At 70.3% G+C, this 54,180-nt stretch carries 60 protein-coding genes (2 of these 60 cut by a window edge); 31 read left to right on the top strand and 29 right to left on the bottom strand.

Annotation, left to right across the window (positions count from 1 at the left end):
- Nucleotides 1-742, bottom strand: the 5' portion of a protein-coding gene (locus ACZ6YG_RS20585; protein WP_148030889.1) for an FAD binding domain-containing protein. It extends 248 nt beyond the left edge of the window; the window shows 742 of its 990 coding nt (coding positions 1-742); it begins with the start codon at nt 740-742; the stop codon falls past the left edge of the window.
- Nucleotides 735-1,205, bottom strand: a complete 471-nt coding sequence (locus ACZ6YG_RS20580; RefSeq protein ID WP_148030888.1) for a (2Fe-2S)-binding protein — start codon at nt 1,203-1,205, stop codon at nt 735-737. The genes ACZ6YG_RS20585 and ACZ6YG_RS20580 overlap by 8 nt, the downstream gene beginning before the upstream one ends.
- 194 nt (nt 1,206-1,399) lie before the next feature.
- Here ACZ6YG_RS20580 and ACZ6YG_RS20575 point away from each other — a divergent pair, with 194 nt between their 5' ends.
- Nucleotides 1,400-1,912 (top strand): RNA polymerase sigma factor, encoded by a 513-nt coding sequence (locus tag ACZ6YG_RS20575; RefSeq protein WP_466018907.1) that lies wholly within the window; start codon nt 1,400-1,402, stop codon nt 1,910-1,912.
- Nucleotides 1,909-2,790, top strand: a complete 882-nt coding sequence (locus tag ACZ6YG_RS20570; RefSeq protein WP_466018906.1) for a hypothetical protein — start codon at nt 1,909-1,911, stop codon at nt 2,788-2,790. Before ACZ6YG_RS20575 ends, ACZ6YG_RS20570 begins: the two co-directional genes overlap by 4 nt.
- A gap of 25 nt (nt 2,791-2,815) precedes the next feature.
- Here the strand turns inward: ACZ6YG_RS20570 and ACZ6YG_RS20565 are convergent, their stop codons facing one another.
- A complete protein-coding gene (locus tag ACZ6YG_RS20565; RefSeq protein WP_364235614.1) occupies nt 2,816-3,367 on the bottom strand; it encodes a mycothiol transferase in 552 nt (183 codons plus the stop codon).
- A gap of 86 nt (nt 3,368-3,453) precedes the next feature.
- On the opposite strand from ACZ6YG_RS20565, the gene ACZ6YG_RS20560 reads away from it, so the two are divergent.
- From ACZ6YG_RS20560 to ACZ6YG_RS20550, 3 genes are all read left to right on the top strand, one after another.
- Entirely contained in the window at nt 3,454-4,191 is a 738-nt protein-coding gene (locus ACZ6YG_RS20560; protein ID WP_466018905.1) for an aminoglycoside phosphotransferase family protein, read from the top strand.
- Between the two features lie 169 nt (nt 4,192-4,360).
- Complete coding sequence (locus ACZ6YG_RS20555) at nt 4,361-4,906, top strand: hypothetical protein (protein ID WP_466018904.1); 546 nt, start codon at nt 4,361-4,363, stop codon at nt 4,904-4,906.
- Nucleotides 4,907-4,977: 71 nt separating this feature from the next.
- Complete coding sequence (locus ACZ6YG_RS20550; RefSeq protein ID WP_466018903.1) at nt 4,978-5,490, top strand: hypothetical protein; 513 nt, start codon at nt 4,978-4,980, stop codon at nt 5,488-5,490.
- A gap of 103 nt (nt 5,491-5,593) precedes the next feature.
- Here ACZ6YG_RS20550 and ACZ6YG_RS20545 read toward each other — a convergent pair whose 3' ends face one another.
- Nucleotides 5,594-6,088, bottom strand: a complete 495-nt coding sequence (locus ACZ6YG_RS20545) for a winged helix-turn-helix transcriptional regulator (protein WP_466018902.1) — start codon at nt 6,086-6,088, stop codon at nt 5,594-5,596.
- A gap of 73 nt (nt 6,089-6,161) precedes the next feature.
- Here ACZ6YG_RS20545 and ACZ6YG_RS20540 point away from each other — a divergent pair, with 73 nt between their 5' ends.
- A complete protein-coding gene (locus tag ACZ6YG_RS20540) occupies nt 6,162-6,758 on the top strand; it encodes a dihydrofolate reductase family protein (RefSeq protein ID WP_219547226.1) in 597 nt (198 codons plus the stop codon).
- Nucleotides 6,752-7,588 (top strand): MBL fold metallo-hydrolase, encoded by an 837-nt coding sequence (locus ACZ6YG_RS20535; RefSeq protein ID WP_466018901.1) that lies wholly within the window; start codon nt 6,752-6,754, stop codon nt 7,586-7,588. The genes ACZ6YG_RS20540 and ACZ6YG_RS20535 overlap by 7 nt, the downstream gene beginning before the upstream one ends.
- Before the next feature lie 64 nt (nt 7,589-7,652).
- Here ACZ6YG_RS20535 and ACZ6YG_RS20530 read toward each other — a convergent pair whose 3' ends face one another.
- From ACZ6YG_RS20530 to ACZ6YG_RS20515, 4 genes are all read right to left on the bottom strand, one after another.
- Nucleotides 7,653-7,892, bottom strand: coding sequence for a hypothetical protein (locus ACZ6YG_RS20530; RefSeq protein WP_466018900.1), 240 nt, complete (start codon nt 7,890-7,892; stop codon nt 7,653-7,655).
- Nucleotides 7,893-8,050: 158 nt separating this feature from the next.
- Nucleotides 8,051-8,599 carry a hypothetical protein gene (locus ACZ6YG_RS20525; RefSeq protein WP_271275077.1) on the bottom strand — a complete coding sequence of 183 codons (549 nt, stop codon included), beginning with the start codon at nt 8,597-8,599 and terminating at the stop codon, nt 8,051-8,053.
- Nucleotides 8,600-8,767: 168 nt separating this feature from the next.
- The gene (locus ACZ6YG_RS20520; RefSeq protein WP_466018899.1) at nt 8,768-9,883 is read right to left on the bottom strand and encodes an acyltransferase family protein; all 1,116 of its coding nucleotides are present in this window, start codon (nt 9,881-9,883) and stop codon (nt 8,768-8,770) included.
- 62 nt (nt 9,884-9,945) lie between these two features.
- Nucleotides 9,946-11,736, bottom strand: a complete 1,791-nt coding sequence (locus ACZ6YG_RS20515) for an AMP-dependent synthetase/ligase (protein ID WP_466019003.1) — start codon at nt 11,734-11,736, stop codon at nt 9,946-9,948.
- A 284-nt stretch (nt 11,737-12,020) separates the two neighbouring features.
- On the opposite strand from ACZ6YG_RS20515, the gene ACZ6YG_RS20510 reads away from it, so the two are divergent.
- Nucleotides 12,021-12,527 carry a hypothetical protein gene (locus tag ACZ6YG_RS20510; RefSeq protein ID WP_466018898.1) on the top strand — a complete coding sequence of 169 codons (507 nt, stop codon included), beginning with the start codon at nt 12,021-12,023 and terminating at the stop codon, nt 12,525-12,527.
- A 72-nt stretch (nt 12,528-12,599) separates the two neighbouring features.
- On the opposite strand, the gene ACZ6YG_RS20505 is transcribed toward ACZ6YG_RS20510, so the two are convergent.
- Nucleotides 12,600-13,817: a pentapeptide repeat-containing protein gene (locus ACZ6YG_RS20505; protein WP_466018897.1), complete on the bottom strand. Its 1,218-nt coding sequence runs from the start codon at nt 13,815-13,817 to the stop codon at nt 12,600-12,602.
- Nucleotides 13,818-14,318: 501 nt separating this feature from the next.
- Between ACZ6YG_RS20505 and ACZ6YG_RS20500 the strand changes: the two genes are divergently transcribed.
- The 3 genes from ACZ6YG_RS20500 to ACZ6YG_RS20490 are packed head-to-tail and all read left to right on the top strand — an operon-like array spanning nt 14,319 to nt 17,925.
- Nucleotides 14,319-14,771 (top strand): (2Fe-2S)-binding protein, encoded by a 453-nt coding sequence (locus tag ACZ6YG_RS20500; protein WP_466019002.1) that lies wholly within the window; start codon nt 14,319-14,321, stop codon nt 14,769-14,771.
- Nucleotides 14,768-15,751: an FAD binding domain-containing protein gene (locus ACZ6YG_RS20495; RefSeq protein ID WP_466018896.1), complete on the top strand. Its 984-nt coding sequence runs from the start codon at nt 14,768-14,770 to the stop codon at nt 15,749-15,751. The genes ACZ6YG_RS20500 and ACZ6YG_RS20495 overlap by 4 nt, the downstream gene beginning before the upstream one ends.
- On the top strand, nt 15,748-17,925 hold the full coding sequence (locus tag ACZ6YG_RS20490; RefSeq protein WP_466018895.1) for a xanthine dehydrogenase family protein molybdopterin-binding subunit: 2,178 nt from the start codon (nt 15,748-15,750) through the stop codon (nt 17,923-17,925). The genes ACZ6YG_RS20495 and ACZ6YG_RS20490 overlap by 4 nt, the downstream gene beginning before the upstream one ends.
- Nucleotides 17,926-18,004: 79 nt before the next feature.
- Here the strand turns inward: ACZ6YG_RS20490 and ACZ6YG_RS20485 are convergent, their stop codons facing one another.
- The 3 genes from ACZ6YG_RS20485 to ACZ6YG_RS20475 form a co-directional block, all read right to left on the bottom strand.
- Nucleotides 18,005-18,841, bottom strand: coding sequence for an alpha/beta fold hydrolase (locus ACZ6YG_RS20485; RefSeq protein ID WP_466018894.1), 837 nt, complete (start codon nt 18,839-18,841; stop codon nt 18,005-18,007).
- Nucleotides 18,842-18,891: 50 nt separating this feature from the next.
- Complete coding sequence (locus ACZ6YG_RS20480) at nt 18,892-19,275, bottom strand: DUF3592 domain-containing protein (protein WP_397197311.1); 384 nt, start codon at nt 19,273-19,275, stop codon at nt 18,892-18,894.
- Nucleotides 19,276-19,443: 168 nt separating this feature from the next.
- Nucleotides 19,444-19,929 carry a superoxide dismutase family protein gene (locus ACZ6YG_RS20475; RefSeq protein WP_466018893.1) on the bottom strand — a complete coding sequence of 162 codons (486 nt, stop codon included), beginning with the start codon at nt 19,927-19,929 and terminating at the stop codon, nt 19,444-19,446.
- A gap of 825 nt (nt 19,930-20,754) precedes the next feature.
- Between ACZ6YG_RS20475 and ACZ6YG_RS20470 the strand changes: the two genes are divergently transcribed.
- Nucleotides 20,755-20,892 (top strand): hypothetical protein, encoded by a 138-nt coding sequence (locus ACZ6YG_RS20470; RefSeq protein WP_466018892.1) that lies wholly within the window; start codon nt 20,755-20,757, stop codon nt 20,890-20,892.
- 19 nt (nt 20,893-20,911) lie between these two features.
- Here the strand turns inward: ACZ6YG_RS20470 and vanY-N are convergent, their stop codons facing one another.
- Nucleotides 20,912-21,484, bottom strand: a complete 573-nt coding sequence (gene vanY-N / locus ACZ6YG_RS20465) for a D,D-peptidase/D,D-carboxypeptidase VanY-N (protein WP_466018891.1) — start codon at nt 21,482-21,484, stop codon at nt 20,912-20,914.
- 191 nt (nt 21,485-21,675) lie between these two features.
- Here vanY-N and ACZ6YG_RS20460 point away from each other — a divergent pair, with 191 nt between their 5' ends.
- Genes ACZ6YG_RS20460 through ACZ6YG_RS20450 form a run of 3 tightly spaced genes read left to right on the top strand, consistent with a single transcriptional unit; the run spans nt 21,676 to nt 24,324 of the window.
- Nucleotides 21,676-22,350: a response regulator transcription factor gene (locus ACZ6YG_RS20460; protein WP_187281087.1), complete on the top strand. Its 675-nt coding sequence runs from the start codon at nt 21,676-21,678 to the stop codon at nt 22,348-22,350.
- A gap of 7 nt (nt 22,351-22,357) precedes the next feature.
- On the top strand, nt 22,358-23,836 hold the full coding sequence (locus ACZ6YG_RS20455) for an ATP-binding protein (protein ID WP_466018890.1): 1,479 nt from the start codon (nt 22,358-22,360) through the stop codon (nt 23,834-23,836).
- Complete coding sequence (locus tag ACZ6YG_RS20450; protein ID WP_466018889.1) at nt 23,833-24,324, top strand: hypothetical protein; 492 nt, start codon at nt 23,833-23,835, stop codon at nt 24,322-24,324. The genes ACZ6YG_RS20455 and ACZ6YG_RS20450 overlap by 4 nt, the downstream gene beginning before the upstream one ends.
- 44 nt (nt 24,325-24,368) lie before the next feature.
- On the opposite strand, the gene ACZ6YG_RS20445 is transcribed toward ACZ6YG_RS20450, so the two are convergent.
- The 3 genes from ACZ6YG_RS20445 to ACZ6YG_RS20435 all read right to left on the bottom strand — a co-directional run bounded on the left by ACZ6YG_RS20445 (nt 24,369) and on the right by ACZ6YG_RS20435 (nt 28,385).
- On the bottom strand, nt 24,369-27,059 hold the full coding sequence (locus ACZ6YG_RS20445) for an endonuclease/exonuclease/phosphatase family protein (protein ID WP_466018888.1): 2,691 nt from the start codon (nt 27,057-27,059) through the stop codon (nt 24,369-24,371).
- A gap of 510 nt (nt 27,060-27,569) precedes the next feature.
- The gene (locus tag ACZ6YG_RS20440; protein WP_466018887.1) at nt 27,570-28,100 is read right to left on the bottom strand and encodes a hypothetical protein; all 531 of its coding nucleotides are present in this window, start codon (nt 28,098-28,100) and stop codon (nt 27,570-27,572) included.
- Between the two features lie 42 nt (nt 28,101-28,142).
- Nucleotides 28,143-28,385 (bottom strand): hypothetical protein, encoded by a 243-nt coding sequence (locus ACZ6YG_RS20435; RefSeq protein ID WP_466018886.1) that lies wholly within the window; start codon nt 28,383-28,385, stop codon nt 28,143-28,145.
- A 732-nt stretch (nt 28,386-29,117) separates the two neighbouring features.
- Here ACZ6YG_RS20435 and ACZ6YG_RS20430 point away from each other — a divergent pair.
- Nucleotides 29,118-29,882, top strand: a complete 765-nt coding sequence (locus ACZ6YG_RS20430) for a VOC family protein (protein ID WP_148030866.1) — start codon at nt 29,118-29,120, stop codon at nt 29,880-29,882.
- A 169-nt stretch (nt 29,883-30,051) separates the two neighbouring features.
- On the opposite strand, the gene ACZ6YG_RS20425 is transcribed toward ACZ6YG_RS20430, so the two are convergent.
- Together ACZ6YG_RS20425 and ACZ6YG_RS20420 are read right to left on the bottom strand one after the other, a co-directional pair.
- The gene (locus ACZ6YG_RS20425) at nt 30,052-31,125 is read right to left on the bottom strand and encodes a sensor histidine kinase (protein WP_466018885.1); all 1,074 of its coding nucleotides are present in this window, start codon (nt 31,123-31,125) and stop codon (nt 30,052-30,054) included.
- Complete coding sequence (locus ACZ6YG_RS20420) at nt 31,118-31,792, bottom strand: response regulator transcription factor (RefSeq protein WP_271275056.1); 675 nt, start codon at nt 31,790-31,792, stop codon at nt 31,118-31,120. The genes ACZ6YG_RS20425 and ACZ6YG_RS20420 overlap by 8 nt, the downstream gene beginning before the upstream one ends.
- 180 nt (nt 31,793-31,972) lie before the next feature.
- Here ACZ6YG_RS20420 and ACZ6YG_RS20415 point away from each other — a divergent pair, with 180 nt between their 5' ends.
- Complete coding sequence (locus ACZ6YG_RS20415) at nt 31,973-32,641, top strand: ABC transporter ATP-binding protein (protein ID WP_466019001.1); 669 nt, start codon at nt 31,973-31,975, stop codon at nt 32,639-32,641.
- Nucleotides 32,641-35,046, top strand: a complete 2,406-nt coding sequence (locus ACZ6YG_RS20410; RefSeq protein WP_466018884.1) for an ABC transporter permease — start codon at nt 32,641-32,643, stop codon at nt 35,044-35,046. The genes ACZ6YG_RS20415 and ACZ6YG_RS20410 overlap by 1 nt, the downstream gene beginning before the upstream one ends.
- A gap of 112 nt (nt 35,047-35,158) precedes the next feature.
- On the opposite strand, the gene ACZ6YG_RS20405 is transcribed toward ACZ6YG_RS20410, so the two are convergent.
- The gene (locus ACZ6YG_RS20405) at nt 35,159-35,590 is read right to left on the bottom strand and encodes a MarR family winged helix-turn-helix transcriptional regulator (protein WP_271275054.1); all 432 of its coding nucleotides are present in this window, start codon (nt 35,588-35,590) and stop codon (nt 35,159-35,161) included.
- 182 nt (nt 35,591-35,772) lie between these two features.
- Between ACZ6YG_RS20405 and ACZ6YG_RS20400 the strand changes: the two genes are divergently transcribed.
- Entirely contained in the window at nt 35,773-36,759 is a 987-nt protein-coding gene (locus ACZ6YG_RS20400; protein ID WP_466018883.1) for an NAD-dependent epimerase/dehydratase family protein, read from the top strand.
- Nucleotides 36,760-36,861: 102 nt separating this feature from the next.
- Here the strand turns inward: ACZ6YG_RS20400 and ACZ6YG_RS20395 are convergent, their stop codons facing one another.
- Nucleotides 36,862-37,050, bottom strand: a complete 189-nt coding sequence (locus tag ACZ6YG_RS20395) for a hypothetical protein (RefSeq protein ID WP_466018882.1) — start codon at nt 37,048-37,050, stop codon at nt 36,862-36,864.
- A gap of 262 nt (nt 37,051-37,312) precedes the next feature.
- Between ACZ6YG_RS20395 and ACZ6YG_RS20390 the strand changes: the two genes are divergently transcribed.
- Genes ACZ6YG_RS20390 through ACZ6YG_RS20375 form a run of 4 tightly spaced genes read left to right on the top strand, consistent with a single transcriptional unit; the run spans nt 37,313 to nt 39,623 of the window.
- The gene (locus ACZ6YG_RS20390) at nt 37,313-37,747 is read left to right on the top strand and encodes a three-helix bundle dimerization domain-containing protein (RefSeq protein ID WP_466018881.1); all 435 of its coding nucleotides are present in this window, start codon (nt 37,313-37,315) and stop codon (nt 37,745-37,747) included.
- 48 nt (nt 37,748-37,795) lie between these two features.
- A complete protein-coding gene (locus tag ACZ6YG_RS20385; RefSeq protein WP_148030859.1) occupies nt 37,796-38,137 on the top strand; it encodes an ArsR/SmtB family transcription factor in 342 nt (113 codons plus the stop codon).
- Between the two features lie 30 nt (nt 38,138-38,167).
- On the top strand, nt 38,168-39,238 hold the full coding sequence (gene arsB / locus ACZ6YG_RS20380) for an ACR3 family arsenite efflux transporter (RefSeq protein WP_466018880.1): 1,071 nt from the start codon (nt 38,168-38,170) through the stop codon (nt 39,236-39,238).
- On the top strand, nt 39,231-39,623 hold the full coding sequence (locus ACZ6YG_RS20375; RefSeq protein WP_466018879.1) for an arsenate reductase ArsC: 393 nt from the start codon (nt 39,231-39,233) through the stop codon (nt 39,621-39,623). Before arsB ends, ACZ6YG_RS20375 begins: the two co-directional genes overlap by 8 nt.
- On the opposite strand, the gene ACZ6YG_RS20370 is transcribed toward ACZ6YG_RS20375, so the two are convergent.
- The 6 genes from ACZ6YG_RS20370 to ACZ6YG_RS20345 form a co-directional block, all read right to left on the bottom strand.
- Nucleotides 39,613-40,656, bottom strand: a complete 1,044-nt coding sequence (locus tag ACZ6YG_RS20370; RefSeq protein ID WP_466018878.1) for an ArsO family NAD(P)H-dependent flavin-containing monooxygenase — start codon at nt 40,654-40,656, stop codon at nt 39,613-39,615. The two genes, ACZ6YG_RS20375 and ACZ6YG_RS20370, sit on opposite strands and share 11 nt — an antisense overlap.
- Complete coding sequence (locus tag ACZ6YG_RS20365) at nt 40,653-41,003, bottom strand: metalloregulator ArsR/SmtB family transcription factor (protein ID WP_397197325.1); 351 nt, start codon at nt 41,001-41,003, stop codon at nt 40,653-40,655. The genes ACZ6YG_RS20370 and ACZ6YG_RS20365 overlap by 4 nt, the downstream gene beginning before the upstream one ends.
- Nucleotides 41,004-41,015: 12 nt before the next feature.
- Complete coding sequence (locus ACZ6YG_RS20360; protein ID WP_466018877.1) at nt 41,016-41,807, bottom strand: MFS transporter; 792 nt, start codon at nt 41,805-41,807, stop codon at nt 41,016-41,018.
- Complete coding sequence (locus ACZ6YG_RS20355; RefSeq protein ID WP_466018876.1) at nt 41,804-42,067, bottom strand: hypothetical protein; 264 nt, start codon at nt 42,065-42,067, stop codon at nt 41,804-41,806. The genes ACZ6YG_RS20360 and ACZ6YG_RS20355 overlap by 4 nt, the downstream gene beginning before the upstream one ends.
- Nucleotides 42,068-42,079: 12 nt before the next feature.
- The gene (locus tag ACZ6YG_RS20350) at nt 42,080-43,459 is read right to left on the bottom strand and encodes an FAD-dependent oxidoreductase (protein WP_466018875.1); all 1,380 of its coding nucleotides are present in this window, start codon (nt 43,457-43,459) and stop codon (nt 42,080-42,082) included.
- A gap of 71 nt (nt 43,460-43,530) precedes the next feature.
- Nucleotides 43,531-43,854, bottom strand: coding sequence for an ArsR/SmtB family transcription factor (locus ACZ6YG_RS20345; RefSeq protein ID WP_466018874.1), 324 nt, complete (start codon nt 43,852-43,854; stop codon nt 43,531-43,533).
- A 65-nt stretch (nt 43,855-43,919) separates the two neighbouring features.
- On the opposite strand from ACZ6YG_RS20345, the gene ACZ6YG_RS20340 reads away from it, so the two are divergent.
- The 4 genes from ACZ6YG_RS20340 to ACZ6YG_RS20325 all read left to right on the top strand — a co-directional run bounded on the left by ACZ6YG_RS20340 (nt 43,920) and on the right by ACZ6YG_RS20325 (nt 46,936).
- Entirely contained in the window at nt 43,920-44,981 is a 1,062-nt protein-coding gene (locus ACZ6YG_RS20340) for a flavin-containing monooxygenase (protein ID WP_466018873.1), read from the top strand.
- Between the two features lies 1 nt (nt 44,982).
- On the top strand, nt 44,983-45,774 hold the full coding sequence (locus ACZ6YG_RS20335) for a hypothetical protein (RefSeq protein WP_466018872.1): 792 nt from the start codon (nt 44,983-44,985) through the stop codon (nt 45,772-45,774).
- Nucleotides 45,695-46,081, top strand: coding sequence for a hypothetical protein (locus tag ACZ6YG_RS20330; protein ID WP_466018871.1), 387 nt, complete (start codon nt 45,695-45,697; stop codon nt 46,079-46,081). Before ACZ6YG_RS20335 ends, ACZ6YG_RS20330 begins: the two co-directional genes overlap by 80 nt.
- A 243-nt stretch (nt 46,082-46,324) precedes the next feature.
- A complete protein-coding gene (locus tag ACZ6YG_RS20325) occupies nt 46,325-46,936 on the top strand; it encodes a sigma-70 family RNA polymerase sigma factor (RefSeq protein ID WP_466018870.1) in 612 nt (203 codons plus the stop codon).
- A 423-nt stretch (nt 46,937-47,359) separates the two neighbouring features.
- On the opposite strand, the gene ACZ6YG_RS20320 is transcribed toward ACZ6YG_RS20325, so the two are convergent.
- The 3 genes from ACZ6YG_RS20320 to ACZ6YG_RS20310 are packed head-to-tail and all read right to left on the bottom strand — an operon-like array spanning nt 47,360 to nt 51,589.
- Nucleotides 47,360-49,060, bottom strand: coding sequence for a tannase/feruloyl esterase family alpha/beta hydrolase (locus ACZ6YG_RS20320; RefSeq protein WP_466018869.1), 1,701 nt, complete (start codon nt 49,058-49,060; stop codon nt 47,360-47,362).
- Between the two features lie 25 nt (nt 49,061-49,085).
- On the bottom strand, nt 49,086-50,648 hold the full coding sequence (locus tag ACZ6YG_RS20315) for an acyl-CoA synthetase (RefSeq protein ID WP_466018868.1): 1,563 nt from the start codon (nt 50,646-50,648) through the stop codon (nt 49,086-49,088).
- Between the two features lie 5 nt (nt 50,649-50,653).
- A complete protein-coding gene (locus tag ACZ6YG_RS20310) occupies nt 50,654-51,589 on the bottom strand; it encodes an NAD(P)H-dependent flavin oxidoreductase (protein ID WP_148030847.1) in 936 nt (311 codons plus the stop codon).
- A 145-nt stretch (nt 51,590-51,734) separates the two neighbouring features.
- Here ACZ6YG_RS20310 and ACZ6YG_RS20305 point away from each other — a divergent pair, with 145 nt between their 5' ends.
- The 4 genes in view from ACZ6YG_RS20305 to ACZ6YG_RS20290 are tightly spaced (at most 18 nt apart) and all read left to right on the top strand, a layout consistent with a single transcriptional unit that may run on beyond the window.
- Nucleotides 51,735-52,922 carry a lipid-transfer protein gene (locus ACZ6YG_RS20305; RefSeq protein ID WP_466018867.1) on the top strand — a complete coding sequence of 396 codons (1,188 nt, stop codon included), beginning with the start codon at nt 51,735-51,737 and terminating at the stop codon, nt 52,920-52,922.
- Nucleotide 52,923: 1 nt separating this feature from the next.
- Nucleotides 52,924-53,361 (top strand): MaoC family dehydratase N-terminal domain-containing protein, encoded by a 438-nt coding sequence (locus tag ACZ6YG_RS20300; protein WP_148030845.1) that lies wholly within the window; start codon nt 52,924-52,926, stop codon nt 53,359-53,361.
- Nucleotides 53,358-53,771 (top strand): MaoC family dehydratase, encoded by a 414-nt coding sequence (locus ACZ6YG_RS20295; RefSeq protein WP_148030844.1) that lies wholly within the window; start codon nt 53,358-53,360, stop codon nt 53,769-53,771. Before ACZ6YG_RS20300 ends, ACZ6YG_RS20295 begins: the two co-directional genes overlap by 4 nt.
- Before the next feature lie 18 nt (nt 53,772-53,789).
- Nucleotides 53,790-54,180: the start of an SDR family NAD(P)-dependent oxidoreductase gene (locus ACZ6YG_RS20290; protein ID WP_148030843.1), read on the top strand. 434 nt of this gene lie beyond the right edge of the window; only the first 391 of its 825 coding nucleotides appear in the window; its start codon is at nt 53,790-53,792; its stop codon lies off the right edge, out of view.

Genomic DNA, 54,180 nt, shown 5'->3' with positions numbered 1-54,180 from the left:
GGGTCACAGCCGCTGAGGTGAGCGCGAACTCGTAGGACATGCGGTCGCGGACCTTCAGGTAGCCCGACCGAGTGCCTTCCGGAGGCAGCGGGACGTCCACGGCGGTGATCAGCTCACCCTGGCCGAGCATGTGCTCCACATCGGGCGTGGCCTCCGGTAGCAGGTAGAAGTCGGTGAGCGGGATGGTCCGCTCCCCCGCGGACCCCCGGACGCGCACGATCGCGTCGAGCGCCACCAGCGGGACGGCCAGGTCGGAGGCGTGCGACGCGATGCAGTGCTCGCTCGCTCCGAGGATCGCGTGCATGCGGGCGGCGCCGGTGACGGCCGCGCAGCCGGTGCCGCGGCGGCGCTTGTTGCAGTCGGGCACGGTCGGGTCGCGGAAGTAGCGGCAGCGGGTGCGCTGCAGCAGGTTGCCGCCGATGGTGGCCATGTTGCGCAGCTGGACCGACGCGCCGAGCAGCAGCGCCTCGCGGACGAACGGCGCCCGCGCGCTCACGTACGGGTCGGCCGCGAGTTCCTCCATCGTGGTCAGCGCCCCCACCCGCAGCGTGTCGCCGTCGAGCCGGACGCCGCGCAGCGGGAGCCTGGTGATGTCCACGAGCCGTCCGGGCTCCAGCACGCCGTCCTTCATGAGGTCGAGCTGGGTCGTGCCGCCTGCCAGGTAGCAGGCTCCCGGGTCGGCGCTCACCGTGGCGACGGCCTGCCCCACCTCGGCCGCCCGGACGTAGGTGAACTCACGCATCGCCGCCACCCGCCCCGGCGACCTCGCGGATGGCCGCCACGATGTTCGGATAGGCGCCGCAGCGGCAGAGGTTGCCGCTCATGAACTCCCTGATGTCCGGGTCCGAGCCCGCGCGCCCCTCGGCCAGCAGGCACACCGCCGACATGATCTGCCCGGAGGTGCAGTAGCCGCACTGGAAGGCGTCGTGCCGCACGAACGCCTCCTGCATCGGGTGCGGGCCGCCTTCGGAGCCCAGCCCTTCGATCGTGGTGATCGCCCGGCCGTCGCACTGGGCGGCGAGCGTGAGGCAGGACAGGATGCGCCTGCCGTCCGCGATCACCGTGCACGCGCCGCAGGCACCCTGGTCGCAGCCCTTCTTCGTGCCGGTCAGACCCAGCCGGTCGCGGAGCGCGTCCAGCAGGGTGAGGCGGGCGTCATCCAGGTCGAGCGGATAGTCCCTGCCGTTGACGGTCAACGTCGTCATGTCCCCGAGTCCCCCGAATGCCGAGCCGGTCCGGGGGGAGATCCATTTCGTACGGTACCCGCGTACTCCGAAGATGTACCCGACGTCCCCCGAGCGTCTTGACCGGAGGCGGGCCGAACTCCTCGTCATCTGCAACGCGCTGAAGGGTGCCGGACATTTACCAAGGTGTCCGGCAATTTTCGCGAGGAGACTTTGTGACACATCAAGATCGCTTCGAGGCGATCTATGACGCGTACTACCCGGCCATACATCAGTACGCCGCCCGTCGTACCCGTTCGGCCGACGACACCGCCGATGTCATCTCCGACACGTTCCTCACCGCCTGGCGGCGCATCGACGACGTGCCCGACGGTGAGCGGGCGCTGCTGTGGCTGTACGGCGTGGCCCGCCGGATCCTGGCCAACCAGCAACGCGGCGCCTCACGCAGAGCCGTGCTCGCCGACCGCCTCCGTGACGAACTGGCCGCCGACCGGCCGGTCACACCGGTCGAACTTGAGCACGTCCGCGCCGCCTTCGACGAGTTGCCCGAGGGTGACCGCGAGGTGCTGGCGCTGGCCTGCTGGGAGGAGTTGACCAGTGAGCAGATCGCCAGAGTCATGGGATGTACGACCATCGCCGCCCGGACCCGGCTGCATCGGGCGCGCAAGCGGCTGGCGGCGAGGCTGGAGCGATCGGCGTTCGCGATCATTTCGATGGGGGAAGCATGAGTGAGATCGACAACCTGGTGAGAGCCATCGATCGTGCCCCGCACGCGCCGTCCCAGGGGCCTGGCGCGTCCGAGCTGCGGGCGGCGATCATGGCGACGCCGGTCCCTCGCCGTCGCCTGTCGTGGCTGCCGCGGCGTGCCCGCCCGGCTGTCCTGGCCTCGGCGGTCACCGCAGCCGCTGTGGCCGTCGCGATCGGCGTCGGCCTTCCATCCGGCGGTCCGGCGACCGAGTACGCCAACACGGCGGTCTCCATCAACAAGTCCGGCGACTATTTCGCCGTGACCATCACCGACCCCACGGCCGACCGGCGGCGCTTCGAGGAAGCGTTTCGCGCGGTCGGGCTGAACGTCTCGGTGAAGGTCATTCCGGTGGCTCCGGACGAGGTCGGCCAACTGATCGGCCCGGTCGTGCCGGAGGGCTTCGACTGGCACGGAAGCATCGGGACGCAGGCGGTGACACCCTGCGCTTCGGCATTCTGCGGCAAGGTCTGGATGCCCTCGGACTTCCCCGGACGCGTCCTCTTCGGAGTCGGCCGTCCTGCCGAGCCGGGCGAGGCCTACGCGGAACCCCTTCTCTACGCCCCGGGGGACGAATCCCTGGAGGGCTACGAGGTTCACGGCAAGACGGTCAAGGCCGTACGCGCCGAAGTGCACCAACGCGGATTGAAGGTCGGCTATCGCCTGCTGTGGGACCTTCCCGAGGGCGGCTTCTTCGATCAGCCGGTCTCCGCGGATCGGGTCGAGGATGACTGGATCGTCAACGGATCCCGCGACCACAGCTCCGACACCGTCGACCTCTTCGTCATCCCCGGATCCGGTTCCGCCCCCGATCCCCGGGAGGTCGCCACACCCAAGTGGTACGACGACCAGCCAGGTTGATCGTCAGGTCCGAAGCGTTCTGTGCCTAGCTCACCTGGCGCCAGCCGGGTGGGGGGTCCTCACCGGCCCGGCCGTCGACCGCCTCGCGCAGGAGGTCGGCGTGGCCGGTGTGCCTGCCGTACTCCTCGATCAGGTCGCAGACCAGGCGGCGCAGGCTGGCGTGCCGTCCGTCGGGGGTGGAGACGTGGGCGAGCTGGTCGAGGCCGCCGTCGGCCAGCGCGGCGGCGAGCGTGGCGCGGGAGCGGGCGACCGCGTCGTCCCAGAGCCGGTACAGGTGCTCTGGACTGTCGGTGTCTGCGGAGGTGAACGGCCAGTCGTCGCCGCCCTCCCAGTCCTCCCACGCCGAGCCGATCGGCTTGCCCCGGAACTTGACGTTGAACATGTGGTCCTCCACCACGGCCAGGTGCTTGAGCAGGCGGCCGAGGGTGAGCGCGGAGGCGCCCACCCGGGTCCGCAGCCCGTCCTCGTCCAGGCCGTCGGCCTTCCAGCGGAAGGTGGTGCGCAGCCGATCGAGCGCGCCGAGCAGGTGGGCGCTCTCGTCACCGGCCAGCGGCGGTTCCCATGGCGTATCGGTCATGTCGTAACCCTGGCATGGGATCGAGGGTGGTCAGCCGTCCAGTCGTACGCGATAAATCCGGCTATGTCGGCGATCATCCTGAGATAATGGCCGATGTGGAGGAGGTCGAGGTCGTCGTGGCCCATCAGGAGCGCGCGACCCTGCGCGTCGGCGACGTGTTCCTGAAGATCGACGCTGATCGGACGCGCGCCGACGTCGAGGTCGAGGCGATGGCCATGGCGCCGATCCCCACCCCGGAGGTCCTGTGGCGGAAGCCGCCCGTGCTCGCCCTCGCTGCCCTGCCGGGGACGGCGCTCGGCCGCCTCGGCGAACCGTCGACCGCGTCGTCGGCGGCGTGGGCCGCGGCGGGTGCCGCCGCACGCACGCTGCACGACGCGCCGCCGCCGCCCTGGCCCGGCCGGAGCCTCGACGAGGTCGCATCGCGCCTCGACGGCGAATGCGCGTGGCTCGTCACGAACGGCATCCTCCCCGCCGACGTGGTCACCCGGAACCGCCGGGTCGCCGAGGCCGCGCTCCGGCCGTGGACACCGGTGTTCACGCACGGCGACCTGCAGGTCACCCACGTGTTCGCCGACGGCGACGAGATCACCGGCGTGATCGACTGGTCCGAGGCGGGGCCGGGCGACGCCCTGTTCGACCTCGCCACCTTGACGCTCGGACACGAGGAGCGCCTCGGCGACGTCGTCGCCGGCTACGGCACCGAGGTCGACCTCGACGTGATCCGCGCGTGGTGGTCCTTACGGAGCCTGCGGGCGGTCCGCTGGCTGATCGAGCACGGCTTCGACCCGTGGCCCGAGGTCGCCGTGCTGAACTCCCGGCTGTGAGGCCGCACGAGCCCGACGTCTACGCCATGTCCTGACGCGAGCGGCGCACACCCAGGTGAAAGTTTCAGTCTCGACGTGCGCGGACGCCTGCCCGCGCCCCCGGCGCTGGTCGGCCCGGCCTGCCCGGTTCTATGGTGACGATCTCGAACCTCCTTGCGAGAGGGACACCATGGCACTCAGCGCTCGTCGTCCTGCCCAGGTTCTGCGCCTCGCCCTCGTCTTCGCCCTGATGCTGACCGCCGGCGCGGTGCTGTCCGCTCCCGCCGCGCTCGCCGCCGCCTACCGCTCCGCCACCTCCTCGGGCTGGGGCCCCAGCCCGGCGGCGGGAAAGGCGGCCGCCGAGGCCAACGCCCGCGCCGCGCTGAACCAGCAGGCCGCCGCGGCCGGCGAGGTCTGCTCGGGCGTGTCTGTCACCACCAGGCACCTCTACACCGCGCCCGACGGTTCGGCGTGGATCTACGAGGCGACCGCGTCAGGCAACTGCGAGGTCCCGCCGCCGGTGTCGTACACCGTCCCGCGCACCGAGACCCGTCAGGCCGGCGGCACGAGCCCGAACGTGGCCGTCGAGAACGGCGCGCAGGCCGCCCGCGCGGCGCTCCTGGCCGCGGGCCAGGCGTGCACGGGCTACGCCACGACGTCGTCCCTGGTCTACACCGCGCCCGGCGGCGCGTGGTGGATCTACGACGTCACCGTCTCGGCCACCTGCACCCACTGACACCGGCACCACGAAAGAAGACGGCCGACCACTCTTCGCATTCATGCAGTCGCCCTGAGTAACATGCGTCCATGACGAGACCGTTCCGCAGCTTGACCATGCTGTTCACCGCCGCACTGGCCCTTACGGCGGTCCCACACCCCGCCTCCGCGTCCTCGCAGAACCCTCCCCGCGGCTGCGCCATGAAGGAGATCACCTCCGGCAACTACTCCGCCAGGGCCACGATCTGCCTCACCGAGGCGTGGAAGACCCACACCTTCGGCGAACGCACCCTGGAGCCGACCAACACGCTCACCCTGGAGTGCTGGCACGGCGTCGCCCTGTGGTCCAACTCCGACTGCTCGATGAGCTCGAAGCTGTCCCTGTCGAAGGACGGCGTCCCCGCCTGGACCGAGTCGCGCAGCAACAGCGTGTGCATCGCCCGCTCCGGCAACACCAGCACCTACACCGACCACTACGCGTGCCGGGGACGGGGCGAGTACGAGCTGCGGTTCGAAGGCGGCACGGTCCACGTCACCCCGCATTCCAGCAGCGCCAGCCTGACCATCCCGGCCTTCTCCGTGAAGGCGCGCGGCTGCGCCTGAACGCCGACCGCAGGTGAGGGGCTCCCCCGGACGACGGGGCAGCCCCTCATTCATGTCGGCGGCGCCGAACGACGTGACGGCCAGCTATCGAAGCCCGGGGAGGTCAGGGCGGGGCCGTTCCGTCACTCGCGGCACAGGCGGCGTCGAGGCGCTCGAACGGCCCCGGACCGTCGTGCGGCTTCGGCGGGGCCCCGAGGTGGCGGACGCGAAGCTCGTCCATCAGCTCCTCGACGAACGCCGGGCCCTCATCGCGCATGAGCCGCTGCCGGCTCCGGAGCTCGTCGCCGCCCGGCCGCCAGTCGAGGCCCCAGTTGCCGAGGGCGTAGATGATCGGAAGGGTCTGGATGCCGGCTTCGGTGAGGCTGTAGCGGGCGCGCTGCCCCCGCACGGCGGTGCCGCGGGTGAGGATCCCCGCCTCGACGAGCCGTACGAGACGGTCGGCGAGGATGTTCGAGGCGATACCCTCGATCGACCCGGTGAGCAGCGCCCGGAAGTAGCGGCGGTCGCCGAAGATGACGTCGCGCAGCACGAGCAGCGACCAGCGATCTCCGAGCACCTCGACGGCGGCGTTGATCGGACACCCGGACCGTGGTTCCACTTGTTCCTCCTTGACAGGTATTTCGCCCCCCCTATAGTAGTTGCACACTGCAACCACTTTGGAAGAGGAGCTGATGGGTCGCTTCATCTACTCGATGCAGGTATCCCTCGACCTGCGGATCGAGCAGGTTCCGGGGGACAACGGCGCCGGCGAGTGGCTGCGCGTCGACGAGGAGCTGCACCGCGAGGCCAACGCGCGGACGCGGGCGCTCGCGCTCATGGTCCACGGCCGGGTCTACTACGAGGCCATGGAGGAATACTGGCCGCGGTCAAGCGAGGACGCGTCGCTGCCGGACGTCATGCGCGAGTACGGCGAGATCTGGACCGCCAAGCCCAAGGTGCTCGTCTCCCGCACCCGCCGCAGCGCCGGCCACAACACCCGGATCATCGGCGGGGACGACGCGATCGAGCGGCTCGCCGCCCTGCGGGCCGAGACCGACGGCAGCATCAGCGTGGGCGGCGCGGCGCTCGCGACGCAGCTGCTCCGGGCGGGGCTTCTTGACGAGTTGCTGCTCTTCACCCATCCCTCGATCCTCGGCTTCGGCAGGCCGCTGTTCGACGACTACGACCTGCCGATCGATCTCGACCTGCTGGAGCAGCGATCGTTCGAGCAGGGCGTCACGATGCATCACTACGCCGTACGGGACGCGAAGGAGACGAGCTCGTGCTGAGGCAGGTCGCGGAGGGTGTGCTCGTCCATCAGAGCGAGCTTCTCCAGAACAACACCGTCGTCGTGCTGGGCCGGGCCGGCGTGATGCTCATCGACGCCGGGATAACGGGCGACGAAATGGCGTGCCTCGCGAACGACCTTCGCGAGCTGGGCCGGCCTGTTGTGGCAGGCTTCTCGACGCATCCTGACTGGGATCACGTGCTCTGGCACGCAGCGCTCGGCGACGCGCCCCGTTACGGTACGGCCCGCTGTGCGGCTTCCATGCGAGACCTGCGCTCGAACCCGGATTGGAAAGACCGCGTCGCCGAAGGGCTGCCGCCGGAGATCGCCGACGAGACACCGCTGGACCTGTTCGGCCTCATCACCGCTCTGCCTGCCGGAACCACCCGGATTCCGTGGGATGGCCCTCAAGTCCGGATCATCGAGCATCCGGCTCATTCCCCGGGCCACGCGGCGCTGTTGATCGAGGAACGCGGGGTTCTCGTCGCCGGCGACATGCTGTCCGATGTCCTGGTTCCGATGTTCGACGACTTCAACGGCACCAACGACCCGGTCGAGGAGTACCTCGTCGGGCTGCGGCTGCTCGAGGACGTGGCGGGCGACGCCGATGTCCTCGTCCCCGGTCACGGGTCCGTCGGCGGAGCCGACCAGATACGCGCGCGGATCGAACTGGACCGCGCGTACGTGCACGCCTTGCGTGACGGCCGTACTCCCGACGACCCACGACTCGGCCCGTCGGCCAAGCCCGGCTGGGAATGGGTGAGCGACATACACGCGGGCCAAGCCCAGAGCCTCGCCCGGAGAAGCGAACGCGACGGGACGCCCGGCTAGCGCTCGGCGTGCGGCACAGCCGGTACGCGCGAACGCGAGGAAGTTCCGGCGGCCTTGGGGACGCTCAGGTGGTCCACCAGCCCCGCAGCGTGTCGAGCGCCGGCGTGGACAGCCAGTTGACGACGAAGCCGAGCAGGAAGGCCAGGACCAGGAAGACCGCCTGCTGCACGAGCTGCGCCCTGGCCTGGCCGACCAGGTGCTTGCCGATGACGACGTCCACCATCCTGGTCTGCTCCTCCGTCAGCTGGACGAGTCCGAGGATGAGGCCCACGACGATCGCCCACCCGAACATGACGGCGAGCACGACGCTCGCACCGGCGGCGAACCCCCTGAGGAGCTCCGACCCCCATGCGAAAAGCGTCTCGGCCGGCGGCCGGTTCTGCTCGCCCCGCCCGGGGTCACCCTCAGAAGACGGAGATGTCTGCACTCCATCAGGGCTCGTCCGGACCACCGAACGCGAGCTCACCGGCGAGTCCGCCAGGTGCCGGAGGTGAGCAGGACGCCCACGACGAGCCAGTAGAGGCCGGCGATCAGCCCGCCGCCGAGCTGGGCGAGGATGATCTCGCACGCCCAGAGGGCCGGAAGGGCCGCCGCCACGGCGCGGGGCACCTGCCCGGCCCGCCACAGCGACACCGCCATCATGATCGCCCCCACGAGCATGCCGAGGTTCGCCGGTACGGCCACGAAGGGGAACCACGCGTAGTCCTCGCCGCGCAGGTTCGACGACGTGGCGCCGAACGCCAGCAGGACGTGGCCGGCCGAGACGACGACGGCTCCCACGAGGGCGGTACGGCCGCCGTGGCGGGCCAGCGCGACGAGGCCGGGGACGAGAAGGATCAGCGAGGCCGCGAACAGGCCCAGAAGGAGGTGCTCCTCACCGAGCACGCGAGGATCATCGTCCATGGGCCGCATCGCCTGCATCACGCCCGTGACGGCCATGGCCAGCCCGCCGGCGGACGCCGCCAGCCCCGCCGCCACCCGCCCGCTCTGCGCCGTTTCGTTGATGGTCACGGCGTCACGGTAGGAAGCGGCGGCGGCCGGGCGCGTCCACCACGGGAGCGCCGCCTTCGTACGACCGGAGGCTGATGCGACTACGCCGCACGGCTGATGCCCTCGGACCGGCGGTGGGGTATCCCGGCGCAAGGGGGCCGTCACGGCGAGCGGATCAGCGTGCCGAGGTCAGCGACCTGCCTCTTTACGGGGCCGGCGGGCGGCCAGCTCGACCTGGAGGAACAGGGCGGCCAGCACGGCCAGCACGGCCGAAGGGGCCAGGAGCCACAGCCAGCGCTGGGCCCACCAGCCGGCGGTGGGCTCCGCCGACAGGGTGCCGCCCAGCCCTTCATAGGCCCACAGCACCACCAGGTAGGCGGTCATGTGCCAGAGAAAGATGGTCAACGCGGCCACGTTGAGGGCCACCACCGGCTTCCAGGCAACCGGCCGGCGCAGCAGGCGCTCCGCGGCCGGCGTGATCAGGGCCAGCAGCCCGAGTTGGAAGACGGCCAGGGCGGCGATGGCGGCGTTGGTCGGGAAGATGTTGGATTCGGCGCCGGTGGTGCCCACCATCGAGAGGGGGTAGCCCGCTCCCACGGTCAGCCCGGCCAGCCCGGCCAGCCCGATCCCGGCGACGGCCAGCCGTTGCGCCGGCGGCCGCCGCCCCAGCTCCCAGCCGCGCCAGGCGTAGCCGAGCTGGTGGCAGAACAGCCACACCAGGGCGGCGGTCACCCAGCCCGCCCAGACCAGGCCGGCGCCGCGGTTCGCCACGCTGCCGAGAGCGATCAGCAGCACGAGCGCCGCCAGGACTCCGGCTCCGTAGCGGTCGTGCAGGCTCGCGGTGATCGGCACCACGGCGATCAGCAGGCCGTACACGCCCAGGAACCACAGCGGCGTCAGGTAACCGGGGAACCACTCCCACATCCATCGGTGCGGGCCGGGCAGGGCGGCGGCGATCAGCTCGCCGGCGAGCCAGACCATGGCCCAGACGGCGGTCGGCCACAGCAGCCGGCGCAACCGGCCCCGGACGAACTGGCCGGCGGTCGTCCCGCGTGCCTGGGCCCGCTGCCGGCCGACCAGGTTGGCGTACCCGCCGACCAGGAAGAACACCGGCATGATCTGCAGCACCCAGGTGGCCAGCCAGCCACCGGGCACGGCATCGATCGGGTTGGGCATGGCCAGGCTGCCCTCGGCGGTGCGATGGTTGACCGACAAGGTCCAGTGCCAGAGGGTGACGACCACGATGCACAGCGCGCGGGCGGCGTCGACCACCCGGTCACGGGACGCCGGCGTGTCCGCCACCATCCGGTCCAGCGTCGATCGCCTGCCCGCGACGCGGCCGGTCTGCCGGTCCTGGCGTCCGGCGCTCAGCGGTACAGCTCCTCGATGTCCGCCGCGAAGTCCTTGTGGACCAAGGAACGCTTGACCTTCAGGGTCGGGGTCAGATACCCGTTCTGCTCGGTCAGGTCGACCGCGAGGATCCGGAACCTGCGGATCGACTCGGCCCGGCTCACCGCCCTGTTGGCCTCGTCCACGGCCGTCTGCAGCCTGGACAGCAGATCCGGATCGTCACGGAGCTCGGCCGGGCCGGCGTGCTCGGGCCTGCCGGCGGCCCGCTTCCATGACGCCAGCGCCTCGGCGTCCAGGGTGATCAGGGCGGCGGTGTACGGCCGCCGATCGCCCACGACCACGGCCTGACTGATGAGCCGGTGGGTGCGCAGGCGGTCCTCGAGCGGCTCCGGGGCGAGGTTCTTGCCGCCGGCGGTGACGATGATCTCCTTCTTGCGGCCTGAGATCGTCAGGAACCCGTCCTCGTCCAGGGCGCCGAGGTCGCCGGTGAGCAGCCGGCCATCGGCGGTCTGACTCTCCCTGGTCTTCTGTTCGTCGCGCCAATAGCCCTGGAACAGGATCGGGCCCCTGATCAGAATCTCCCCGTCGTCGTCGATCCGGACCTCGACCCCGGGGAGGGGCGGCCCGACCGTGCCGATCTTCTGTGCGTGGGGCAGATTGACGGTCGCGGCGGCACTGGTCTCGGTCAGCCCGTAGCCTTCCAGCACGGTGATGCCGATTCCTCGGAAGAAGTGGCTCAGCCGTGCGCCCAGCGGCGCTCCGCCGGAGATGGCGTAGGCGACCCGGCCGCCGAGCGCGGCCCGCAGCCGTCCGTACACCAGTCGGTCGGACAGGCGGTGTGCCAGCCGCAGGCGCAAGCCCGGCCGCCCGTCGTCCAGCGCCTGGCTGTAGGCCACGGCGGTCCGCTCGGCCCAGTCGAAGATCCTGCCCTTGCCCTCGGCCTGGGCCCGCTGCTGAGCACTGTTGTGGACCCGCTCGAACACTCTGGGCGCCGCCAGCAGGAACGTCGGCCGCAGGGCGGCCAGGTCCTCGGTCAGCCTGGCCCGGTCGGCGCTGTGCGCCAGGCACACACCCCGTTCCACGCAGGCCACCTGGATCACCCGCGCGAACACGTGGGCCAGTGGGAGGAACAGCAGGGTCGAGGCGTCCCGGCCGAAGATCCGCTCCAGGCTGTCGATCGCGACGCGCGCCTCGTACAGCAGGTTGCCGTGACTCAGCATGCAGCCCTTCGGGCGGCCCGTGGTGCCCGAGGTGTAGATGATCGTCGCCAGGTCGTCGGCCGACACCGCCCGGCGGCGCTCACGCAGCCGGGCCTCGTCCACGGCCAGCCCGTCCTCGCGGAGACGATCCAGCCCGCCGTCGTCGATCTGCCACACCCGCGGCCGCCCGGGCAGGCCCTCGGCCGCGTCCTCGACCAAGCGGCGATGCGTCTCGTGCTCGACCACCGCCGCGACCGGGCCGGCGTCCTCCAGCACCCAGCGGACCTGCTCGGGCGAGGAGGTCTCGTAGATCGGGACCGGCAGCGCCGCCACCGCCCACAATGCGTAGTCCACCAGCGTCCACTCGTAGCTGGTGGCGGCCAGCAGCGCGACCCGATCGCCGGGCTGTATCCCGGCAGCGAGGAAACCGGCCGCCAAGCTGCGGACGTCGGCCGCGAACTGCCCGGCCGTCACCGGACGCCAGCCGCCGGCCGACCGGCGCCGGAACAGGACCATGTCGCCGTCGACCCGGTCGTCGGCGAACACCACGTCGGCGAGCTGGGCGTCGGGGGCAACGGTCATCGGGGCCGGGACTTCACGGACACGCATCATCCGTCCTCCTGTGCAGAAGGGGCGAAGCAATTAGCCTGCTTCCCCAGGTCACCGGGCACACACGTGACAGCCGTCGCCGACCGTGGACCTGGTGAACCGGCTCGCCCATCCCACCGACGCCGACATCGCCGCGGTCGACGCGTGGTGGGCCCCGGGCACCGGCGTCCCATCGACGCCTTCGGGCGGGGCCGCTGTGTCCGGTGAATGTCCTCAGGGTGTCCTGGGCTGATCTATTCGCACCGCATGAGGATGAAGCCCAGAACTGACAGTCAGGAGGACTGATGGGAACTCGCAGCATTCCCAGCCCCAGGCGCGCGCTCAGGGCACTTGTCATGCTCATCGGGTTGGCACTGGTGGTGCCGACCATGATCGTCGCGTCGACGACGTCGGCGACGGCCGCATCGACGGCCACATCGACGGCCGTCGCGACCGCGGCCTGGACCCCTCGGGTCGTTCCGCTCTACTCCGGCGAGCCTCGCATGGACCTGAGTTTCCCTGAGATGCGGGAGGAGTTCCTGGATATCTGCGAGACCGAGCAATTCAATGGTTATGCATGCATCACCGTGGGAGACGGCGACGGAACGCACACCGGCTTCCCCATGTTCAAGTGCGGCTGGCGGAAGGTCTACAACTTCATCAACGCGGGCGCTGTCGTGAACAACCAGTACGGCGGCGCGAGGGTGCGGCTCTACAACGCCTCACAGGCGGAGATCGCGTCCTACGGAAACGGCAGGCACGGCATCCCCAACGAAATCCTGTACGCGACGGAGTGGATCAGCGTCTGCTGAACCAGCCTCCTCGGAACGACGACGTACGCCCCCGCCTGTCACCCGGTGGGGGCGTCTTCGTCTTTTCGAGGGTCACCCATCCGGCGTCAATACCGCGCCGCCGCGCCCGTACTCCAGACGCCATCCCGGCGGCCATGTGTTCCCAGGATTCGGGTGCGTCACCCGGACGTCTGTGCAGGTGACGCGGCCGGCGAAGGTCGCTTTGTCGAACGAGACAGTGCCGCTGAAGGTCGCCTGATCGAAAGAGGTGGTGCCCTTGAAGGTCGCCAGGAGGAACGAAGCCTCTTCGCTGAAGGACGCCTTCTCGAACCAGGTCGAGCCGCCGAAGGTCGCTCCGTAGAAGTCGGCGTGACTGGCGAAGGTCGCGCCCCGGAACGCGGTGTAGTCGGTGAAGGCCGCCCCGCCGAAGTCGGCGTGGCCGGTGAAGGTCGCGCTGTGAAACGAGGCATAGCCGGTGAACGAGGCGTCGCCGACGAAGGTCGCGCGGCTGAACGAGGTGCGGCCGATGAAGGTCGCCCCGTGGAAGTCCGCGTGAAGGACACGGCAGTTGGCGAGACCGAAGTCGAGCAAGGTGGCGTAGGACAGGTCGAGGCGCATGCCCGGCCAGAAGCGCGGGTTGACCGAGGCGGGGCGCTGCCACCAGCGGCGTTCGCACCAGGCCAGGTGGTCGGCGAGAAGGCGCTGCGCGGTGAGCCGAACCTGGCGTTCCTCCTCCGGCACCCGGCCGGCCCGGGTCTCGGTACGGTCAGGCGAACGGGTGCGGGCGGCGCGCTGGGCGGCGCGGATCCGCTGCTGCCGGTCCTCCTCGCGCGGCGGAGTCCACGGCATCCGGAGATACGCGCAGATCACGTCCACGACCGTCTGCCGCAGCCTCGGGTTGTTCTGCGCGAGCTGTTCGAGCGCGTACAGGCCGCCGAGCCGGACCGGGGCCGGGCCGCCGCCGAGCTGTTCGACCGCCTTGCTGAAGCGGTCGGTGTCATGGCCGCGCTCGCCGAGCCGGAAGGTGCGCCGCGCGGTGTCGGCGTTGCGCGCGGTGTAGAACACCGCCAGCAACGCGGCCAGGCCGGTGGCCACGGCCAGGACGTTGCCGCGAACGGCCGCGACGGCGGCGGCCCAGTCGGTGCCGGTCAGCTCGTTCGGGGGCGAGCTCGCCGGTGGTGGGATGCCGTCATCGAGGGTGACGCCGTCGATGTTCTCCAGAACCCAGGTGGCTCCCGGGCCCAGCATCCACACCAGCGCCGGGACGGTCACGAGCACCAGCGCCACCACGATGATCGACGAAGGCTTCACCGTCCGGACTGCCGCTTCGCGTTCTTCTTGGCCATGGGCTTGATGATGCTCAAGCGGCCGGGACGCCGGAGGTCGCGTGACAAGATCGTGACCCCTCGGGGAAGGCCGCGCCATATCGCCGTTAACATTTTCCCGTTAGCGCCTCTTGACCGCATCATCGTTAACGAAATACTGTTGCCATCGATTACATGTCATCCGGTCACCGGCCGGAAGGCTCTCCCGGGACCAGGGACCGGGCCCTGTCGCAGAGCCGGTTCCGTACGGAGAAGGAGCATGATGATCTTCCACGGCAGCGGATCCACCTCTGAACCGGACGTGCCACCGGGACAACGGACGAAAGCCCTCGACACGCCCGCGCCCAGCCGCCGTGCGGTGCTCAAGGCCGCCGCGGCGGGCACGGCCGTGGCCGCCACGGGCGTCGCCGCTCCCGCCGCCGCGACTCCCCCGGCCGCCACCGCTCAGGCGTACGCCGTCGCCCCGGGGGCGTCGGTGGAGGTCGCCATGACGGTCAACGGGCGGCTGCGCAAGGTCGTCCTGGAGCCGCGGGTGACGCTGCTGGACACGTTAAGGGAGCGGCTCGGCCTGACCGGCACCAAGAAGGGCTGCGACCGGGGCGAGTGCGGGGCGTGCACGGTGCTGGCCGACGGCGAGCGGGTCAAGTCGTGCCTGACGCTGGCGGTGATGCGGCAGGGGGCCGAGATCACCACGGTGGAAGGGCTGGCGCGGGGAGAGGAGCTGCACCCCGTACAGGAGGCGTTCATCCGGAACGACGCCTTCCAGTGCGGCGCGTGCACTCCCGGTCAGATCATGTCCGCCGTGGCCTGCATCGACGAGGGGCATGCAGGCTCGGAGGCGGAGATCCGCGAGTGGATGAGCGGCAACCTGTGCCGGTGCGCGGCTTACCAGAACATCGTCGCCGCCGTCGCCGAAGCCGCGAAGGAGGTGCGGCGATGAGGGCCTTCGGTTACACGGTCGCGCGCGATCCGGCCGAGGCGGTGCGGCTGGCCGCGACCACCCCCGGCTCGACGTTCGTGGCAGGCGGCACGGACCTGCTGAACCTGATGCGCGACGGCGCGGAGGCCCACGACCACCTCGTCGACGTCAACCGGCTGGACCTCGGCAACATCACCGTCGGCTCCGGCTCGTTGCGGATAGGCGGGGCGGCCCGGATGCGGCAGGTCGCCGAGCACCCCGGAGTGCGGCGGGAGTTCCCGATGCTGTCGGAGGCGCTGCTGGCCTCCGCGTCCCCGCAGATCCGCACCATGGCCTCGATCGGCGGGAACCTGTTGCAGCGCACCCGGTGCGGCTACTTCCGCGACGCGGCCTCTCCCTGCGCCAAGCGGGTACGGGGCAACGGCTGCCCGGCGATCACCGGGCAGAACCGGGGACACGCGATCCTGGGAGGCAGCGAGCACTGCATCGCCACGCACCCGTCGGACCTGGCGGTGGCGCTGACCGCCCTGGACGCGACCGTGCGCCTGCTCGGTCCCGCCGGCGAGCGCGCCGTCCCCATCGCCGGCTTCTACCTCCTCCCCGGGTCCACGCCGGACCGGGAGACCGCGATGCGCCCGGGCGAGCTGATCACCAGGGTGGACGTGCCGCGCACCGCCCTGGCCGGGCAGTCGCGCTACCTGAAGCTGCGCGACCGGGCCACGTTCGAGTTCGCGGTGGTGTCGGTGGCGGCCGCGCTGCGGACGAGGGGCGATGTCGTACGGGACGTACGGCTGGCTTTCGGCGGCGTGGGCACCCGCCCGTGGCGGGACACCCGCGTCGAGGCGGCGCTGCGGGGCCGGCCGCTCACCCGGCAGGCGATCGACGAGGCGGGCCGGATCCTGGTCAGGGACGCCAAGCCGTACGAGGGGAACAGGTTCAAGGTCGAGCTCGTCCAGCGGGCGCTGGTGAGCGTTCTCGGCGAGCTGGGAGGGCTTCGATGAGCGGGCTGGTGGGGCAGGGCGTGGCGCGGGTGGACGGCCGGGCGAAGGTCACCGGCGCGGCCCGCTACGCCGCGGACCAGGAGGTGCCCGGTGTGCTGCACGGCGCCCTGGTGATGAGCACGATCGCCCGCGGCGAGGTCCTGGAGATCGACCGCGGGGCGGCGCTCGCGCGTCCCGGCGTCGTCGCGGTCCACACCCACGCCGACATGCCGCGGCTGAACCTGCCGAACTTCCCGTACAACAGGCCTTTCATCCCCATGCAGGACACGCGGGTGCACCACCACGGGCAGCCCGTCGCGTACGTCGTGGCCCAGACCCTGGAGCAGGCGCAGGAGGCCGCCGGCCTGGTGAAGGTGCGCTATCGGGCGGAGGATCCGGTCGCCCGGATGGCCGACGTGCTCGACGAGGCGTTCCTGCCGGACGATTTCCGCGACAGGCCCAACGAGTACAGCCGCGGCGATGCCGCCGCGGCGCTCGGACAGGCCGCGGTACGCGTCGACCGGACCTACAGCAGCCCGATGCAGCACCACAACCCGATCGAGCCGCACACCACCACCGCCGTCTGGGAGGACGACGGCACGCTGATCCTGTACGAGAGCACCCAGGGCGTGGTCTTCGCCCGCAACACCGTCCAGATCGCGTTCGGGATGCCCGAGGGGAGCGTCAGGGTCGTCTCCCCCTACCTGGGCGGTGGTTTCGGCGCCAAGGGCCCCACCTATCCGCACACGTTGCTCACCGCGGCGGCGGCGCGACTCTGCGGCCGGCCGGTGAAGCTGGTGCTGACGCGCGCGCAGATGTACACCTCCAACGGTCACCGCGCCGAGTACCGCCACCACCTCCGGCTCGGCGCCACCCGGCAGGGCGCGCTGACCGCTGTCGTCAGCACCTCGACGGCTCAGGTGACCCGCGTCGACGAGAACGTCTACAACGGCGGTGACTCCACCGTGCGCCTGTATGCCTGCCCGAACGTCCACGTACGGCAGCTGGGTGTGCGGCTCGACCTGCCGACGTCGAGCTACATGCGCTCGCCGGAGACGACCGCTCACTTCGGCCTCGAGACCGCCATGGACGAGCTGAGCTACGAGCTCGGCATCGACCCGGTGGAGCTCCGGATACGCAACCACACCGAGGTCGACCAGCAGCCCGATCCTCCCGTGCCGTACGCCGACAAGCGGCTGCTGGAGTGCTACCGGGCCGCGGCGGAGGCGTTCGGCTGGGCCCGGCGCAGCCCCAGGCCGGGCACCACCAGGGACGGAGACGAGTACGTCGGCTGGGGCATGGCCACCGAGACCCACACGCACACCGTCATCCCGTCCCGGGCTCGCCTCACCATCGGCCCCGACGGGCGCGCGACCCTGCGGGCCGCCACCCAGGAGATCGGCACCGGCACCTACACCGTGCTCACCCAGATCGTCTGCGAGGGGCTCGGCATGCCGCTCGACCAGGTCACGACGCTGCTGGGCGACACCGCCTACCCCGACGCGTCCTTGTCGGCGGGGTCGTCCACCATGCCCAGCGTGGCGGCCCCGGCGGCCGACGCGGCGGCGAAGGCGCGGAACGCCGTGATCGCGCTCGCCGTCGCCGACCCGCGCTCCCCGCTGCACGGCGTGCCCGCCGAGGAGGTCGTGGCCCGGGACGGCCGTCTGTCCGCCGGGGGCGACCGCGTGGACACCTACCGCGCGGTCATGACCCGGCACGGCCGCTCCGTCGAGGTGACCGGCGACAAGCGGAACAGCACACCCGGGCACTCGTTCGGCGCGGTGTTCCTGGAGGTGCGGATCCAGCCGAGGCTGGGCAGGTTGCGCGTGACCCGGGTGGTGACCGCGCACGACCTGGGGCGGGTGCTCAACCGCCGGACCGCGCGCGGGCAGGTCATCGGCGGTGTGATGTGGGGGCTCGGCTTCGCGCTGATGGAGCACACGATGGTGGACCCGGCCACCGCCCGGGTCGTCAACCCGAACCTGTCCACCTACCTGGTCCCGGTCTGCGCGGACGTGCCGTCGGTGGAGGCGTTGTTCGTGGACCGGCCGGAACCGGACGCCGAGCTGGCCGGGATCCGCGGATTCGGCGAGACGCCCGGGACCGGCGTGCCCGCGGCCATCGGCAACGCGATCTACCACGCCATCGGCCGGCGCCTCAGGGACGTCCCCTTCACCCAGGACAAGCTGCTCTGACCCCTGCGCGCGGGGTCAGCGGCTCTGTCGAGGAGCTCGTCCGTGGGCCCGCCGTACATGGGTGTCCTACGCCGTCGTTTCAGCCGAGCGGGATGAGGAGGTCGGCCAGTTCGCCGGGCTTGGAGAGAAATGGCGAGTGGGAGGCGTCGAGCGTGACGACGGAGGTCGGGTTGTCCGGGAACGCGTCGTCGGCCTCAGCGATGAACTTCGCCTGCAGGCCCGGCCGGATGGCCATGTCCCGCGTACAGACGATGTACGTGCGCGGCACCGACCCCCAGCCGTCGCGGGTCAGGGTGGTGGCGCCCAGCATGACGCCGATCGGGCCGTCGGGTGTCAGCAGGCCGGTGGCGGCGTCGGCGAGGACAGGGTCCACGTCTCCGTAGAACGCCTCGCGAAGCCCCTGCCGGTAGACCGCGTCGTCCGTGGCGAAGTCGAGCCGCAGCGCGCCTATGGCGGCCGGGTCACCCTGCAGCAACGGCGCGACCCGGTCGTCGGCGGCCTCGGGAAGCCGCGTGTACGCCGCCGCGGACACGCCCGACGCCGGCATGTACGCGGTGAGGTACACGGCGTGCGCCACCAGTTCGGGTGTCCGCTGGGCCGTTCGGGTCAGTACGGGACCGGCCGCGCTGTGGGCGACCACCGTGACCGGCTCGCCACCGCCGATCCGCTTGATCTGCGAGGTCAACAACTCGGCCGCGTCGTCGAGAGTCACGTCCGCCACGGGCGAGACCTCGGTCCCGACCGCCTCGGGGGTGTACGGCTGTTCGGTTGACCATCGAGGACGGCGGGCGTACAGCCCATGCCCCGCCATGTCCACCGCGACGGTCAGGCGGCCGCCGGCCACCACATGGGGGACGACTTCGTTCCAGCACCAGGCGCCGTGCCAGAAACCGTGGACTAACACCAGCGTGGACATGAACACTCCTTGAGTGATCGGGTGAACGACGGCCGCGGAGCCAGCCGGAATCAGATGATGGTGAAGGCGGTGAGCGCGCCGAGGGTGATGAGGAAAAGGCCTATGCCCACGACCCACCTCCCCATCGTGGAACCGTCCTGGCCGCCGGTGTCGATGCGAGCGTTCCGCTGCTTCTCAGGGTCGTAGAGGACGGTGACGCGATCTCCTGGTCGAGGAGGCCTGCTCTCGCCGTAACGCGAGGTGATCTCGACCTCCTGGCCATCGCGGGTCGTGAAGCGGAAGACGGGATAGCACGCCTTGCTGTCGGGGTCCCTGCTCCTCTCCAGGCCGGTGACCAGGCCGGGCACCCGGACCCCGCGGGCGCGGAACCGCCGTGCCCTGCGCAGGAGCCAGACGCCGCACGCCAGGTTCGCCAGCCCGAGAACGAAGAGCATGCCGGGCGAAGATGTCGATTCCACTAAGGATCACCTTTCGCTCGGGCGGCGATCCGCCGTTGCCAAGGGTTCTATCTGATCGACTACGCCACCGGCGGTTTGGTTCATCACCACATCGACGTTTTTCAGGCTCCCGACGTCAAGGCGCGTGGGAGGGCGTGGACCCCGCTAGCCTCTGGTGATCACACCGCAGGCGATGCGGCTGCCGGAGTCGCCGGCCTTCAGAGTCTCGGCGTCGGGCCCGGCCTCACCTTCCGCGTTCCGGTAGCGGTCGGGGATGTTGGCGTAATTGTCGGCCAGAGAGTGGATCATGATGGCGCTGCCGTCGCCGTCGAAGAGCTGTGCCACCTGGAAACGGTCGGTCACCGATGAGGCGGTGGCGGTGCCGTCCGCGCCGACCAGCAGGTTGGGCAGGTCCCCGGTGTGGCGGTCGTGCGGTTGCGAGCCCAGGTCGAAGTGTCCTCCCGCGCTGAAGAAGGGGCTGCCGGTGTCGGGGTCCTTCGACTGCGCGTCGCAGACGCCCTTGGCGTGGACATGGAAGCCGTGAAAACCGGCCGGCAAGTTCGTCACCCCGACCGTGATCTTGGACTTGCCGTTCCCGGCGTCCTCCACCTGGAGCGAGCCGACCGTCTGGCCTTCGGCATTCTTGATCACGGCACCGGCCCGGCGCACCGTCCCGCGCCGGCATCATCGCTCCCAGCGCGGCCGCGCTCAGGGCGACCACTCCCACGCCCAGCATCACGACCAGAGCCAGACGAGCCTTTCGTACCATCGGAAGTCTCCCCCTGTGTGGCGTCTTCCCCAGGTGAAGACGACGGCGGCACCGTTGGACGCGAGAACGGCGAGCCGCGACGTCCAAGGGGCCTCGCCACAGAAATCCCCCCGGCTTCGTCCACTGCCCCGATGCCGGAGGTAAAAGTTCGCCATCGCCAGAGCGTCCGGCTCGAAGCCTTGGGAACTCGTCACAGAAGTGCCGTCAGGGCTCCCCTGAGACGCAGGGATGCCCTGACACTGGACCGCTCAACGGCGGCGTCGTCTACTGCGGCGGCGTCGGCGTGACGCGGATTCGCCGTTTTCGAAGCCGTCTCCCGGCTCTGGCTGCACCAAGCGGATGGACGCGCCGACTAGGTAGTAGCGGATAGCCATGGTCATCCCCCCAAAGCGATCGGCGGCTGGGAGAGCACCAGGCCCACAGTCGGGTACCGCTTCAGCACCCTCCCGTAGGTACAAACCCAACGGCTCACCCGTACCTTCCCCAGATATCCCCTGAACGGGGCTGCTGGCTGGGCTTTTACCAGCCGGGCCCCGGGCTGCGACAACCGGTTCCCGCACGTGACTTCTTCGGTGTGAAAAGATCACAGCCATCGAAAGCACTCCATGACGCATCATCCGGAGGAGGCGTCTTGGGGAACGCCCCAAGACGAGAGGCGGCCATGCAGAAGGCTGCGCTTCGAGATCACCGATGACAACGTCGACCCGATGGAAGCGGACGAGAGTGTCAGCTCCGCCTGGGCACTGATCGGACGGATCACCGGAACCGACCTCGCCACCGACTGTTTCCAGGCGCGGCACTCGCGCATCCGCGACCTCGACACGCCTTCGTATCCCGACGGCTGAACGTCCTGACGAACAGGGGCTACACCTGGTCCCCGTTCTCGACCATGGGGTTCACGCCGGGGTGGGGGCGTCGTGGCAGTGGCGTGCCGCGGCGGTCCGGGCGGTGCTCGAAGTGCCACCACTCGTTGTCGTAGACGCGGTAGAGGTCGTAGCGGGCGCCGTGCTCCTCCAGCCAGCGCGCGCCTTCGCGGGGGCGTACGTCCAGCGCGATGCCCTTGACGTGGCCGGATTCCGCCGGCGGTAACACGAGCATGCGGGCCGAGGCCGGGGAGCCGGAGCGGCGCACCTCCTCGTCGAACATCCGTTGCTGGACCTGGGGATCGCGGTATCCCGAGGTGAGGCCGACGAGCTGGCCGTGACGCCAGAGCGCCTCGGTGCGTGCCGCGGTGAACGCCGCCATGGCGCCGTCGGTGAGCCCGGTGAGATCCTCGGCGGGGAATCGCATCCCCAACGCCCAGCGGCAGGCCAGTTCGCGGGCGTGGCCGGGACGGCGGACGAACCCCACGGGCAGCAGGAGCACGGCGAGCACCAGCGTGACCGCGGCGAACAGCCGGTCACGGGGCCGGAGTGGGATGGTTCGCGGTTCGTTCATGACGAACAACGATCGGCGCCGGATGCGCGCGCGCCGTCCGCCGCATGTCACCGTTCGTCGACGGCGGCCGGCGCCGGGTGCGACCGTGATACAACCATGACACGGTGCTGACGAGGCGGGGACACGGCTGGCCGACAGTGGAGGGATTGACCGGCGGGCGAGGTACGGAGCGTGCTGTGAAACTCGGCGGCGTGTCGCGAGTGTTGCTGATCGAAGATGACCCGGCCGTACGGGAGGGCCTGGAGCTGGCCCTGACCCGGCATGGACACCGGGTGCGGGCGGTGGAGTCCGGCGAGGAGGGGCTGGACCGGCTGCGCGTGGACCTTCCCGACGTCGTCGTGCTCGATCTCATGTTGCCTGGCATCGACGGGTTCGAGGTCTGCCGCCGCATCCGGGCCGCCCGGGAGGTGCCGATCATCATGCTGACCGCGCGCGGCGACGACATGGACGTGGTGGCCGGGCTGGAGGCGGGCGCCGACGACTACGTGGTCAAGCCGGTGCAGCCCAGGGTGCTGGAGGCACGCATTCGCGCGGTTCTCCGGCGGATCGGGCGGGACCAGGCGGAGCTGGAGCGGTATGGGGACCTGACCATCGATCGCGCCGGGCTGGTGGTCGCCAAGCGCGGCGCGCCTGTCAGCCTAGCCCCGACCGAGTTGCGCCTGCTGCTCGAACTCTCCGGCACGCCCGGCCGGGTGCACAGCCGCCAGCAGCTGCTGGAGTCGGTGTGGGAGCACGGGTACTTCGGCGACTCGCGTCTCGTGGACGCGTGCGTGCAGCGGTTACGCGCGAAGATCGAGGACGACTCGGCGGCGCCCGTCTACGTTCAGACGGTGCGTGGGTTCGGGTACCGGTTCGGGCCGGTGTGAGCCGCCGGTGGCACGATGGCCGAGCCTGGGGTTGCGTGCCCGGCTGTTGTCCGCGTTCGCCCTGCTGTGTGTGGTCACCGCGGCAGGGGTGGCCGGTGGGATCTACGTCCATGCCCGCAACGACATCCTGCAGCGGACCCAGGATGCCGCGGTGGAGGCGATGCGGAGCCGGCTGGAGGCGCTCTACCCCTTGCGAAGTGCGACGCCGGGCCCGGCCGAGCTCGGCGAGATCGCCCGTGCCATGACCGACCGGAACAGCTCCGCGGTCGCCTTCTACCAGGGTGCGCAGTCACCGGCCGGCCCGCCGCCGGGACAGGCGGTGCCGGGCCGGCCGCCGCGTGCGCCGGGCCTGGCTCCCGGAACGATCTCACCGGAGCTGCGGCGGACGGTGGCCGAGGGCGGCATGGCGTGGCAACGCGTGGTGTGGCAGGGCGAGCCCTTCCTGATCATCGGCGCGCCTCTGGTGATCACCGAGCCGGACCGGACGACGCGGGTGTCCGGCATCGAGGTCTACACCGCCCACAGCCTGGTTCCCGAACAGCGCAGCATCGACGGGCTCGCCGCCTGGGCCTGGCTCACCGGCGGGGCGGCCCTGGTGTTCGCGGTCGTCCTGGCGTCGCTGGCCACTCGTGGCGTGCTGCGCCCGGTGCGCGAGCTCGGCCGGGCGGCGCGCCTGCTGGGCGAGGGCGACCTGCGGGCCAGGGTCGCGGTCCGAGGCTCCGACGAGCTGGCCGACGTGGCGCGCACGTTCAACGACACCGCCGCGGAGCTGGAACGGCACGTCGAGCAGCTCCGTGAGATGGAGGCCGACTCGCGCCGGTTCGTGGCCGACGTGTCCCACGAGCTGCGCACCCCGCTGGCCGCGCTCGCCGCGGTCGCCGACGTCCTCGACGAGGAGGCGGCCGGGCTGCCCGAGCACGCCGGCAGGGCCGCCAGGCTGGTCAGCCAGGAGACGCTCAACCTCACCGGGCTGGTGAACGACCTCATCGAGATCAGCCGGTTCGACTCGGGCGTCGCGACCCTCGCGCTGAACGAGGTCGACGTGGCCGAGCTGGTGCGCGCGACCCTGCGGGCCCGGGGCTGGTCGGAGTCCGTGCACACCGAGCTTCCCCCCGGGGTGACGGCGCGCCTGGACCCGCGCCGAGTGGACGTCATCCTCGCGAACCTGGTCGGCAACGCCCTGCGGCACGGCGAGCCGCCGGTGTCGGTACGGCTTTCCGCCGATCCGCGGTGGGTCGCTCTCAAGGTCCGCGACCACGGACCGGGGCTGGACGAAGCGGTGCTGCCGCACGTGTTCGACCGGTTCTACAAGGCCAGCGCGGCCAGGGCCAGGTCGGAAGGAAGCGGCCTCGGCCTCGCCATCGCGCGGGAGAACGCGCGCCTGCACCGAGGTGACCTCACTGTCGTCAACGCCCCGGACGGCGGCGCCGTGTTCACGCTGCGCCTGCCCTGCCGGACGCACGATCCGGACGGAGGCTCCACGTGAGGACCGGGCCGGCCCGCCGCGTGCTCGCCGCGGGTCTCGTAGCGCTCGTCGCCGTGGCCGGCTGCGGTGTGCGGCCCAGCGACGTCATCCCCGCCGGCGACCCGCCGAGCGGAGGCGTCGCGCCCACCACGACGATCACCCTCTACCTGGTGAGGAACGGCCGGCTCCTGGCGGTGACGCGGCCCGGACCGGGTGGTCGTCCACTGTTCGAAGCGGACACGCTCGCGCTGCTCGCGGCCGGACCCACCGCGAGGGAGCGGGCGCGCGGATTCACCACCGACGTCCCGTCCGAGGCCGGCCCGTTCTCGGTGACCGCCGAGCCGGTCGGCCACGTGACGGTGACCCTGTCCACTCCTGCCGGCGAACTGTCCCCGCTGGCCGTCGACCAGATCGTGTGCACGGCCGGTGCCACATCGCCGGAGAAGCTCCTCCAGGTCACCGTCGTCGGTGCCGGGCAGAGCGTCGGCCCCCGGACGTGCCCGGAGTGACGGCTGCGCCCTGTCACGCTCGCGCATGACAGGGCGGGCGTAGCTCAGTGGTGCACCGTGATGTTCCCTCCGGTGACGGCCTGAGGATCGAAGCGGTCGATGTCGAACTCGTCGACCCGCCGGTTGTCGTACGCCGGCGGGCCGCCCGGGTACGGTGCCTGGCTGAGCGGCCACACGACCAGGCGCAGTCTGTCCGGCTCGTCATGGCCGTACAGGACGAAGCCGTACCCGCTCCGACCGGCCACGGTCGCCTTGCCCTTGACCGCCGCCTTGCCGTCCGGCGTGATCACCAGCCACTCGAGCTCGGTGGCGTCGAGGTCGAAATCGGTGCCGGTGAGGCGGGCGCTCACCTTGCCGCCGCTCGGCACCGGGCCTGTGTCTGACTTGTGGTACTTCGGGTTGAACTGGAAGTGCGCCCGGCCCGTCGCCGACGGATCCGAGGTCAGCGCCCCGGCGGGGGACTCAAGATGCGTGCCGCCCGTGACGAACCCCGCCTCCGGGTCGTACACGATGACCATGACACTGGCGGTGCCCTCGCCGCCGTCGTCGTCCGTCACCTTCACCGTGACCGTGTACATGCCGGCGTCGGTGAAGGTGTGGGCGCGATCGCAGCCGCCGCTCGTCGCCGCGAAGGAGTCCGTACGACCGTCGTCCCAGACGATCGCGCAGGTGTGGGTGTCGTTGGCGCCCGGATCGGTGAAGGGCGCCGTGAGGCTGACCGGCGTGCCCGCGCGATGGACCGACCACGGCGCGGGACCGGTGATGGACGGCCGCGGCGGCGCGTTGCGCAGCCGGACCCGCGCCGAGTCGCTCACCGGCGCGTTGACCCCGTCGCTCGCGGTGAGCGTGACGGTGAACGTGCCGTCGTCCGTGCAGGAGATCGTCGTGGACGCGGCGTGGGCGTCGCCGAAGGAGCACGTCGTGCCCGGGTCCGCCTCGCCCGCCGTGTAGCTCCAGGTGATCGTGGGAGTGGAATCCGGGTCTCCGACGGACCCGTGCAGCCGCAGCCGTTGCCCCTCGGTGCCGGAGACGTCCGGGCCGGCCGAGACAGTGGGCGGCAGGTTCTGCCCCGGCGGCGGATCGGATGGCACCCCGCCACCTACTCCTCCGTCACCGGTCATCAGCGTCGCCCAGCCGCGCAGCGGGACGTGGCTGGAGACCGACGTGCGCGTGGCATCGCCGTCGAGTGCCGCGAAATGATCGCTGACGAAGATGTAGTCCCGCTTGTGCTGCAGGGCGACCGGCAGCGGAACCGTACCCTCGCCTGTCCGGCATGTCCGATCGGTGACCGGGCAACTGTGCTCGGGACTCGCGAAGTACGCGGTGTCGGTCTCGTCCACCTCGTGCAGGACACCGGTGCCGCCGTGGTGGGCGTACAACGGGGTCAGCGCCGCCTCCCAGGGCCGGTCCTGGAAGTCGCCGCCGAGGATCACCGGCACGCCGGCGTCCACTTGGGCGGCGACCGCCTCTGCCTGCTCCGCGCGGAGGCCGGCCTCGGCGCTCAGCTGCGTGACGCACCCCCGTACCGTCTGCTCCCGCAGCGTGGTGTCGGCGCAGGTCAGGTTGTACGTCTCGGGCTCCCCGCCCTGAGGCAGCGGCGTAACGGCCGGATTCGTCAGCGGTGTGTGGCTGAGCAGCGCGTTGCCCAGCTCCTGGGAGCCGCCGCACTTCGACGCGGGACTCCGGGTGATCGCGAACTCGCCGTGCAGGTCGTAGCCGTTGGCGCGTACGGTCTCCAGCAGCTTGTCGTACTGGTCGCGGCACACCTCGTTCAACGTGACCAGATCGGGGCGGAAGTCCAGGATCGAGGAGGCGATGGCCGGAACCGCCCCGCTCACCGCGCTGTTCGCGCAGGACGGCTGGGGTATCTGCTTGGCACCGCAGACGTTGAACTGGAAGACCCGGACCGGCTCGTTGACGCGGAGCGTCACCTCTCCCCACAGGATGTCGTGGTCCGAGCAGCGCCCGTCGTCGGGCTTCGGGTCTTCCCCGGTGACCACGCAGTCGCCCTCGTTCTCCACGCGGGCGGACACGTCACGGTCGAAGTGCGCCTTGCTGACGAAGATGTAGTCGATCTTCCCCTCGCTGGGGTGGGTCTTGGCGCCGCCCGGCTTGGGCGGGCAGCCCGGGCATCCGGCGAACTGGTCCACCTCCCAGTAGTCTCCGGTGCCCCCCGCCTCCGGCGCGTACAACCGGCCGACGGCCGGATTCTCGGGTGAGGGCCAGTCCGGGGCCACGTTCACGTCCCCGGTCAGGATGAAGGGCATCCGCCTGCGGTGCGGCGGGAACAGGTCGGTGGCGAGTTCCTCGATCTCCTTGGCGGCGGTCGGGTCGTCGGGAGTGCCGTGCAGGGTGCACACTCGCGTCCTGATCTCGAAGGCCGCCGTCACGCACCCGATGCCGCGGCCCGTCGAGAACTGCAGGTCGTCGGCGTCGCTGATGTCCGCTCGCACGAAAATGGCGTTGCCCGCGCTGTACGGGGCTACGGTGTCACACGTCGGCGTGAGATCGGGGGGCCACCATTCCCACTCCGCCGGAGGCCAGAATCGGGAGCTGGAGAAGTACGACTTGTAGCCGGCGTCGCCGAGCAGCTCCTGGAGCCTCTCCGCCTGGCTGCGGCACGTCTCCTGCAGGGTGACGACGTCGGGCTGCTCGGCCTGGATCTTGCTGTGGACCATGTCCACGACGCCGGTCTCGCCGTGGTTGCACACGGCGCCGCACAGGTTGTAATTCATGATTTTCAGAGGTCGCTCGGCCTGCGCCATCGCCGGCCGCTCACCCAGAGGAGCCGCCAAAAGCGCAACGAGCATGGCTAAGGAAGTCAGGACACGGCTGACACGCGTAATTCCAGACACTGTTCTCCCCGTTGATGTTCCGCTCATCCCGTCGATCTGACGACCAGAGGAAGTGTTTGTCATGCCGAACTTCCTGTCCAGGGGAAATCCGGGTGATACGGGGGCTGCCTGACGGGCCTGTCGCCCGGGACGTGCTTTCGCAGGTCACCATTCATCGAGGAAGGATCGATCCAAGAGTCACGTGGTGACCAGGGTGGGCGCAGGCGCGCCCACCGACGGCCGCTAGTTTTTCCCGAGCCCGTAAATCAGTTTCTGGGTATAGCGTTTCAGGGTCCGGGCAGAAGCCGCTTGCCACGACGCATACGTCTTCTCAGGGCTGTCCGACATTCTCCGGCCATCGGCGAAGTGACTTGGCCGAAAGTGGTGAGCGCGGCTGCCCAGGGCGGCCTGTCACGGGAGCGGGCGGTCGCTGAGCCGGCAGCCGTGTGGCCGCTCGGGGCGTTCGCCGGTCCAGCCGGCCTCAGGGGCCCATGCCTGATAGTTGATGAATGTCCCCTTGGCGAGCCCCGCCGAGCTCTCGACCGCGATCGCGGCGTTGGCCGTCAGGACGGTGCCGGTCCGCGGGTCGAGGATGGTGGAGTACCGCTCCGCAACCTCGTCGTCGGTGCCGAACTGCCGGACGAAACCTTCGCTCTTCATGAAGGTGACCTCGATTCCCGGTCGTCCCAGAGGGTCGGTGATCGAGCCGAGCACCTTGGTCGTCGGCAGTCCGGCGAGGAGACGCAGGGCGGCTGCCCTGACCGAGGGCTGGACCGGAAGCTCCAGAAGGGCGGAGGAGGTGGAGAGGAATTCTTCGAAGCTGTCCTTGGATGGGCCGTCCTGACGGGCCTTCCAGTAGGTTCGCAGTTTCTCCCGGAGTTGTTCGGCGTCTCCGGGCAGGCCGGGGTGCCGCCGGCCGAGGTCCAGGAGCTGTTCGGCCACACCGCCGGCCACCACCCAGCGTTACAGCCGTTGCCGGCTCGGCTACTGGCCGACCTTCGCGCACGTCGCCCAGGGCCGGATCCGGACCACCTCGTCGCTCACGTTACTCACACGCACGTGCCAGTACGTGTTGAAGGGACCGGTACCCATGTCCGGGATCCGGACCTCGGCATCACTGTAAAGCTCACGGGTCTCCTCAAGCAGCTGGTACCGGCCCCCGATGACGATCTTGCCCGGCGGGCACTGCGCGGTGGAGTTATCGGAACCGCCGGGGGCGATGGACACCGTCGACCCCATCACCGTCTCCACCTCCGACAGACCGGGAGCCCCGCGATCCCCCTGTGGTCCCTGGGCACCGATGTCTCCCTGCGGGCCCGCGGGGCCGACCGGGCCGGACCGGTTCCAGGTGATCTCCCGCTCACGGACCCCGCAGACGCCTCCGCTGGTGGGAAACGGCGTGGGACTTACCGTGGCGATCGACTGCGGCGCCGTCGACTGCGGCAGGGCCCCCGGGGGGATCCTGACCGTCCCGTCTTCCCGCACACAGGCAGTGATCACTCCTGTGTCCGTGTTCTGCGTTGACGCCACGGCCATCCCTGTCGCCCCGAGACAGAGTCCCGCCAGCACTCCGGCCGTCAAACCTACGCGAGCGCGCATGACATGTCCTCCCGTTATGGTTACGGGCCCATCATGATCAATTGATCTTGTGGGGGACTTGCACGCCACAAGGAGCGTCCTGAAGATCAGGTCGGCATTGCCGGCTCACCCTTTTGCTTCGAGCCGGCCGCACAAGGCCGGATACGTGCTCCCCAGAGAAATGAGAATGATCCTCGCCGCGCTCCCGACGTTGCTGCCCGCCGTGGGCGCCGGCCTGTTCACGTGATCGTTCGTACCTCTTCTCGGGAAAGCGTGTCACCCGTGTCTTCGCAGGTAGTCATGCCACGCTTGGAGCCACGAGTGGAGTTGCCTCCCGCTCCGCGAGGCTGTCCACCCGCACATGGCGATGAAGGAGCACCGATGCTCACCACCCGGTTCGTGCCCGGCTCACCGTGCTGGGTCGAGCTCGACAGCCCGCACCTGGAGACCGCCGAACGGTTCTACGGCGGCCTGTTCGGCTGGGAGTTCGAGGAGCAGGTGCCCGAATACGCCTTCTGCCAGCTCGGCGGCAGGAACGTCGCGGGAATCGGCGCGCTTATGGGAGAGGCGGTCACCACTGCCTGGACCCCCTACTTCCTGGTGTCGGACTGCGAGGCCACCAGCCAGACGGTCGAGCGGGCGGGCGGCACCGTCCTCATGCCGCCGGTGGACATGGCGTCCCAGGGACAGATGGCACGGTTCAGGGATCCGGCCGGCGCCGAGTTCGCGATCTGGCTGCCCGGCGACGTGCCGGGCGTGGACCTGGTCAACGAGCCTGGCTCGATGGCCTGGATCGAGCTCCGCGAGTCCGACACTTCGGCCGTCCGCGGCTTCTACAAGTCTGTCTTCGGCTGGCGGTTCGAGGACGCGCGGATGGGTGATGTGACCTATCAGCTGATCTCTCCGTTCGGCAGCGCTCCGGGCACCGGCTCGTCTGTGGCAGGTCTGGCGCCGCTCGCACCCGGCGACCGGCCCCACTGGCTGACCTACTTCGAAGTGCCCGACTGCGACGCGGCAGTGGCCCGGTGCCAGGAGCTCGGCGGCACGGTCCGCAGCCCGGCGGAGGAGGTGAAGGGCGTGGGCCGGATGGCATCCCTGTCCGATCCGCACGGTGCCCGTTTCGCCGTCATCACCAGCTCCGGCTGACGCACCGCGCCGGGCCGGCGGGTTGGGCGGAACCGCACTGCCGGCCTCGTCGCCTGGGGCGTGAGCCGTGCTCGAAGCACCGGGGACAGCCTCCCGCCCGAAGTCCGTACTCACGTCCGGTATCGACAGGCGACGCTGATCGACGGGCGATTGGTTCTGCAGTCGCAGCTCATCCATTGCACGCGGGTAGTTGAACGGCGATGCCGAGCCCGCCCGCGGGGCGCGCGACGATGGTGAGTGTTCCGTCGTGCGCGTGGGTGATGCTCTTGACGATGGCCAGGCCGAGTCCGACGCCCGCGTGGTCGTCGCGTACTCTTCCCGTGCCGCGCTGAAACGGTTCTGTGAGTGCCGGGACCACCTCCGGAGACAGCTTCTCGCCGGTGTTCTCGACGGTGAGCGCCTCGGGGCCGATGCCGGTTCTGATCCACACGGTTCCCTGTACGGGCAGGTTGTGCACGATCGCGTTGTGCACCAGGTTCGTCGCCAGTTGCAGCAGGAGCGCCTGCGACCCCTCAACCGGGGCGATCTCACCTGAGGTCTCGATGGTGACACCGCGTTTCTCCGCGAGCGGGAGCAGTGTCTCGACGGCTTCTTCCACGACCAGGGACAGGTCGACGCGTTCCCGTACGAAGGATCTCCGGTCGGCGCGGCTGAGCATGAGGAGCGCCTCGGTGAGGTCGATCGCCCGGGTGTTGACGGCGTGCAGGCGTTCGACGAGTTCGCCGGTGTCACGGTCGGGATCGCGGCGGGCCACGTCGAGAAGCGTCCGTGAGATCGCCAGCGGGGTGCGGAGTTCGTGTGAGGCGTTGGCCGCGAATCGCTGGTGCTCGGCGACGTGTGCTTCGAGCCGTACGAGCATGGCGTCGAAGGCGTCGGCGAGTTCGCGGAACTCGTCCGCGCGGCCGGGCAACCGGATCCGGTGGGAGAGCGATCCGTTCGCGGCCATGCGCGTGGCGTCGGTGATGCGGGTCAGGGGGGCGAGCATGCGTCCGGCGAGAATCCATCCTCCCAGCAGGCCGAACACCAGCAGAAACGCCATCACCGCGGCCGCCGCGGGGGCGAAGGCTCCCAGGAGGAGGATACGGTTGGGCGCCACGTAGAGAAGGGCGGGCCAGCCGTCGGGCACGTACCGCAGGAGGAACACCCACACGGCGGCGAGCAGCAACGCGCCCGCGAGCATGAGGAACCCGGCGTAGCTGAGGGTGAGCTTGAGCCGGACGCTCATCCCGCGCGCCCTATCCACCCTCGTCTCCCGCGTCGATGCGGTAGCCGACGCCGGGCACGGTGGCGATGAGCCACGGTTCGCCGAGCCGTTTGCGCAGCGCCGAGACCGTGATGCGGACGGCGTTGGTGAAGGGGTCGGCGTTCTCGTCCCACGCCCGCCGCAGGAGTTCCTCCGCGCTGACGACACCGCCTTCGGCGGCGACGAGGACTTCGAGCACGGCGAACTGTTTGCGGGTGAGCGCGACGTAGCGGCCGTCGCGGTGGACCTCGCGGCGGAACGGGTCCAGGCGCAGGCCGGCGATCTCGCGTACGGGCGGCCTGTTGTGCGCGCGCCTGCGGTCGAGTGCCCGGAGGCGGAGCACGAGCTCCTGGAAATCGAAGGGCTTGGTGAGGTAGTCGTCGGCCCCGAGCCCGAACCCGGAGGCCTTGTCGTCGAGCCGGTCGGCGGCGGTGAGCATGAGGATGGGCATGCCGCTGCCCGAGGCCACGATGCGCTTGGCGATCTCGTCGCCCGAGGGGCCGGGGATGTCGCGGTCGAGGACGGCGATGTCGTAGGCGTTGACGCTCAGCAGCTCCGTCGCGGTGTCACCGTCACCGGCGATGTCGGCGGCGATCGCCGCCAGGCGCAGCCCGTCGCGGATGACCTCTGCCAGGTAGGGCTCGTCCTCGACGATCAACACACGCATGCACTCGATGCTAGGAGCCCGGGCGTATCGCCGGCGTATCGGAAACCGCATACATGCTGACAACACCGCGCCGCCTTGACTACGGGCATGGCCCACAGCGAAGCGAGGACCCCAGCAGTGACCGGCTCACGGCATGACCCGGCCGCGCGGCTTCCCCGGACGGCCGCGAGCCCCGGCGCCGTGGCCGCCCGCGCGCGGAACCTGACCAAGACCTACGGCCGGGGCGCAACCCAGGTCCATGCACTGCGGGGCATCGACCTCGACCTCCCGCGAGGCGGGTTCACCGCGATCACGGGCCCGAGCGGATCGGGTAAATCCACGCTGATGCACTGCCTGGCCGGACTCGACCAGGCCAGCGGCGGCACCGTCACGGTGGCAGGCACCGACCTCGGATCGCTCGACGACGACGCGCTCACGATCTTCCGCCGCGAGCACGTCGGCTTCGTGTTCCAGTCGTTCAACCTGCTGCCGATGCTCACCGCGGGCGAGAACATCGTGCTCCCCCTCGAACTGGGCGACCGCCGGATCGACGACGCGGCGCGGGAACGCGTCCGCCTGCTCGCCGACATCCTCGGCGTGGCCGACAGGCTCGCGCACCGGCCCGCGGAGCTGTCCGGCGGCCAGCAGCAGCGGGTCGCGATCGCGCGCGCCCTGATCACACAGCCGGACCTGCTGTTCGCCGACGAGCCCACGGGAAACCTGGACAGCACCACGTCGGCGGAGGTGCTGGACCACCTGCGCCGCTCGGCACGCGAACTCGGCCAGACCGTCGTGATGGTCACCCACGAGCGGGACGCGGCGGCGTACGCCGACCACGTGGTCACCATGCAGGACGGGCGGATCGCCTGATGCGTGCCGTCTTCCTCGCGTCGCTGCGCACGTACAGCCGCAGGTACGTCGCGGCGGCGGTCGCGGTCACCGTCGCCGTCGCCTTCGTCGTCGTGGTCGGCATACTCACCTCCGGCGCGCGAAGCGGGCTCATGGACGGCCTGGGTGCGCCGTACCGCAATGCCGAGCACGTGGTCTCCCCCGAGGGGTGGCCGTCGTCCGAGCTGGACCCGGCGGCCGTGATCGCCTTCACCGAGCGGCACGGCGAGAACGCGTCCGCGATCGGCCGGGCGACGCTTCCGGCGCACGCCGGGAGCCGGCAGCTCTCGGACACGACGACCGTAGGGCCGATCGCCACCTCGCAGGTGTGGCGCTGGCAGGAGCTCAGCTCGGGCCGTTTCCCTGCACGTACGGGCGAGGCCGCGGTGGACGTGTATGCCGCCTTGGCCGAGGACCTCGCGGTCGGCGACCGGATCACGATCGGGGTGGGAGCCGCCGCGGCCGACGTCCAGGTGGTCGGGCTCGTGGAGTCGCCCTCTCCCCCGGCCCAGGCCTCGATGTACGTCACCTGGCCCCAGTTGCTGCTGTGGCGCGACCACCTCCATCTGGGCTCGGTGGCGGTGCGCGGCGAGGTGGGCCCGCTCCCTGAAGGCGCGAAGGCGCTGTCGCCGGAGGCGTTCACCGCTGAGCGGCTGACCCACGTGCAGAACAGGGTCGACAGCCTGTCGGTGATGTTGCTGTTGTTCGCCGGCATCGCGCTGTTCGTCTCGATCCTCGTCATCGCGAACACCTTCTCCATCCTGTTCGCGCGACGACTCCGCGACTTCGCGCTGCTGCGCTGCGTCGGCGCTACCCGGCGGCAGGTGGTGCGTTCCGTACGCCGCGAGGCGGCCGTCGTCGGCGTGCTCGCGCCGCTGACCGGGACACTGGTCGGCGTCGGTCTCGGCTACGGGCTGATCGCCCTGATCGACGCCCTCGCGTCCGCCGTGCCGATGGGCGCCGCCGAGCTGCCCGTGCCCTGGCTGCTGGGAGGGTTCGCCGTCGGCCTGGCGGTCACCATGGTCGCGTCCTGGTTGCCGACCCGGCGCGTGATCCGGGTGAGCCCGCTGGCGGCGCTGCGCCCGGACGCCGGAGTGGACGCGCGCACCCGCACCGGCCTGGCGCGGCCCGCGCTCCTGCTGGTCATCGGACTGGCCCTGCTGGGGGTGGCGATGGACAGGAGCAGCACGGCGCTCATGCTGGCAGGCGGAGGAACGGTGTTCGCCGGGGTGTTGCTCTCCGGTCCGGTGCTCGTCCCCCGCCTGGTCCGGATCGCGGGCGCGCCGCTCGGCCCCACCGTACGGCTCGCGGCCGAGAACGCCGCACACCATCCGCGCCGGACCGCCACCACCACCGCCTCCCTGCTGGTCGGCGTCACCTTGACGATCGCCGTACTCACCGGGATGGCCACATGGCGGACGTCCTTGAACGAGCAGATCGGCAGAGACCACCCCATAGACATCGCGCTCACCTCGCCCAAGGGTCCGCTCACCACTGACCTCCTCACCCGGATACGTCGCACTCCCGGTGTGGAGCAGGCGATTCCGGTGTATGGCGCCGTGGCCCAGGTGGCCGGGCTCCACGACCCGATCCCGGTCGTCACCGCGCCCGCCGCCGGGCAGGTGGCCCGCGACGGCGGAGTGTTCGCACGGGTCGAGCCAGGGAAGATCAGAATCGATTCCGACGCCTTCGGCAAGGGCCTGAATCTGCGGCCGGGTGACCGGGTCACGGTGCGCGCCGGCGACCGGCGGGCCCAGCTGCAGGTGGCCGTCGGCACCGGCTGGGGCCCGGCGGGCGTGGTCGCGCCCGAGACGCTGGCGACGCTCACCGACGCCCCCGAGCCGCGTGCCGTCTGGATCCGCGCCTCCACCGGCGCCGACCCGGCTCGGCTCGGCGCCGACCTGGACGAGCTGTCCGATCCCGTCGGCGCGACGGTCGAGAACGGTTTGCGCACCTGGGAGTCGCTGGACCAGCAGCTGCAGATCTACACCTGGTCAGCGCTCGGCCTGCTCGGCATCGCCATCGTGATCGCCCTGATCGGGATCGCGAACACCCTCGGGCTCTCCGTGCTCGAACGTGCCCGCGAACACGCGATGCTGCGCGCGCTCGGGCTCACCCGCGGGCAGCTCCGGCGGATGCTCGCGGCCGAGGCCGTCCTGCTGTCGCTGGTGGCCACCGTGCTCGGCACCGTGCTCGGCGTCGGTTTCGCCTGGGCCGCCTGCGAGACGATCGTGAAACCGGCCCTCCGCGACGCCACCATGCACGTCCCTTGGCTGTCGCTCGGCGTCGTCGTCCTCATCGCCGCCCTGGCCGGACTCCTCGCCGCCGTTCTCCCCGCACGCCGGGCCGCCCGGGTGAGTCCGGTCGCAGGACTGTCACTCGACTGAGGGTCTACGGATGACCGGAGGTTCAGGGAAGACGTGGACCACCTGCGACTTCGCGGTCGCAGATCATCGGCGGCGAGGCGCTCCGGCGATCCACGCGCCCGCAATGCCTTCTTCAGTCGCCGGCGGCCGGCGCCTCGTCGGCGCTGAGTGTCCGCAAGATGTCGACCAGTGTTGACAGTTGCTCGGGAGTGAGCGGCCTGAACAGCTCTTCCGCCGCCAGTTCATAGCCGGCCGTCCAGTCCTGAGCCAGGGCGGCCCCTTGCGCCGTCACTCGAAGGAGTACGGACCGGCGGTCGTCCGCGCTGGTCTGGCGTTCGAGCAGTCCGTCGCGGACGAGCGCGTCGACCAGGGTCGAGGCGGTCCCCTGCGCGATGCCGACCGCGAGAGCGAGCTCGGTGAGACGAACCGGCTGCGACCGCGCCACCTCCACCACCAGGCGGGATCTCGGTGTCGACACCCCGTGCTCGCCCAGACGCTCGTTGAAGTGACGCACCAGAACCTTCGCCGTACGGCTGAACTCGTCGGCGACCTGTGCTGCGGTCACGCCCTTGTCCTCGTGTGGCATCGCCCACCTCCCACTTGACGCCCCCATCGTACGGGAGGTTACATAGACGTAGATGCATTGATATCAAACTATTTGATGCCGATGCATCCGAGGTGGCCGGAGCCACATTCAGGACCCCAGGGCGCGCGATAAGTGCGCACTTAATCACAAGGAGTGAACACATGAAGATCTTCATCACCGGCGGCAGCGGTTTCGTCGGCGGAACTCTCCTCAACCGCCTCCTCGCTGAGGGACATGAGGTCATGGCACTGGCCAGATCGGGCTCGAGCATCCAGCGGGTACGTGCGGCCGGCGCCGAACCCGTGTCCGGCGATCTCGCCGAGCTCGGCCAGGCCGGCTCCCCGGCGCCGAACTGGCTCGCCAAGCTGCGCGAGGCCGACGCGGTCGTGCACGTCGCGGCGTACATGGAGTTCTGGGGGCCCGACTCGCTCTTCGAACAGGCCAATCACGTGCCGACGGCCGCCCTGCACGCCGCGAGCGTCGCGGCAGGGGTACGACGCTTCGTGCTCACCAGCGCCGCGTCCGTCTCCACGGGCGGCCAACGCCGTCCCGTCGTCGACGAGTCGACGCCGGAGGGCCGGCCGAACATCGCCTACAGCCGGGTCAAGCTGGCCACCGAGCGCGCGCTCCTGGAAGCCCGCAGCGGGAAGACCGAACTGGTGGTGCTCCGCCCGCCGTTCATCTGGGGCCGCGGAATGAAGACGATCAACGAGATGGTCGAGGTCGCCGAGGCCGGACGGTTCGCCTGGATCGACGACGGCAAGCACATCGTCGACTTCGTCCACGTCGAGAACCTGGCCAGTGCCGCGATCCTCGCGCTCACGCGGGGCCGCCACAAGGGGGTCTACTACGTGACGGACGGCACGCCGATGCCCATCCGAGACTTCCTGACCCCCTTGCTGGCGACCCGCGGCGTGGATCTGTCCAAGAGCCGCAGCGTCCCCCTGGCGATGGCGGCGCCCATGGCGGCGATGATGGACCGCACGGCACGCCTGCTTCGCCGGAAGACGGCGCCGCCGCTGACGAACTGGCTCGTCAGCTTCACCGGCCGTGACCGTTCCTACGACATCACCGCGGCCAGGAAGGAACTGGGCTACTCGCCTGGCGTGACGCTGGAGAAGGGCCTGGCGGAGATGAGCTTCTCGTGAGGTGACGATCACCTGGTCGCTCATCCGACGGATCACGCCGAGCTCAGCTGAGTGAGGTGCCGATGGCTTTACGCTGTAGATCACTGATCGCATGCGGCGCCCTCACGGAGAGCCCGTACTCGCGGGCCAGCCGCAGAACCTCGGTGCCCGGCAGGACATGTACGGCGATCCGTCGTCGCCGACCACGATGAGGCCGGGCAGATCCCGCTCGGCGAGCAGTCTCACCGCGTCACCGACGGATGCGTCCAGGTCGATCACGGGAAGGTCGATGATCAGGTCACGGGCGCGCACAGTGCATCCTCAAGCCTCGACAGCATGACGCGCCGACCAGACTTCCCGGCTCACCTGAGACGGCCCCATCCACACGTACGTAGGGCGCGACACCGGTGTGGGTGTGGTCGGCGCCGCGCACGACGCCCAAGATCTCCAGGGGAGATAGCTGCGACCTCACTCGGCGAGAAGCGCGAGCGCTTTACTGTTCATCTCGCGTTCGCCCATGCTACATCGACCTCGGTCAATATAGACGCTAGTCGATGTCATTCGGGAGTGAACGATGTCCAGCACGCACAAGCGAGGCGATCTCGCAGTCGACCAACGGCTTGCTCTCGCCACCGCCGCCCGTCGCCTGGCCGAGGCGTTCGCCGGCACGTTCGGCGCGGAGACCATCGAGCGGTTCCTTCACACCAGTTACGACCAGTTCGCCGGCAAAGCGGTCGTGCCCCACTACCTGCCCTTGCTCGCCGAGCGGTTCGCCCGCCAGCGCCTGCACGCCCTGGCCCGGGTCGAGGGACATCACGACGGTCGTCCGATCGACGCCTGCCCGGTCTATCCCGGCAAGCGCTACCTCAACTGGGAGCTCGACGACCCCGCGGGCAAGAGCGTCGAGGACATCAGGCCGATCCGCGACGAGATCGAGCACCGGGTCCGCCGGCTCCTCGCCGACCTCGAGATTCCAGCGAGCCGAACCCCAGGTATCGAGGCTCAATAGATGTCTGTCAATATAGACAGTGGTCCATGTCAGATGCGAGGAGACGCGATGGAACCACTCGAGGTGCTCCAGTGCAGCCCGCCCCTGGCGCGCGAACCGCTCGACGCCGAACAGGCCGCCGGCCTGGCGCGGGTGTTCAAAGCGCTGGGCGATCCCGTACGGCTGCGCATCCTGTCGATCGTGGCCAGTCACGAGGGCGGCGAGGTGTGCGTGTGCGACATCACCGACGCGTTCGAACTGTCCCAGCCGACGATCAGCCATCACCTGAAGGTGCTCAAGGACGTCGGCCTGCTCACCTCCGAGCGCCGCGCCTCCTGGGTCTACTACCGCCTGGTGCCCGAACGACTCGGCGAACTGTCGGCCCTGCTCGACACCCCCGCCGCCGTCTGAGGAAGGAAAGCGGCCTTGTCATCGACCGACGTGACAGCCAGAACCCCGGCGGTCATCGGCGGCCTGTCCACGCTCGACCGGTTCCTGCCACTGTGGATCGGCTTGGCGATGGGCGCCGGACTGTTGCTCGGACGGACGGTGCCCGGCCTCGACGCGGCCCTGGAAGCGGTCAAGATCGGTGAGATCTCGCTGCCCATCGCGCTCGGCCTGCTGCTCATGATGTATCCGGTGCTGGCCAAGGTCCGCTACGACCGGCTCGACACCGTCACCGCCGACCGCCGGATGCTGCCGGCCTCCCTGGTCCTCAACTGGGTCGCGGGCCCGGCTCTGATGTTCGCCCTGGCCTGGGCCCTCCTGCCCGACCTGCCGGAATATCGCACCGGGCTGATCATCGTCGGCCTGGCCCGATGCATCGCCATGGTCCTCATCTGGAACGACCTGGCCTGCGGCGACCGTGAAGCCGCCGCCGTCCTGGTCGCGCTCAACTCGATCTTCCAGGTGGTCGCGTTCGGCGCCCTCGGCTGGTTCTATCTCCAGATCCTGCCCGGGTGGCTGGGCCTGCCACAGGCGGCGCTGGACGTCTCGATGTGGGACATCGCCCAGTACGTGCTGATCTTCCTGGGCATCCCGCTGATCGCCGGCTATCTCTCCCGCAAGCTGGGCGAACGTACTCGGGGCCGGGAGTGGTACGAGTCCCGCTTCCTGCCCAGGATCGGCCCCGTCGCACTGTACGGTCTGCTGTTCACCATCGTGATCCTGTTCGCACTCCAGGGCGAGACGATCACCTCACGGCCCGGCGACGTGGCCCGTATCGCCCTTCCCCTGCTGGCGTACTTCTTCCTCATGTTCGGTGGCTCGTTCCTCGCCGGCCGCATGATCGGTCTCGGGTACGAGCGGACCACCACGCTCGCCTTCACCGCGGCGGGCAACAACTTCGAGTTGGCCATCGCGGTCGCGGTCGGCGTGTTCGGCGTCACCTCCGGGCAGGCGCTGGCCGGGGTGGTCGGGCCGCTGATCGAGGTGCCCGTGCTGGTCGCACTCGTCTACGTCAGCCTGTGGGGCCGCCGACTGTTCCGAGGCAAGGAGACCGTTCATGCCTAGCGTCCTGTTCGTGTGCGTGCACAACGCCGGCCGCTCCCAGATGGCCGCCGGGTGGCTGTCGCACCTGGCCGGCGACCGGATCGAGGTCCGCTCGGCCGGCTCGGCCCCGGCGGACCGGATCAACCCGATCGCCGTCGAGGCGATGCGGGAGGTCGGCGTCGACATCGCCGCCGCACAGCCGAAGGTCCTCACCACCGATGCCGTCGAGGCATCCGACGTGGTGGTCACCATGGGCTGCGGGGATGCCTGCCCGATCTTCCCTGGCAAGCGGTACGAGGACTGGAAGCTCGACGACCCTGCCGGTCAGGGCATCGAGGCCGTCCGGCCGATCCGTGACGACATCCGCGCCCGCGTGGAGAAGCTCATCACCGAGCTCACCGGCTGATCTGGGCGACCGTGTCTCTCGCGGTCCGGCCGGCGCCGATGAGGGTGGCCGAGGCGGGTCCGGTCCAGTCGCCGTAGCCGAGCAGGTGCAGCCGGGGCTCGCCGACGGCGCGGGTGCCCTCGGTGGGGATGAGCCCGTCGGGAGCGCGCAGGCGCAGCGGTGCCAGATGGCCGAGCGCGGGCCGGAACCCGGTGCACCACAGGATGACGTCGCAGGCCAGTTCGCTGCCGTCGGCCCAGGCGATGCCTCTGGGAGTGATGCGCGTGAACATCGGCTCGGCCTTGAGCACGCCCCGCTCGCGTGCCTCGCGCACGGGCGGCACTGCCACGATGTCGCCGAGGTCTCCGATACCCGGGACGGTCTCCCCTGCGAGGGCGGCGCGGTGGCGGCGAGTGGCCAGCTCGAACAGTGCACGGCCGTCGAGTTCGTCGGACAGCAGGCGCGGCGGCCGCCGGGTCACCCAGGTCGTCGTGGTGACCGTGGAGATGTCGGCGAGCAGTTGAGCCGCGGAGTTACCGCCACCGACGATCACCACATGACGGCCGCGGAAGGACTCCGGATCCCGGTAGTCGACGGTGTGGAGTTGCTCGCCTCCGAAGTGGCGCATGCCGGCGTAGTGCGGCACGTACGGACGCCACCAGGTTCCGGTCGCGCTGATCACCGTCTTGGCCTGCCAGACTCCCCGATCGGTCTCCACGACGAGGTGGCCATCGCCTCTCCTCACGGCGTTCGCGATGACCGGCCTGAGCACGGGCAGCTCGTACCGGCGTTCGTAGTCCGTGAGGTAGGCGACGGTGTCGGCCGCGCTCGGGTAGCCGCCATCGGGCGGGACGGGCATCATACGGCCCGGCAGCGAGCTGTACTGGGCGGGCGAGAACAGGCGTAGCGATGCCCAGGCGTGCTGCCACGCTCCGCCCGGCCGCTCCCCGGAGTCGAGGATGACGAAGTCGGCTCCGGCTCTGCGCAGGTAGTAGCCTGCCGCCAGCCCCGCCTGCCCGCCGCCGATGACCAGGACGTCGACCTGGCGGATCACGCGTTGGCCGCGGGCTCGGCCAACGGGCTGAACAGCTCGCCGAGCCTCGCGACCTGGGCGGGCACGATCCAGTAGTAGACCCAGGTGCCGCGCCGCTCGCCGTCGATGAGTCCAGCATTGCGCAGGGTCTTCAGGTGGTGCGAGATGGTGGGCGCGCTGAGGTCGAAGGCGCCGGTCAGGTCGCACACGCAGGCCTCGCCATCGGGATGCGAGCCGATCATTGACAGCAGGCGCAGTCGTACCGGGTCGGCCACGGCCTTGAGCAGCGCGGCCAGCTCGACAGCCTCGGACTCCTCCAGCGGCTGCTTGGCGATCGGGGCACAGCACGCGACGGGGCTGACGGTCATCGAAGACACCTCTTATTTAGAAGGATGTCTAATCGTAGGCGATGGTAGGCGACCAGGGCGAATGCCGGAGAACATCGCGATCCGCCCCGACAGGCTGGCGTAGGCGGCGGTGCCGTACCGCTCGGCCAGCAGGTACGGGAGCGTGATCGTACCGACGCCGAACCCGATCCCGAACAGCAGCACGCACCCGATCGCCCCGCCGCGCTCTCCCGCCACCACCGGCAGCAGCAGCGCGCCCAGCCCTTGCACGGCGAAGACCGCGGCGGCCACCGGAGCGGCCGCCCAGCGACGGCGCAGCCCTGTGGTGACCACCCGGCCTGTCACCGACAGCACGCCGAGCAGCCCGGCCACGGTCGCGGCGAACACCGGCGCGTGACCGAGGTGGATCAGGTACGTGACCAGCAGGACCCCGATAACGGCGACCCCGCCGCCGTGCGCGGTGAAGGCCGCGACCAGGAACCAGAACGGCTGGGCCCGCACCGCCTCCCGCACCAGGTCCGCGCGCCGCCCGGGCTTGGCGGCCGGCATTCTGGACCGCCGCACGACCAGGGCGTCCAGCCATCGCCCGGCCCGGGGCGCGCACAGCGCGGTGGTCAGCACGGCGAGGGTGAGCGCGGCGGCGATCTGCGTGCCGGTGGCGCGCAGGTCACGGCTCATCGGCATGAGGAAGACCGAGAAGGCGTAGTAGAGCACGCCGTAGCCGATGGTCTGGGTGACGGCGAGGGCGGCCACGATGCGCCACCCGTGATCGAGGCGGCCACCGCCCCCGGCTCCGGGGGCGGTGGTCTCCACGCCGGGGTTCACGTCGTACAGGCGATCACGTCGCGACCGGCGGCCGTCGTCCGCCACGTGCCGGCGCCCGCCTCGGCGATGAAGCCCTGAGCCTCCAATCGCCAAGCCAGGGTGCCGGCCATCCGCCGGATGGCCGCGGCATAGCCGGGGTGGGCGCCCGGCTCGCGCGCGGCGAGCAGTTCCTCGGCCAGCAGATCACCGGGGATCAGACGATGCGTGCAGATCAGGCGCAGGGCCTCTTTCCGCGCTGCCGTGGGATAGCCGTCGGACATGTCGCGCTCCTTTCAGCCACAGCAGCTTCCACCGGAGGAGACAGTCGCCAGCGGGAGAGGTGTGGCCAGCAGGCCGCCGCTGATACCGGTGGCCAGGCCGATCCGCTGCTCCTGTGCCTCGGCCAGGTTGCTGGAGCACACGCCGGTCTCCGGCAGCTCGAGCTGGACGTCGCGGGCCGCCTCCCAGTCCCCCGCCAGCGCGGCGGCCACCGAGCGGGCCTGCTCATATCCGGTGGCCAGCAGGAACGTGGGGGCGCGGCCGTAGCTCTTGACGCCGATCGCGTAGTAGCCCGGCTCGGGGTGGGCCAGCTCGTCGGCGCCATGCGGAGGGACGGTGCCGCAGGAGTGCTGGTTCGGGTCGATGAGCGGGGCCAGAGCACGGGTGGAGCCGAGGATCGGGTCCAGGTCCAAACGCAGTTCGGAGGCGATGGAGTGGTCGGGGCGGAAGCCGGTCGCGCCGATGATCCGGTCGACGCTGATGTCTCGCCCGTCGAGACTGGTCACCCGTACCCGCTCGCCGGCCTTCTCGACGGCGTGCGTGAAGAAGCCGGTGAGGAGGCGGACGCGGCCGGAGGTGACGAGGGCGTGCAGGCGGGTGCCGAGAGCGCCGCGGGCGGGAAGCGCGTCGGCCCCGCCGCCGCCGTAGGCGCGGGCGGCGTCACCGGCGCGGATGGCCCAGGTGATCTCGGTGTCGCCGAGCTGGGCGAGGGCGAGCAGGGTGGTGGCCGCGGAGTGCCCGGCACCCACGACCAGGGTGTGCTTGCCCTGGTAGGCCTCCCGGTCGGCGCCCAGCACATCGGGCAGTGCGTGCTCGATCTCGACCTCGTCCTCGCCGCGCGCGGGCAGGCCGGATGCGCCGAGCACGTTGGGGGTGGTCCAGGTGCCGGAGGCATCGACGACCGCGCGGGCCCTGATCTCCCCTCCGTCGTCGAGCCGGATCAGGAAGGGCGCCTGATCGCGCCCATTGGTGCGGACGCGGTCGTAGCCGAGGCGGCTGATCGCGGTCACCTTGGAGCGGAAGCGGACGTTCGGGCCGAGGGCCTTGGCGAGTGGGGCGAGGTAGTGGCCGACGATTTCGGCGCCGGTGGGCAGCCACTCGGGGTCGGGGGCGGTCCAGCCGTGCGCCTCCAGCAGGCGGCGGGCGGCGGCGTCGATGTCGTACTTCCACGGGCTGAAGACCCGCACGTGTCCCCACTGCGCGATGGACGCGCCCGCCTGCTCGCCTGCTTCGAGCACGAGGAAGTGCAGGCCACGCTCGGCCAGGTGGGCGGCAGCGGCCAGCCCGACCGGGCCCGCGCCGATGACGACCACGGGAAGCGCCTCGGCGTCGATGGAGATCCCGGGCTGCTCGCTCTCCAGGGACGTGGTGGTGCCGCAGCATGCGTCGCTCATGATCACCGCTCCTGATTAGATATCTTTCTAAACAGAGCCCATCATGCGGCGCTGGTTAGAAGAATGTCAAATCAGCCGCATGAGCCGTCCGGCGGACAGCACGCCCGCAGGGTCGCCTGCAGATCCTCGAGCGCCCGCGCGATCCCGTTCGGATCGACCCGGTAGTAGACGGTCTTCCATTCCCGCCGCGCCACCAGCACGCCACTGTCACGCAACGTCGCCAGCTGCGCGGACGCGGCCGACTGAGCCAGGCCGAGACGCTCGGCCACCTCGCCGACCGTCAGCTCGGACTCGCCGCTGAACAGCAGCAGGATCTGCTGGCGGGTATCACTGGCCAGCGCCTTGAGGAAGCCGCGCGCGGCGTCGGTCAGCTCGATCCCGTTCGTCGTCTCCACAGGTCGACCCTACCGCTTCATATTGTCAGTTCATGATTTCACGATTTGACGATACGATGCGCCGCATGGACACGATCATCATCGGCGGCGGACAGTCAGGGCTGGCCGCCGCCCGCGCCTTGCGCCACGCAGGCCTGGCCCCCGTCATCCTCGAAGCCGGCGAGCGGCCCACCGGCTCCTGGGCGGGCTACTACGACAGCCTCACCCTCTTCTCGCCCGCCCGCCACAGCGCCATGCCCGGCCAGGACTTCCCCGGCGACCCCGACCGCTACCCCACCCGTGACGAAACCGTCGCGTACCTGGAGAGCTACGCCGCCACCCTCGACGCCGAGATCCGCACCGGCACCAAGGTCGCCGCAGTCGAATCCGACGGCGCGGGCGGGTTCCTCGTCCACACCACGGCCGGCGAGACCCTGCGAACCCGTGGCGTCGTCGCGGCAAGCGGCTCGTTCGGCAACCCGTACATCCCCGAGCTGCCCGGACACTTCACCGGACAGTCGCTGCATGTCGCCGGTTACCGCAACCCCAAGGAGTACGCCGGGCAACGCATCGTCGTGGTCGGCGGCGGCAACTCGGCCGTCCAGGTGGGCTACGAACTCGCCGAGGTCGCCACCGTCACCCTCGCGACCCGGCAGCCGGTCCAGTTCATGCCGCAGATGGTCGGCGGCCACGACATCCACCACTGGCACACCACCACCGGCTTCGACGACCTGCCCCCGCACTGGCTGGCCCGCCTGGCCGGCGGCACCCTCGTCCTGGACACCGGCGACTACGCCACCGCCCTGCAGGCTGGACGGTTCGACCGGCGGCCGATGTTCACCGCCTTCGACGGCGACGAGATCGTCTGGGCCGACGGCACCCGAGAAGTCGTGGACACCGTCATCTTCGCCACTGGTTACCGGCCCAGCCTGGACTACCTGCGCCCGCTCGGCGCCCTCGACGCCCATGGGCTGCCTTTGCAGGTCGAAGGCCTGTCCACCACGCATCTCGGGCTCGCGTATGTCGGGCTGGAGTTCCAGCGCTCGTTCGCCTCCAACACGCTGCGTGGCGTGGCCCGCGACGCCGCCCACCTCGCCACGCCCTTGGCCGTCTACGCCGGCGAGGCCCTGGCGGCATACGGCTTCTGACGTGGAATCCCCTCTGGTCACGGTCGCTCTGGTGCTGCTCCTGGTGGCGACCATGCTGACCGTCGGAACGCGGCGGGCTGGACTGCCCCGGATCCGGACGAACTGCCCACCGGCACCGAACTGGCCGATCGTTATCTACGACCCCTGGCTCAGGTTCCCGGCATCGCACCGTACGTCCCGCTACTCAACCAGGGTTGGGGGGATCAGCCGCCTGGACACCGACCGCCTGCGTACCCATGGACGGGAGACGGCACCGTTCGTGCTGCTCCTCAACGACGGCGAAGAGCTGCTCGCCCGCGCCGTCATCGACGCGTCAGGCGCCTGGCTCACCCCCAGCGTGATGGGCGCCAACGGCCTCCCGGCCGCAGGAGAGGCCGACGCCGGGCCGTGGATCGACCATGCGCTACCCGACGTTCTGGGCGCCGAGCGTCACCGCTACGCGGGCAGGCACACCGTCGTCGTGGGCGCCGGTCACTCGGCGGCCACCACGCTCCTCGCCCTGGCGGAGCTGGCCGACCGGGAACCGGACACACGGCTGACTTGGGCGATCCGCGCCGACGCGCCCGAACGGGCCTACGGCGGCGGGGACGACGACGCGCTGCCCGCCCGCGGCTCGCTCGGCTCCGGCCTGCGGCTGCTGGTCGACAAGGGTGTGGTGGAGCTGGCCGCGTCCTTCAAGGTCCGAGGCGTACGCGCACGACCGGACGGGACCGGTGTCGAGCTGGTCTCCCGGCACGCCGGGAGACCTGGATCCGATCCTCGGCACCACCCGCCTGCTGGCCACCGGATATGAGCAGGCCCGCTCGGTCGTCGCCGCCCTGGCCGGTGACTGGCAAGCGGCCCGCGACGTCCAGTTGGACCTGCCCGCCACCGGCGTCTGCTCGGCCACCCTGGGCGTCAAGGCCGTCGCCGAACAGTTCGGCCTCGCCCATGACACGCCTGCCCGGCTGATCGCCGCCACCACCCGCCATCTCGTCGGCCACACCAGCGCGGCCGACGCGGTGCTCGCAGCGGCTGCCGAACTCGGCATCGACAAGAGTGCGGCCCTCCAGCTCGCGGCCTTCGCCGCCGACCAGTTCGACAGTGCGTCCATCTCGTGACAGCGGCGTCTATCTGACGTACGAATCCATCACGAGGAAGGCACAACCATGACGGCATGCTGCCCGCCCACCACGATGACGACCTGCTGCGAGGGTGAGGCCAAGGCCGAGTGCTGCGGCACCCGGCAGGCCACGACCGGGGGGACGGCGGAGAACGAGGCGCCGAGCACCTGCGGCTGTCGGTAACCATGGAGGGAGGGGCTCGGAGCAGTTCGTGCCCCTCCCTCGACAGGAGGCCACCTCATGCTCTCCAGAACCGAGGACCTGGTCGATGCGTGGCAGGCGATGCGTGATCAGCTGCTCGCCTTCGTCATCGTCCGCGTGGGCAGCCGCCCGGACGCGGAAGACATCGTCCAGGACGTGTTCATCAAGGTCGGCAAAGGCATCAACGGACTCCGTGACGGCAAGCGCCTGGAGGCGTGGATCTACCAGGTGACGCGCAACGCGATCATCGACCACCAGCGGGCCGCGGCACGCACGCGCAACGCCGAAGTCCGTGCAGCGACCGAGGAACGACTCACCACCTCAGGAGAGCCGGACGAGCGCGAAGCCTTGACCTCGCTGACCGGCTGCTTGGCCCCGCTGCTCGCCTTGCTGGGCGAGCGCGACAGGCAGGCGATCACCATGGTGGAGTACGACGGCCTCACCCAGACCGAGGCGGCACGACACCTGGGCATCTCGACCTCGGGCATGAAGTCACGCGTCCAGCGCGCCCGCGCCCGCCTGCGCGATCTTCTGACGCAGTGCTGCCAGATCGCCGTGGACGTCCGCGGCGACGTACGCGCGATCCGCCCCTCAGGCCCTTGCACCTGCGCTCCCCTGTCAGCTCACCCCTCCGACACGAGTGACCCGTAACAGCTCCTCGCTGCTGCTGTGCGACTTTCCGTCTGGCGCCGCTGCGTGCCGGCGGTGTGCTGCGAGCGACCAAGACCGGCCGGACCGTCCTCTACGAGATCCAGTTGGACGCACTCGCCGAGGTCTTCCGGGGCATCGCCGACGCTCTCGACCGCGCGCACGACGAGTACAACCGCGCCGGCGCATGCCAGCCGACGGCCACAACGAAAAATGACCAGTACAGTCGTCGATCACGACGCAGATCTCACCCATTCCGACGTCTCACCATCCAGACCTCGCCTCGCTGTTGAGTACTGGACAGTGGCCATGGAGGGCCAGTCCTCCTGCGGCTCCTGCGATGCGACCCTCACCGTGCTCGGTGAGATTTGCGCCTGCTGACTTGGCGAGGCGGCACGGCGCAGGGCCGTGCCACCCGCTGTGGCGTCAGCCGGACTTCGGCTGGGATCGGCCGCACTTGAGTGTCGTGCCTTCCCAGCGGCACCACTCCTGGTAGCCGGAGGTGAAGGGCGCGCCCACCCACGGATATCTGTCGTCCGGGAGCTCGGCGGGCATGACGCCGGTGAAGTTGGCCGCGTCGTCGATGCTGCCGCTGCCGGTGTACTTCGTCTGCATGGGATACGGGTAGACGGGGCGGGTGCGTACGACGTCGTCGCCGTTCTTCTTGCCGGCGATGACCTTCCGCGGGGCGATGCCCTTCTCCACCCAGTCGTACAGCGGGCTGAACAGGTCGAAGGTGTCGGGGCCGTGGCCACCGGTGCAGTGGTAGACGCCGGGGAACATGAACAGGCGGGCGAACTGCTGGGTGGCCTGCGAGCCGCCCATCCGCTTGGTCACCGCGTCGTAGTAGGCGAGCGTGCTGCCGGCCGGGATGGCCGGGTCGGACCAGCCGTGCCAGAGGATGAGCTTGCCGCCGCGATTCTTGAAGGCGCGCAGGTCAGGGTCGGTGGAGTCGTAGACGCCGCGCATGTCACGCAGCTTGTCGAGGGTCTTGCGGTCGAAGCGGTGGTCGGCGAGCGTGAAGGATGCGGGCGGGTTGCGCCAGGAGCCGAAGTACTTCAGATAGTCGAGTCCGAGTGAGGCGAGCACGGCGCGCTGGCCGGCGGGGGCGACCACGTATCCGAGCCAGGCCGGCTCGGTGCCCTTGGGGAGGCCGGAGGGGAACAGGCGACGGCCCTTGTCGTCCACCGGCCCCTGGTAGAACTTGCGGACCACGTCCACCTGCGCGTCCGTCAGGCAGTCGGCCTGTGGGCCGGCCGTGCAGCGCAGGCTCGCTGGGTCGAACGAGCACCGGCGGGGGTCGTCGATCTGGCCGTCTTGCAGGCCGTCCACGGTGTCGCAGGCGTCCAGCACCTTCTGGTGCAGGAGCTGTATCTTGTCCACGCCGAGGATCTGGCCGCCGTCGGGGGCGGTGTTGGCGTTGGCGATCCACGGGAAGAACATGCCGGCCAGCGCGGTGAGGTTGTTGCCCGGAGCTCCGGCGATGATGCCGTCGAAGTCCTCGGGGTGACGCTGGGCCTCCATGAGTGCCTGGCGTCCGCCGTTGGAGCAGCCGGCGAAATAGGAGTACCTGGGCGCCTGGCCGTAGTACGCCTTGATGAGGGCCTTGGCGGCCAGTGCGGTGACGTGTTCGGAGCGGTAGCCGGCGTCGACCCGCAGCTGTGGGCTGGAGTGCGCCCACAGCCCGTCGACGGAGCTTGCCCCGATGTGGCCGCTGTTGTCGGCTCCGATGACGACCTTGCCGTCGTCGGGTGGGGCGCAGTTGCCGGGCAGGTGGTGGTTGGAGTCGTCCGGGTCGGCGAACCCGCAGAAGCCGCCGCAGCCGAGTTGCAGGTAGCGGCCGCTCCAGGCTTCGGAGGGCAGCCGGACCTCGAACTGCACCTGTGGTGAGACGTACCCCTTGACCTGGCAGTACGCGGGTTTCTGCGCAGTGGCGGAGACCGCGGTCGCGCTCAGGATTCGAGTGGGGGCTTCGGGGAGGCCCGTGAGGTCGATCCCGCCGAGTCGCTGACAGGTGATGGCGGGGGTGAGGTCCGTGCTCGTGCTGGCGGCGACCTGGCCGGGGACGGCGCCCGTGGCGAGGATCAGCAGCAGGACGGAAGCTAAGAGCCGGGCTGTGCCTTTCATGGCCTTGTCCTTTTCGGGGGTGCGGTCAGTTGACCTGGCGGCGGCGCCCGGCCCAGTACGGGGCGCGCAGCGATCTCTTGTCGATCTTGCCGGAGGGGTTGGCCGGCAGGGCGGGGGCGAAGTCGATGCTCTTGGGCGCCCACACGCTGCCCTTGCGCTCCTTGACCAGGGCGATGAGCTCTTCGGCGGCGACCTCGGCGCCGGGCCGGGTGACGACGACGGCCTTGACGGCCTCGCCCCACTTGTCGTCCGGGACGCCGATGACGGCGCACTGGGCGACGGCGGGGTGGGTCACCAGGACATCCTCGATCTGCCGGGGGAAGACGTTGAACCCGCCCGTGACGATCATGTCCTTCTTGCGGTCGACGATGAAGACGTAGCCGAATTCGTCGACGAAGCCGATGTCGCCGGAGCGGACCCAGCCGTCCTGCATCACCTCCGGGTCGAGACCGCTGTTGACGTAGCCGGCCATCTGGCCGGGCTGGGCGGCGCAGATCTCGCCGATCTCGCCGGCGGGCAGGGCGCGGCCTTCGGGGTCGCGGATGGTGAGCTCGACGTGGTACATCGGCCGTCCCGCGGAGGCCAGCCGTTCCTCCCCTTCGGGGGTGTCGAGCCGGTGGTCCTCCTTGCGCAGGCAGGTCATGTAGCCGGGCTCGGTGCCGGCGTAGGTCTGCACGAAGATCGGGCCGAACGCCTCCAGCGCCCGGCGCAGGCCCTCCGGGGCCATCGGCGATCCGGCGTAGATGACCGTGCGCAGCGACGACAGATCGGCGTCGGCCCGGCGCGGATGGTCCAGGAGCATGTAGACGATCGTGGGCACGACGGCGGTGGCGGTGACCCGTTCGCGCTCGATGGCGTCCAGGAGCAGATCGAGGTCGAGGCCGGGCAGGATGACGTTCGTCCCGCCGCGCATGAAGACCGGCATGACGAAGGTCTGCGTGAAGTGGGTCAGGGGCGCGCCGTGGGCGAACACCTCGCCCGGCCGGATGTCGCCGATCTCGAGCCCCGCGGTGATGGCGTAGTGCGACCAGGTCGCGTGCGTCTGCAAGACGCCCTTGGGCACGCCGGTGGTGCCGGAGGTGAAGCCGACGAACGCCAGGTCGTCGTCGGCGAGCTCGATAGCGGGCGGCGCGGTCGGCTGAGCGGCGAACGTCTCCTGGTAGTCCAGGATGCCGAGAATGGTGTCGCCTCCACTGGCCAGCCGGACGACGTGCTTGAGGTTGGGCAGCCGATCCCGGATCTGGGCGATGGCGTCGTCGAAGGCCTGGTGGTAGATGAGCGTCGAGGCCTGCACCTCCTCCAGGAAGAAGCAGAAGTCCTCGGCCGTGGCCCGGGCGGGCATCTGGGTCATCGCCGCGCCGGACTTCCAGATGCCGACCATGGCGGGGACGAACTCCAGGCAGTTGGGCATCAGCAGCCCCACCCGGTCGCCCTTGCCCACGCCGAGTTCCGACAGGCCGTTGGCGATGCGGTTGGCCCAGCCGCTCATCTCCTGGTAGGTGAGGCGGCGTTCTCCGTCGACGAGTGCGGTGCGCTCGGCGTAGTACGCGCACGCCATGTCGAACACTCTCGGTGTCGAACCCCACATGATGGTTACCTCCCTGTTCCGGCGAGCGTGGCCGCCGTCGCCTGTCGCGCTTGCTCGTACTCCCGGCGGGTACGCCGGACGAGCTCCGCGACGCTGGTGATCTCCGTAACCCCCGAGACGCTGTGGCCGGCGCTCCACACGTGGCGCCGGGTCAGCAGGCGATGCTGGGTGAAGCCCTTCACCGGTGCCGCGGCCTCCGCCGTCTGCTCCTCGAGCCAGGCGCGCAGGAAGTTGGCGGGCAGGCCACTGAGCGCAGTGGACAAGGTGACGTCGTCGAGGGTCGCGTCGACCAGCGCGGCCCGGAAACGCTCACCGGCGAGGCTCTCGTGCGTGGCGATGAACTTGGTCCCCATATAGGCCAGGTCGGCGCCGAGGACCTGCGCTGCCCAGACGGCGGCTCCGTCCGGCACCCCTCCCGCCAGGACGATCGGCCCGTCGAACCGAGCGCGGACAGCGCGGACGAACGACAGCGGATTGGCCCAGCCGGTCTGGCCGCCCGCCCCGGCGGTCAGCAGCACCAACCCGTCCACGCCTGCCTCGATCGCGCGCTCCACGTGGTGCAGGCTCGCCACGTCGGCGAAGACCAGGCAACCGGCGTCGTGCAGCGGCTCCAACACCGGAACCGGGGAGCCCACGCTGGTGACGACCAGCCGGGTGCCGTGGCGGACCAGGCACTCGACGTCGGCTCGCAAGCGCTCGTTGGAGCGATGGACCACCAGGTTCGCGGCGAACGGCGCGGCGTGGTCCTGTTCGGCGATCGAAGCGGTGATCTTCCCGAGCCAGGCTTCGAGCTCCTCCGATGAGCGGGCGTTGTGCGTCGGGAAGGCGCCGATGACCCCGCTGCGGCACGCCGCGATCACCAGTTCCGGTCCCGAGACGTCGGTCATCGGCGCGGCCATGAGCGGTAGCGCCAGCCGCGACAGCGGCGACGGTAGGGCCATCGTCCCTCCACTAGTGAAGATCAAATATTGCGTTGATGAGGCTCACATGCCTGCTTCGCTGCGTATTTGATATCGTAAGTAAATATGGATTAATGTCGCTTTGGCAAGAGTGAGTCGTCGGCTCCAGTCCCGTGGAGGACAGAAGATGGACCGTACCGTCCAGATCGCGGGCGTCGGGATGATCCCGTTCGCCAAACCCAGCGCAAGCGAGCCCTACGACGTGATGGCCGGGAGCGCCGCGCGAGCCGCGCTGGCCGACGCGGGCATCGACTACCGCCAGGTGCAGCAGGCCTACGCCGGCTACGTGTACGGCGACTCGACCTGCGGACAGGCGGCCCTCTACGACCTGGGCCAGAGCGGCATCCCCATCGTCAACGTGAACAACAACTGCTCGACCGGCTCCTCGGCGCTCTGGCTCGCCCGGCAGGCGGTCATGTCCGGAGTGGCCGACTGCGTGCTCGCCCTGGGTTTCGAGCAGATGCGCCCCGGCGCGCTGGCGAACGTCTGGGACGACCGCCCCAGCCCGCTTGCCCGGAGCGCGGACGCCATGACCGCCATCCAGGGCATCGACGACCACGCCCCGATCGCCGCGCAGTACTTCGGCGGCGCGGGGATGGCTTACGCCGACAAGTACGGCACCGCTCCCGAGACCTTCGCCAAGATCGCGGTCAAGGCCCGCCGGCACGCCGCGAACAACCCCTACGCCGTCTTCCGCACCCCCGTGAGCGAGGAGGAGGTGCTGGGCTCTCCCCCCATCTACGGGCCGCTGACCCGACTGCAGTGCTGCCCGCCGACCTGCGGCGCGGCCGCCGCCGTGGTGTGCAGCCAGGAGTTCGCCCGCCGGCACGGCCTGGACGCCACGGTGACGATCCGGGCGCAGGCGCTGACGACCGACACCCCGACCACCTTCGACAGCGGCGACATGACCAAGGTCGTCGGCTATGACATGACCCGGGCCGCCGCGACCCGCGTCTACGAGGAATCGGGCGTCGACCCGCAGGACATTCCCGTGGTGGAGCTGCACGACTGCTTCACCACCAACGAGCTCATCAGTTACGAGGCCCTCGGCCTCACCCCGGAGGGAACGGCCGAGAAGTTCGTGCTCGACGGCGACAACACCTACGGCGGCCAAGTGGTCACCAACCCCTCGGGCGGGCTTCTGTCCAAGGGCCACCCGCTCGGCGCCACCGGTCTGGCGCAGTGCGCCGAACTGGTGTGGCAGTTGCGCGGGCAGGCCGGGAAGCGCCAGGTAGACGGCGCCCGGCTCGCCCTCCAGCACAACCTCGGACTCGGCGGCGCCTGCGTCGTCACCCTCTACGAGCGGACGGCCTGACATGACCGCGGACCTGCGCACACCCGCCTTCACCGTGCCCGCCGAGCGGGGCCGCCTGCGCTTCTTCGCCCAGGCCATCGGCGAGCACGACCCCGTCTACAGCGACCTCGACGCCGCCCGCAAGGCCGGGCACCCGGACCTCCCCGTTCCGCCCACGTTCCTGTTCTGCCTGGAGATGGACCGGCCCGACCCCTTCTCCTTCCTCGCCGAGGCCGGGATCGATCTCGCCCGAGTCCTACATGGCGAACAGCGCTTCACCTACCACGCCATGGCTCACGCCGGCGACGAGCTGACCTTCGAGTCGCACATCGCCGACACGTACGAGAAGAAGGGCGGTGCCCTGCGCTTCCTCGTCCGGGAAACGCGCGTCACCCGAGCCGGCGAGCCCGTCGCCGACCTGACCAACGTCATCGTCGTCCGCGGGGAGGCAGCCGCGTGAACAATCTCCATGACATCGCCGTGGGAACGGAGCTGCCGCCGCTGCGCGTGCCTTCCATCTCGCGTACGACGCTCGCGCTCTACGCCGGCGCCTCCGGCGACCACAACCCCATGCACATCGACCTGGACGCGGCCCGGGCCGCAGGCATGGACGACGTCTTCGCTCACGGCATGCTCTCCATGGCCTACCTCGGCCGGCTGCTGACCGGCTGGGTGCCCCAGGAGCGCATCCGCTCCTACAGCGTCCGTTTCGCCGCCATCACCCCCGTCCACGGACAGCCGACCTGCACCGGCCGCGTCACGGCGATCGAAGAGGCCGACGGCGAACGGCGGGCCCGGCTGGACCTGCGAGTGATGCTGAAGGACGGCACCGTCACCCTCGCCGGCCAAGCCCTCGTCGCCCTCATCTGAACCATCGAAAGGACACCCGTGGGAACGCTCGACGGAAAGACCGCCCTCGTCTCCGGCTCAGGGCGCGGCATCGGCCAGGCCATCGCCCTGAAGCTCGCCCAGCAGGGAGCCCGCGTCGTCGTCAACGACCTGGACCCCGACCCGGCCGAGGAGACCGTACGACTGATCAAAACCAGCGGCGGTGAAGCCGTCGCCTGCGTCGGCAGCGTCACCGACGACGGCTTCGCCGACCGGTTCGCCGCCACGGCCGCCGACACCTTCGGCGGCGTCGACATCGTGATCAACAATGCCGGATACACCTGGGACAACGTCGTCCAGAAGATAACCGACGAGCAGTGGGACGCGATCATCGACGTCCACCTCAAGGCGCCCTTCCGGATCCTGCGCGCGGTCCAGCCGATCATCAGCG

This window comes from Nonomuraea sp. NPDC054003 (assembly GCF_055585125.1).
This window is presented reverse-complemented; position numbering and strand designations above follow the sequence as displayed.

Coding starts and splice junctions, on each gene's coding strand:
- ACZ6YG_RS20580 (WP_148030888.1), bottom strand. CDS start 1,205: ATGACGACGTTGACCGTCAACGGCAGGGACTATCCGCTCGACCTGGAT.
- ACZ6YG_RS20570 (WP_466018906.1), top strand. CDS start 1,909: ATGAGTGAGATCGACAACCTGGTGAGAGCCATCGATCGTGCCCCGCAC.
- ACZ6YG_RS20565 (WP_364235614.1), bottom strand. CDS start 3,367: ATGACCGATACGCCATGGGAACCGCCGCTGGCCGGTGACGAGAGCGCC.
- ACZ6YG_RS20560 (WP_466018905.1), top strand. CDS start 3,454: ATGGCCGATGTGGAGGAGGTCGAGGTCGTCGTGGCCCATCAGGAGCGC.
- ACZ6YG_RS20555 (WP_466018904.1), top strand. CDS start 4,361: ATGGCACTCAGCGCTCGTCGTCCTGCCCAGGTTCTGCGCCTCGCCCTC.
- ACZ6YG_RS20550 (WP_466018903.1), top strand. CDS start 4,978: ATGACGAGACCGTTCCGCAGCTTGACCATGCTGTTCACCGCCGCACTG.
- ACZ6YG_RS20540 (WP_219547226.1), top strand. CDS start 6,162: ATGGGTCGCTTCATCTACTCGATGCAGGTATCCCTCGACCTGCGGATC.
- ACZ6YG_RS20520 (WP_466018899.1), bottom strand. CDS start 9,883: ATGGTGGCGGACACGCCGGCGTCCCGTGACCGGGTGGTCGACGCCGCC.
- ACZ6YG_RS20515 (WP_466019003.1), bottom strand. CDS start 11,736: ATGCGTGTCCGTGAAGTCCCGGCCCCGATGACCGTTGCCCCCGACGCC.
- ACZ6YG_RS20510 (WP_466018898.1), top strand. CDS start 12,021: ATGGGAACTCGCAGCATTCCCAGCCCCAGGCGCGCGCTCAGGGCACTT.
- ACZ6YG_RS20500 (WP_466019002.1), top strand. CDS start 14,319: ATGACGGTCAACGGGCGGCTGCGCAAGGTCGTCCTGGAGCCGCGGGTG.
- ACZ6YG_RS20495 (WP_466018896.1), top strand. CDS start 14,768: ATGAGGGCCTTCGGTTACACGGTCGCGCGCGATCCGGCCGAGGCGGTG.
- ACZ6YG_RS20490 (WP_466018895.1), top strand. CDS start 15,748: ATGAGCGGGCTGGTGGGGCAGGGCGTGGCGCGGGTGGACGGCCGGGCG.
- ACZ6YG_RS20485 (WP_466018894.1), bottom strand. CDS start 18,841: ATGTCCACGCTGGTGTTAGTCCACGGTTTCTGGCACGGCGCCTGGTGC.
- ACZ6YG_RS20480 (WP_397197311.1), bottom strand. CDS start 19,275: ATGCTCTTCGTTCTCGGGCTGGCGAACCTGGCGTGCGGCGTCTGGCTC.
- ACZ6YG_RS20470 (WP_466018892.1), top strand. CDS start 20,755: ATGGAAGCGGACGAGAGTGTCAGCTCCGCCTGGGCACTGATCGGACGG.
- vanY-N (WP_466018891.1), bottom strand. CDS start 21,484: ATGAACGAACCGCGAACCATCCCACTCCGGCCCCGTGACCGGCTGTTC.
- ACZ6YG_RS20445 (WP_466018888.1), bottom strand. CDS start 27,059: ATGAATTACAACCTGTGCGGCGCCGTGTGCAACCACGGCGAGACCGGC.
- ACZ6YG_RS20430 (WP_148030866.1), top strand. CDS start 29,118: ATGCTCACCACCCGGTTCGTGCCCGGCTCACCGTGCTGGGTCGAGCTC.
- ACZ6YG_RS20420 (WP_271275056.1), bottom strand. CDS start 31,792: ATGCGTGTGTTGATCGTCGAGGACGAGCCCTACCTGGCAGAGGTCATC.
- ACZ6YG_RS20410 (WP_466018884.1), top strand. CDS start 32,641: ATGCGTGCCGTCTTCCTCGCGTCGCTGCGCACGTACAGCCGCAGGTAC.
- ACZ6YG_RS20400 (WP_466018883.1), top strand. CDS start 35,773: ATGAAGATCTTCATCACCGGCGGCAGCGGTTTCGTCGGCGGAACTCTC.
- ACZ6YG_RS20390 (WP_466018881.1), top strand. CDS start 37,313: ATGTCCAGCACGCACAAGCGAGGCGATCTCGCAGTCGACCAACGGCTT.
- ACZ6YG_RS20385 (WP_148030859.1), top strand. CDS start 37,796: ATGGAACCACTCGAGGTGCTCCAGTGCAGCCCGCCCCTGGCGCGCGAA.
- ACZ6YG_RS20375 (WP_466018879.1), top strand. CDS start 39,231: ATGCCTAGCGTCCTGTTCGTGTGCGTGCACAACGCCGGCCGCTCCCAG.
- ACZ6YG_RS20365 (WP_397197325.1), bottom strand. CDS start 41,003: ATGACCGTCAGCCCCGTCGCGTGCTGTGCCCCGATCGCCAAGCAGCCG.
- ACZ6YG_RS20355 (WP_466018876.1), bottom strand. CDS start 42,067: ATGTCCGACGGCTATCCCACGGCAGCGCGGAAAGAGGCCCTGCGCCTG.
- ACZ6YG_RS20350 (WP_466018875.1), bottom strand. CDS start 43,459: ATGAGCGACGCATGCTGCGGCACCACCACGTCCCTGGAGAGCGAGCAG.
- ACZ6YG_RS20340 (WP_466018873.1), top strand. CDS start 43,920: ATGGACACGATCATCATCGGCGGCGGACAGTCAGGGCTGGCCGCCGCC.
- ACZ6YG_RS20325 (WP_466018870.1), top strand. CDS start 46,325: ATGCTCTCCAGAACCGAGGACCTGGTCGATGCGTGGCAGGCGATGCGT.
- ACZ6YG_RS20320 (WP_466018869.1), bottom strand. CDS start 49,060: ATGAAAGGCACAGCCCGGCTCTTAGCTTCCGTCCTGCTGCTGATCCTC.
- ACZ6YG_RS20315 (WP_466018868.1), bottom strand. CDS start 50,648: ATGTGGGGTTCGACACCGAGAGTGTTCGACATGGCGTGCGCGTACTAC.
- ACZ6YG_RS20310 (WP_148030847.1), bottom strand. CDS start 51,589: ATGGCCCTACCGTCGCCGCTGTCGCGGCTGGCGCTACCGCTCATGGCC.
- ACZ6YG_RS20305 (WP_466018867.1), top strand. CDS start 51,735: ATGGACCGTACCGTCCAGATCGCGGGCGTCGGGATGATCCCGTTCGCC.
- ACZ6YG_RS20300 (WP_148030845.1), top strand. CDS start 52,924: ATGACCGCGGACCTGCGCACACCCGCCTTCACCGTGCCCGCCGAGCGG.